The sequence below is a fragment of the Treponema sp. genome (genome assembly GCF_052169735.1).
Classification (GTDB): Bacteria; Spirochaetota; Spirochaetia; order Treponematales; family Treponemataceae; genus Treponema.
On record NZ_JBQNBW010000015.1, the window covers coordinates 1 to 42,083 of the forward strand.

The 42,083-nt window shown below is 44.7% G+C and carries 35 protein-coding genes and 1 pseudogene; 13 read left to right on the forward strand and 23 right to left on the reverse strand.

Annotated elements, in window-relative coordinates:
• The first annotated feature begins 396 nt into the window (after positions 1-396).
• The 8 genes from queA to ACTTJ8_RS03900 all read left to right on the forward strand — a co-directional run bounded on the left by queA (position 397) and on the right by ACTTJ8_RS03900 (position 9,344).
• Positions 397-1,302 (forward strand): tRNA preQ1(34) S-adenosylmethionine ribosyltransferase-isomerase QueA, encoded by a 906-nt coding sequence (gene queA / locus ACTTJ8_RS03865; RefSeq protein WP_442716130.1) that lies wholly within the window; start codon positions 397-399, stop codon positions 1,300-1,302.
• 313 nt (positions 1,303-1,615) lie between these two features.
• Positions 1,616-2,143: a hypothetical protein gene (locus ACTTJ8_RS03870; RefSeq protein ID WP_442716131.1), complete on the forward strand. Its 528-nt coding sequence runs from the start codon at positions 1,616-1,618 to the stop codon at positions 2,141-2,143.
• Positions 2,144-2,448: 305 nt separating this feature from the next.
• Complete coding sequence (gene asnA / locus ACTTJ8_RS03875) at positions 2,449-3,486, forward strand: aspartate--ammonia ligase (RefSeq protein WP_442716132.1); 1,038 nt, start codon at positions 2,449-2,451, stop codon at positions 3,484-3,486.
• Between the two features lie 235 nt (positions 3,487-3,721).
• Positions 3,722-5,059 (forward strand): hexokinase family protein, encoded by a 1,338-nt coding sequence (locus tag ACTTJ8_RS03880; protein ID WP_442716133.1) that lies wholly within the window; start codon positions 3,722-3,724, stop codon positions 5,057-5,059.
• Between the two features lie 56 nt (positions 5,060-5,115).
• A complete protein-coding gene (gene thiI, locus ACTTJ8_RS03885; RefSeq protein ID WP_442716134.1) occupies positions 5,116-6,312 on the forward strand; it encodes a tRNA uracil 4-sulfurtransferase ThiI in 1,197 nt (398 codons plus the stop codon).
• 54 nt (positions 6,313-6,366) lie between these two features.
• Complete coding sequence (locus tag ACTTJ8_RS03890) at positions 6,367-6,993, forward strand: hypothetical protein (protein ID WP_442720366.1); 627 nt, start codon at positions 6,367-6,369, stop codon at positions 6,991-6,993.
• 182 nt (positions 6,994-7,175) lie between these two features.
• A complete protein-coding gene (locus ACTTJ8_RS03895; RefSeq protein ID WP_442716136.1) occupies positions 7,176-7,952 on the forward strand; it encodes an exodeoxyribonuclease III in 777 nt (258 codons plus the stop codon).
• 303 nt (positions 7,953-8,255) lie between these two features.
• Entirely contained in the window at positions 8,256-9,344 is a 1,089-nt protein-coding gene (locus ACTTJ8_RS03900; protein WP_442716137.1) for a 6-phosphofructokinase, read from the forward strand.
• Here ACTTJ8_RS03900 and fusA read toward each other — a convergent pair.
• The 5 genes from fusA to ACTTJ8_RS03925 all read right to left on the reverse strand — a co-directional run bounded on the left by fusA (position 9,341) and on the right by ACTTJ8_RS03925 (position 18,784).
• Positions 9,341-11,404, reverse strand: coding sequence for an elongation factor G (gene fusA, locus ACTTJ8_RS03905; RefSeq protein WP_442720367.1), 2,064 nt, complete (start codon positions 11,402-11,404; stop codon positions 9,341-9,343). The two genes, ACTTJ8_RS03900 and fusA, sit on opposite strands and share 4 nt — an antisense overlap.
• Positions 11,405-14,470 carry a ligand-binding sensor domain-containing protein gene (locus ACTTJ8_RS03910; protein ID WP_442720368.1) on the reverse strand — a complete coding sequence of 1,022 codons (3,066 nt, stop codon included), beginning with the start codon at positions 14,468-14,470 and terminating at the stop codon, positions 11,405-11,407.
• Between the two features lie 70 nt (positions 14,471-14,540).
• Positions 14,541-14,936, reverse strand: a complete 396-nt coding sequence (secG, locus tag ACTTJ8_RS03915) for a preprotein translocase subunit SecG (RefSeq protein ID WP_442716140.1) — start codon at positions 14,934-14,936, stop codon at positions 14,541-14,543.
• An 85-nt stretch (positions 14,937-15,021) separates the two neighbouring features.
• Entirely contained in the window at positions 15,022-16,296 is a 1,275-nt protein-coding gene (serS, locus tag ACTTJ8_RS03920; RefSeq protein WP_442716141.1) for a serine--tRNA ligase, read from the reverse strand.
• Positions 16,297-16,615: 319 nt separating this feature from the next.
• Complete coding sequence (locus ACTTJ8_RS03925) at positions 16,616-18,784, reverse strand: methyl-accepting chemotaxis protein (protein ID WP_442716142.1); 2,169 nt, start codon at positions 18,782-18,784, stop codon at positions 16,616-16,618.
• Positions 18,785-19,193: 409 nt separating this feature from the next.
• Here ACTTJ8_RS03925 and pflB point away from each other — a divergent pair, with 409 nt between their 5' ends.
• Together pflB and pflA are read left to right on the forward strand one after the other, a co-directional pair.
• A complete protein-coding gene (gene pflB, locus ACTTJ8_RS03930) occupies positions 19,194-21,434 on the forward strand; it encodes a formate C-acetyltransferase (RefSeq protein ID WP_442716143.1) in 2,241 nt (746 codons plus the stop codon).
• Positions 21,435-21,968: 534 nt separating this feature from the next.
• On the forward strand, positions 21,969-22,712 hold the full coding sequence (gene pflA / locus ACTTJ8_RS03935; protein ID WP_442716144.1) for a pyruvate formate-lyase-activating protein: 744 nt from the start codon (positions 21,969-21,971) through the stop codon (positions 22,710-22,712).
• Positions 22,713-22,869: 157 nt separating this feature from the next.
• On the opposite strand, the gene ACTTJ8_RS03940 is transcribed toward pflA, so the two are convergent.
• From ACTTJ8_RS03940 to grdC, 6 genes are all read right to left on the reverse strand, one after another.
• Entirely contained in the window at positions 22,870-23,418 is a 549-nt protein-coding gene (locus ACTTJ8_RS03940) for a GNAT family N-acetyltransferase (RefSeq protein ID WP_442719639.1), read from the reverse strand.
• A gap of 254 nt (positions 23,419-23,672) precedes the next feature.
• Entirely contained in the window at positions 23,673-24,098 is a 426-nt protein-coding gene (locus tag ACTTJ8_RS03945) for a type II toxin-antitoxin system VapC family toxin (protein WP_442720369.1), read from the reverse strand.
• Complete coding sequence (locus tag ACTTJ8_RS03950) at positions 24,091-24,330, reverse strand: DUF6364 family protein (protein WP_442719641.1); 240 nt, start codon at positions 24,328-24,330, stop codon at positions 24,091-24,093. The genes ACTTJ8_RS03945 and ACTTJ8_RS03950 overlap by 8 nt, the downstream gene beginning before the upstream one ends.
• A 20-nt stretch (positions 24,331-24,350) precedes the next feature.
• The gene (locus tag ACTTJ8_RS03955; RefSeq protein ID WP_442719642.1) at positions 24,351-24,473 is read right to left on the reverse strand and encodes a DUF3784 domain-containing protein; all 123 of its coding nucleotides are present in this window, start codon (positions 24,471-24,473) and stop codon (positions 24,351-24,353) included.
• 409 nt (positions 24,474-24,882) lie between these two features.
• Complete coding sequence (gene grdD, locus ACTTJ8_RS03960) at positions 24,883-26,031, reverse strand: glycine/sarcosine/betaine reductase complex component C subunit alpha (protein WP_442720370.1); 1,149 nt, start codon at positions 26,029-26,031, stop codon at positions 24,883-24,885.
• Positions 26,028-27,572, reverse strand: a complete 1,545-nt coding sequence (grdC, locus tag ACTTJ8_RS03965) for a glycine/sarcosine/betaine reductase complex component C subunit beta (protein ID WP_442720371.1) — start codon at positions 27,570-27,572, stop codon at positions 26,028-26,030. Before grdC ends, grdD begins: the two co-directional genes overlap by 4 nt.
• Positions 27,573-28,165: 593 nt before the next feature.
• Here grdC and ACTTJ8_RS03970 point away from each other — a divergent pair.
• Positions 28,166-29,497 carry an ATP-binding protein gene (locus tag ACTTJ8_RS03970; protein ID WP_442716151.1) on the forward strand — a complete coding sequence of 444 codons (1,332 nt, stop codon included), beginning with the start codon at positions 28,166-28,168 and terminating at the stop codon, positions 29,495-29,497.
• Between the two features lie 126 nt (positions 29,498-29,623).
• Here the strand turns inward: ACTTJ8_RS03970 and ACTTJ8_RS03975 are convergent, their stop codons facing one another.
• Positions 29,624-29,863: a hypothetical protein gene (locus ACTTJ8_RS03975; protein WP_442720372.1), complete on the reverse strand. Its 240-nt coding sequence runs from the start codon at positions 29,861-29,863 to the stop codon at positions 29,624-29,626.
• 123 nt (positions 29,864-29,986) lie between these two features.
• The gene (locus ACTTJ8_RS03980; RefSeq protein ID WP_442716152.1) at positions 29,987-30,694 is read right to left on the reverse strand and encodes a DUF2715 domain-containing protein; all 708 of its coding nucleotides are present in this window, start codon (positions 30,692-30,694) and stop codon (positions 29,987-29,989) included.
• 382 nt (positions 30,695-31,076) lie between these two features.
• On the opposite strand from ACTTJ8_RS03980, the gene ACTTJ8_RS03985 reads away from it, so the two are divergent.
• Both ACTTJ8_RS03985 and ACTTJ8_RS03990 read left to right on the forward strand, forming a co-directional pair.
• Positions 31,077-32,522, forward strand: coding sequence for a TldD/PmbA family protein (locus ACTTJ8_RS03985; RefSeq protein WP_442716755.1), 1,446 nt, complete (start codon positions 31,077-31,079; stop codon positions 32,520-32,522).
• Positions 32,519-33,883, forward strand: coding sequence for a TldD/PmbA family protein (locus ACTTJ8_RS03990; protein ID WP_442720373.1), 1,365 nt, complete (start codon positions 32,519-32,521; stop codon positions 33,881-33,883). Before ACTTJ8_RS03985 ends, ACTTJ8_RS03990 begins: the two co-directional genes overlap by 4 nt.
• Before the next feature lie 155 nt (positions 33,884-34,038).
• On the opposite strand, the gene ACTTJ8_RS03995 is transcribed toward ACTTJ8_RS03990, so the two are convergent.
• The 10 genes and pseudogenes from ACTTJ8_RS03995 to rplU form a co-directional block, all read right to left on the reverse strand.
• Positions 34,039-34,293: a hypothetical protein gene (locus tag ACTTJ8_RS03995; protein ID WP_442720374.1), complete on the reverse strand. Its 255-nt coding sequence runs from the start codon at positions 34,291-34,293 to the stop codon at positions 34,039-34,041.
• A gap of 248 nt (positions 34,294-34,541) precedes the next feature.
• Positions 34,542-36,134, reverse strand: a complete 1,593-nt coding sequence (locus ACTTJ8_RS04000; protein ID WP_442720375.1) for a ComEC/Rec2 family competence protein — start codon at positions 36,132-36,134, stop codon at positions 34,542-34,544.
• 153 nt (positions 36,135-36,287) lie between these two features.
• Positions 36,288-36,641 (reverse strand): ribosome silencing factor, encoded by a 354-nt coding sequence (rsfS, locus tag ACTTJ8_RS04005; RefSeq protein ID WP_442716751.1) that lies wholly within the window; start codon positions 36,639-36,641, stop codon positions 36,288-36,290.
• Between the two features lie 10 nt (positions 36,642-36,651).
• On the reverse strand, positions 36,652-37,836 hold the full coding sequence (locus ACTTJ8_RS04010; RefSeq protein ID WP_442716750.1) for an LCP family protein: 1,185 nt from the start codon (positions 37,834-37,836) through the stop codon (positions 36,652-36,654).
• The gene (gene yqeK, locus ACTTJ8_RS04015; protein ID WP_442716749.1) at positions 37,833-38,480 is read right to left on the reverse strand and encodes a bis(5'-nucleosyl)-tetraphosphatase (symmetrical) YqeK; all 648 of its coding nucleotides are present in this window, start codon (positions 38,478-38,480) and stop codon (positions 37,833-37,835) included. Before yqeK ends, ACTTJ8_RS04010 begins: the two co-directional genes overlap by 4 nt.
• Positions 38,473-39,162: a nicotinate (nicotinamide) nucleotide adenylyltransferase gene (gene nadD, locus ACTTJ8_RS04020; RefSeq protein ID WP_442720376.1), complete on the reverse strand. Its 690-nt coding sequence runs from the start codon at positions 39,160-39,162 to the stop codon at positions 38,473-38,475. The genes yqeK and nadD overlap by 8 nt, the downstream gene beginning before the upstream one ends.
• A 437-nt stretch (positions 39,163-39,599) precedes the next feature.
• Positions 39,600-40,577: pseudogene (cgtA, locus tag ACTTJ8_RS04025) on the reverse strand (Obg family GTPase CgtA); the annotation flags it as partial.
• Between the two features lie 333 nt (positions 40,578-40,910).
• Positions 40,911-41,162 carry a 50S ribosomal protein L27 gene (rpmA, locus tag ACTTJ8_RS04030; RefSeq protein ID WP_442716746.1) on the reverse strand — a complete coding sequence of 84 codons (252 nt, stop codon included), beginning with the start codon at positions 41,160-41,162 and terminating at the stop codon, positions 40,911-40,913.
• 33 nt (positions 41,163-41,195) lie between these two features.
• Positions 41,196-41,519 (reverse strand): ribosomal-processing cysteine protease Prp, encoded by a 324-nt coding sequence (locus ACTTJ8_RS04035; protein ID WP_442720377.1) that lies wholly within the window; start codon positions 41,517-41,519, stop codon positions 41,196-41,198.
• Positions 41,520-41,527: 8 nt separating this feature from the next.
• Complete coding sequence (gene rplU / locus ACTTJ8_RS04040) at positions 41,528-41,842, reverse strand: 50S ribosomal protein L21 (protein ID WP_442716744.1); 315 nt, start codon at positions 41,840-41,842, stop codon at positions 41,528-41,530.
• Positions 41,843-42,083 lie beyond the last annotated feature (241 nt).

Consider the following 42,083-nt stretch of genomic DNA (forward strand, 5'->3'; position numbering starts at 1 on the left):
CTGAAAATATTTCCCGAAACAAGCTCTTCCCGTTTATCTGTCATAAAAACTCCTATATCCGACGATACCGTCAGGTATCAAATACCACAACTATATACAAACGGACTTCTAGTGTCAACGATGTATAACAATCTCTCTGCAAAAATATACAGCACATTATAAGATGTTTATATATGACAACTATTCGACAACGAAGTTATCGAACAGACCTATTTTATTATAGCATAACGCCTCTGAGCCAATGATCATGATATTACCTTACCAGATCTTGCCATTAGAAAGGATTATCGAGTATAGTAAGACACCCCAAAAAGAATTACCTGCTTTTGAGGTCATTGATATAGTACGGGTATTTTAAAACTGAAATTTTCAACGAAGCCGCTATTTTGAAAGATTATGTTTACAAAAGATTTTGATTTTGAACTTCCTAAAGAGCTCATTGCTCAGCATCCTACCGCAGAACGGGGGAATGACCGATTATTAGTACTGAATAGACAGACAGGGACTTTAACCGATGCCTTCTTTTCTGACCTTCCAAGTCTATTGCCGCCGGATTGCTTGATGGTGTTTAATAATACTAAGGTACGCCATGCACGAATATATGCCCATAGTGGGGAAGCAGAGGTGGAGTTTTTGCTAATCGAACCGCTCGATGAAGGGTTTGTATGGAAGGTTCTGGTAAAGCGAGCAAAACGGCAGCGGGAAGGGAAACAATATACCTTCTCCGACGGCACCTGTGCCGTTCTGATACCCCCGCCTTCCCTTGATGCAGCGGATACTGATTGCAAATATGTCCGTTTTAACCGCTGCATCGATGACCGTTGGCTGGAAGTCAACGGTCATATCCCGCTGCCTCCGTATATCAAGCGCGGCGGCACAGATGAAGATGCGGCACGGTATCAAACTGTGTATGCCGCAACTATAGGCTCGATAGCGGCGCCAACCGCGGGACTTCATTTTACCGATACCGTATTGCAGGCATTAGACACGCAGCATATTGCACGTACCACTATCACACTTCATGTTGGACTCGGAACCTTTCTCCCAGTGCGGACTGAGGTAATAGAAGAACATGCAATGCACACCGAAAAATTTTTTATTTCCGATGAAACAGCCGACATGGTAGAAAGTGCGTACCAAAGCGGTAAAACGGTTTTGGCGGTAGGGACTACTTCAGTACGCACCTTAGAATCAGCATGGAATGCCGAAACACAACGCTTACAACGGGGCGCTGCGTCAACCAATATTTTTATCTATCCAGGTTTTACCTTCGGTCCTACCGGCGCGGTGTGTGAACATTAACCCGCCGCACGCATAACCCTTCCGGCATTCGATGATAGAAGCGCTGGAAGGGAACAAAGCTGTTCGGTATGGTTTATCAGATTGTTAGACAGTTTGAACAGTTCTGTTCCTCAAGATGTAATAATAAAATGCAATCAATAACCCCTGCGCAGCATGTGAACATTAACCTTCCGCACGAATAATAACACAAAATATATATCTTTTAGTAGTATTCCAATGTAATAATAATTCTGTAAAAATATGTTGAAAAATCAGTTGACACTTTAAGGGGGGGGGGGGTATAATGGAAGAAACTTTTTAAGGAGGCTTTTATATGAAAAGCACAAAATTAAAGATTGGGTTTCTTCTTGCTGTTTTAACCGCAGTGATACTTGCCGGCTGCAAACCGATCACGAAGAGTGATTTGCAGAAAGAGTTCGGTCTACCAGACCGCGAACAAAGGAAAGCATCGCTGGTAGAAAGCATGAAACGGGACGCATGGAATAATTTTTATAACAAAGAAACTTACGATAGTTCTGTTTCGTCTTACCCTCAACCTAAAATAGGAATCAATTATGAAGATTTGATGGATAAAGATGTAACCGCAGATACTATCAAAACCCAAGTGAAGAAATGGAACGAAGATAATGAGAAGAAGAATGCTACGCCGCAGGATAAATTTAATAAGAACATTCGGCTGTATGCCCAATTAACCTATAAGGGCAGTGGAGAAAAGAAGAGTAACTATGCAGGAAAAAAACTCGATGAAGTAAAGAATGCATTCTCACAGCAATTTGATATTGCTATTGTCGGTGATATCGAGGCATATCTCAATAAGTACGGACAGCATGGCATTAGATAAAATAATCGGATAGTATAGAGCTGCCTTGATACTATTGTACAAGGCAGCTCTATGGCGCCTGTCGGCAAAATATCACTACTGCGTAGAACCGCCGGCAACGGTGTAACAATATAAAGACTTATCAAACTAACTTATTATCGGCTTTGTATATCCCCATCTTCTTTATTTATCATTTTCCAATGTGTAGAAGCGTAAATCTTCACTCTTGTTTTTTTAGTAAAAAACAGATACCATGAAAGAACTGTTTTTGAAAAAGAGGAACCTCTGAAAACATCAGACCTATCGTATAAGGATTGTAAAACATTATGCCTCAGCTGTATATTCCCGAAGAGTATCACCCTATTTTAACCGTTAAAGAAACGGAGCAGGCGATTATCCGTATTAAAAATTTTTTCCAGCTTATGCTGTCGACCCGTTTGAATTTAACACGGGTTACCGCTCCGCTGTTTGTGCCGCGGGGAAAGGGTTTGAACGACGATTTAAACGGCATCGAGCGGGCTGTGCACTTTCCGGTAAAAGATATGAATGAACAGGAGATGGAAATTGTCCATTCACTGGCAAAGTGGAAGCGGGTTAAACTCGCCGAACTGGAGCTGCACCCCGGTTTCGGTATTTATACCGATATGAATGCAATCCGTGCCGATGAAGAACTCGATAATATTCACTCGCTCTATGTTGACCAATGGGACTGGGAGCTTATTATGGAAGAAAATGAACGCTCTCTTGATTTTCTCAAGGCAACGGTAGAAAAAATATATGAATGTTTAATCTGTACCGAATTTTTTATTTATGATAACTATCCCGGCATTAAGCCTATCCTTCCTAAAAAGATAACCTTTATCCATACGGAAGACCTTGCGGCACAGTATCCTGACCTGTCAGCAAAAGAACGGGAACGGAAATGTACTCAAGAGTATGGGGCTGTTTTTTTGATCGGCATCGGCTATCCTTTGGCAAATGGAGCACCGCATGACGGACGCGCACCCGATTACGATGACTGGATCACAGAAACAGCCGGAGGGAAACACGGCTTGAACGGGGATCTATTGGTGTGGAATCCTCTATTGCAGGATGTGCTTGAGCTTTCATCCATGGGGATTCGGGTAAGTCCAGCAACATTACAGGAACAGCTTGTAGCCCGCGGCTGTACGGAACGGGCATCCTTGTTTTTTCATTCAGCATTGCTCAAAGGGCAGCTGCCGCAAACAATCGGCGGCGGTATCGGACAATCGCGGCTGTGTATGTTCTTCTTACGGAAAGTACATATCGGCGAAACACAGGTTTCGGTATGGCCGGATAAAATGCGGGAACACTGTACAAAGCGCGGAGTTCCGCTGCTATAAATAGATCTATTCGATAACTGTGTTATCAAATAGATCGGTGAGTTCTAAATCGTGAAAATAGCACGATTTAGAACATCGTATTTTGAGGTGGTCTGTTCAGAAATGGAAGTTTCCGAACAGGTTTAATGAACTGAGCTGTAAAGCAACTGCATCGGCTCACGTAGCGAAAAGATGAGACAGCTCGAAAAAAAACGGTGTTCTCGAGCTGCCCAGAGATAAGATAGGAGGCAATAACATGGACATTCGGCATTCAGTTGAAGCATTTTTAGGACGGCATAATTTTGATTCACGGGGACCTGCCGTCAACACTATTATAGATACCCTGCTGTACGACATGGAAGAGGGGCTAAAACAGGATCCGCTGATGCCTCCCGGCAGCGGTCCCGCCCTGGATATGATTCCCACGTGGCTGATGCCTCCGTCACAGCCGCCAAAAAACAAATCGGTTATCGTAATCGACGCGGGGGGAACCAATTTCCGCTCATGCTTGGTTACCTTCGATGAAAACAGCATCCCGTCTATTTCTCAGCTCGACCGCCGTCCGATGCCTGCTACCGACCGTGTGTACACAAAAGCGGAATTTTTTGAAACCATCGCTTCTTATCTTGATCACGTAAAGAATGCAGCGGATTCCATCGGTTTTTGCTTTTCGTATGCCATGAAGATTACCCCGTCAGGCGATGGCGAAGTTTTGCAGTTTTCAAAAGAGGTAAAAGCGCCGGAGGTAATCGGCTCCCTTGTTGCAGAAAACCTTGAAGCAGCACTCCGCGCACGCGGTTGGAACAAGCTGAGCCGGATTGTTATGCTCAATGATACTACCGCGGCGCTCCTTGCCGGTGCTTCTACCGCAGTGAACGGAAAACGGTATGATTCATATATCGGCTTTATCCTTGGGACAGGTATGAATGCTGCATACATCGAATATCAAAAGATACCGAAAATTGCAGGAATTGCCGGGGCTGTTGAGTTACCCGCACAGATTGTTGTCTGCGAATCCGGTAAGTCGAATAAGCAGCCGCGGAGCCGTTTTGATGAAGCATTTGCCCAAAAAACCGACAAGGCACTCTTGTTCTGGTTTGAAAAGATGTGCTCCGGAGCCTATCTCGGTCCCGTTGCTTCGATTATGATTAGGGAAGCTGCTGCGGAACAGCTCTTTTCTCCGGCAGTAACTAAAGCCTTTAAAACAATGCAGGATGTACCGCTCATTGATATAGACCGCTTTTTGTCGGCTCCGTATTCCGATCAGACAAAACTCGGCGCCATGCTGGCAGGAGGCTCTGATGCAGACCGGGAAACATTATACCGGCTCTTGGATGCATTGGTGATGCGGACAGCGCGGCTTGCTGCCGGAAATATTGCTGCCGCAGTTATTAAAACCGGAAAGGGGAAAAACCCCGCCTTGCCGGTGTGCGTCTTAGCGGAAGGAACGACCTTCCTTAAAACACATAACTTGCGTAACATGGTGATGCGGCACTTATACGCAGTGTTGACCGAAGAACGCGGTATTTATTTTGATATTGTTTCACTTGATCATGCCGTAACATTCGGTACCGCTATCGCCGGCTGTATTTAGGGCATACTGAAGGTTTAGCCGCTGGGGTTTACTATTTTATAGAACGAGTGATGAGAATGGAAAATGCAGAAGTTTTTTATTTAGCAAAGATCGGCGAGATCAATCTGAAAAAGGGAAATTTAAAGGAGTTTGAACGCCGGCTTGCACAAAATTTTAGAGCATATTTCTCCGGAAAGGTACCGAATGTACAAGTCCGTGCCGGGAGAATGTATGTGCGGGCAGATGCAGAGCTTGCAGCACATATTGAAGCGGCTCTTGCGCATCTCATCGGCATCACCGGTTGGGCGCAGGTACAAACGGCAGACAAAACACTTGAAGCGATGACCGCAGCAGCTGTGGAAGAAGCCCGCGCTTTGTATGCCGCAGGAAAGCGGACATTCAAAATTGAAGCACGGCGCGCCGATAAAAAATTCCCGCTAACCTCATACGATCTTGCCCGCGAAATTGGAGGAACAATTCACACACAAGGGATTTTGACGGTTGATGTGCATAAGCCCGATGCCGTCATTAGTGTTGAGGTGCGGGAACAGCTGGCATTTATCTACGGTGTTGAACACAGGGGACAGCGCGGGCTTCCCTGCGGATGTTCAGGACGGGCGCTGCTCCTCCTCTCCGGCGGCATCGACTCCCCCGTTGCAGGCTATCGGATGCTCTTCCGCGGTATGAAGGTAGACTACATTTATTTTCACTCACATCCCTATACCTCGCCGGAAGCGCAGCAAAAAGTAGAAGACCTCGCCGGTGTTTTAGCTCGGTATGGACTCGGCGGATATATTACGGTTATCTCCTTTACAAAGGTGCAGCAGCACTTAAAGCGGACAGTGCCCGAAGCCTATTTGACCCTGCTTTTGCGGATGTGTATGATGAAAACCGCCGAAATGCTGGCACGTAAGATCAATGCACAATGCCTTGTTACGGGAGAAAGTCTAGCGCAGGTTGCGAGTCAGACGATAGAAAACCTGACCATTACAGATAGCTGTGCTCAGCTTCCCATCCTGCGTCCGCTTATCGGTATGGATAAAGAAGAAATCATCCAAACCGCGCTCGATATCGGCACATACCAAACATCAATCCTGCCGTATGAGGACTGCTGCGTACTCTTTTCCCCTCGCCATCCGGTACTGCACACCAAACAGCAGGACGCAGAGGATATTTTTTCCCGCATTGAGATTGACCAGCTCCTTGCAGAGGCATTTGAGCAACGGGAAACAAAGAAAATTGAATGGGCATTACCGGTACCCGCTGCCGACTAAAATCAGCCAAATCAGATAGGAAAGAATATAATGTATAAAAAAATACTGGTGTTAATGTTTCTAATACTTAGCGTTAAGCTGTTCGGAATGACTGCTGATGAGGCATATCCTGAAATTGAGCAGATATTTGCATCAATACCGGCATCACCCGGTACTTTGTATACCGTAACCGATCATGATATGGCTGTGATACTCAATAAAGCTTCCGATCTACAAATTAACTTGTTCGGATTGATTGATTGCGTATACCGCTATGCCAAACCTTTAAAAAAACGGATTGAGCTTCTTGGAACAACCCTACAGAAAGCACAAGAAACCTTCAACTACGGCGGCTATCCCATGGATGTACTGTTGCCGATAGAGCGGATTGTAAAAATCGAAATAGGAGCTTCATTGAAAACGGGACAAAATCCGCTTGATATAACATTGAACGAGCCGTATAGTGTGTATATCGAAGTCGCAACCGCAATTTATGATATACACTGCGGCTTTACCAAAATGGAGCCGCAAACCTTTTTGGAATCCTATGGTATGTACATGAAAAAATGGAATATTACAAAACCGATTTGGAAAATATATTTAGGCCCGGCAAATCTCGGCTCCGTGTATGCCGAAGGTTTTGCTTTTATCTCGAAAAAATTTGAATTTAACAGCATCAGCCGCCTTGAACCGGAAGCATAGCCCCACATATTTTATGCAATGAACAACCCCGGCGCAGCGCGTGAGCATTACCCCTCCGCTCGAATCAACTTAAATACTCGAATCCTGCGTATTTTATGATTTAATGCACTGCATCGCCTGCACCGACACGAATACTACAGCCTGCATTGCATGTTTTTTCATTTTATGGCATATAAAAAGGCATGACTTCAATTATTTCATGGAATGTGAATGGCATCCGGGCTGCAGAGAAAAAGGGCTTTTTAGAGTGGCTTGCACGCGAAAGCCCCGATGTCCTTTGTTTGCAGGAGACGAAAGCGCGCAAAGAACAGCTTACCGCACAGCTTGTTTCTCCTGCATGGTCAGGCGGAACCTATAAAACTTACTGGCAGTCAGCAAAGAAACCCGGTTATTCAGGAACTGCACTATTCTGTAAAAAGGAGCCTCTAAATGTCCGCACTATGAATATCCCTGAGTTTGATGATGAAGGCAGAGTTCTTGTTGCCGATTTTGAACAGGTATCAATTATTTCTGCGTATTTCCCTAACTCTCAGGATCATGGAGCGCGTCTAGATTACAAACTGGCATTCTGCGCTGCAATGCTTGACTTCTGTAATGCGCTGCAAAAAGAAGGGCGGCACATTGTGCTCTGCGGCGACTATAACATTGCCCATAAACCGATCGATCTTGCAAATCCAAAGGCAAATGAGCAAAATCCCGGATATCTTCCCGAAGAACGGGCATGGATGGATACTTTTACCCAAGCCGGTTATGTCGATACCTTCCGGCATTTTTGTGCGGAGCCGAATCAATATACATGGTGGAGCTACCGCTTCCATGCCCGAGAGAAAAATATCGGATGGCGAATTGATTATCAATGTGTTGATGCTGCATTTTTACCCTATTTGGTTGAATCATCTATTAAAGCTGATGTTATCGGTTCGGATCATTGCCCGATAAAACTGGTCTATAAGGATTAGGATATTGCTAAAAGCTCGGTAAGATTTTTAGAGGTTCGTAATAAAAAAACCCTGTAGGCAAAAGGAGGAAAAATCCTACAGGGCAACTGTAAAGGAGGTACATTGAATACTCATTTATTACAATGTATTGCAATATACATCTCTTAAACAGTCCAAAAAAGAAAGGTTACAAGATAAAACAATTGTTTTACATTTTTACCGTTAAAAATCAACATTCTACAAGGATACAAATAGCAGGGCGGTAACAAGAGAAACGTGCTGTTTTTCTTGCATAATGAGCAAAAGGAGGGTATGCTTTTTAATATGACGGCACAAAAACGTCTTGGAATTTTAACTTCGGGAGGAGATGCCCCCGGTTTAAATGCCGCAATTAGAGCCTTAGCCCGTACAGCAATGAACCGGTATGGGATGGAAGTTATCGGTATTGAGCAAGGATACCGCGGTTTAATTGAAAATAGATACCGTATAATGGGTGAACAGGATATTTCCGGCATCCTTCCGCGAGGCGGCACTATTTTAGGAGCTTCCCGTGAAAAACCATTTAAAGACAGTGAATGGCGTACAGCGGACGGCAGCGGTGCGGTAGAGAGCATAAAAAAAAATTACAAAGACTTACGGCTTGACTGTCTTGCGGTTTTAGGCGGTAACGGTTCACAAACCACTGCCAATCTCCTTACACAGGAAGGGCTGCATGTTATCGGTATTCCTAAAACGATTGATAATGATATTGCACACAACGATATGAGTTTTGGATTTCATACTGCGGTTGATATTGCCACCGAGGCCGTAGACCGGCTTCATACTACTGCGGCAAGCCATAACCGAGTTATGATTATTGAAGTTATGGGACATAAAGCAGGATGGCTTGCCCTCTACGCAGGGATTGCAGGAGGCAGCGACATCATTATTATTCCAGAAATACCTTATCGGATTGAAGCAATTACAGCCCACTTACAAGCACGGAAAAAACAAGGCAAAAACTTTTCTGTTATTACCATTGCGGAGGGCGCCCGTTCTTATGCTGAACGGGATATGTCAAAAAAAGCATTAAGAGAATCCCGCAAAGGGATGACAGGCTCAATCGGGTACAGGCTGGCTGCAGAAATTACGGCAGCATCAGGAGCGGAAGCCCGTGTTACCGTATTAGGATATGTGCAGCGGGGAGGAACTCCTTCGGGCTATGACCGAATTTTAGCAACCGGATTTGGAGCAGCCGCAGCAACCTTTGCAGCAAAAAACCGCTACGGAGTCATGGCTGCGCTGCAAGAAGGAATGATTAAACCGGTACCGCTGACTAAGGTTGCCGATAAAATTAAGAAAGTTCCCAAAGATCATCCGATGATTCTTACCGCATACGACATCGGTACCTGCTTTGCTGATACTGCGTATTAACTACCGAGACCGCCCTTTTTAATTTCAAAATGACTAAAGCTCATCGTAAAAGAGGAACGCCCCTGCGTCACAGAGCGTAAATCAGTGGAAAAACCAAAGAGCTTTGCCATGGGGGCTTGGGCATGAATAATATCGGCATTCGATTTTGAGTCCATACCGAGCACCATCCCTCCACGCTGTGTCATTTGGCTCATCGCATCCCCAACAAACTCTTTGGGACAGATAATATCAACATCCATAACCGGTTCAAGCAAGGCGGGAGCAGCTTTGCGGCATGCTTCATCAAAGCCCATTGCTGCTGCGGCTTCAAAGGCAAATGGGGTGGCTGTCAGCGGATCGTATTCAGCATCAAGCAGCGTAACCCCAATGTCAACACAGGGATACCCGTATTGAATGCCCGAATTAAAGGCACCCTGTACAGCATGTTCTATTGCTTCGATAATAGATTCGGGGAGAGAATGAGGCTGCGGAGTTCCTCCTGCGGCGACTTTTACCATATTGGTAAAGCGGTTCCCGGAGCCGCGTTCCAGCGGTTCAACTTTCAAGCTAAGCTGTGCCGTTTGCTCTTTACCGGCAAGAACCTTACTAAACTGTTCCGTATGCTCTGCAATCTGTGTTACCGATTCCCGATAGGTTACCTGCGGCTTACCGATCCGGGCTTCCACTTTAAAATCCTGCACCATGCGGGTAGTCAGCACATCCAAATGCAATTCACCCATGCCGGAGATAATCAGCTGTCCTGTTTCCTGATCTTCACGGCTGACAAAAGTAGGATCTTCCCGTGATAAAATCGCAAGTGTCTCCTTTAATTTATCACTTTCGGAAAGACTTTTCGGTTCGATTGCTACTGAAATAACCGGCTCAGGAAACTGCATGGACTCCAAAAGAACCGGCATTCCCTCGCTGCCGAGTGTATCACCTGTCTGTGCAATCTTTAAACCTACGAACACGGCAATATCTCCGGCTTCAACGCTCTCCATCGGCTCCGATTTATTAGAGTGCATCCGCAAGATACGACCTACCCGCTCTCGTTTTTTCTTCGCAACATTATATATCTGATCTCCAGCCTTCACCTTGCCGGAATACATCCGAACATAGCAAAGAGCACCGGCTTCACGGTCATACTGAATTTTAAATACAAGTCCGAGCGGTACACCATCAGGCTTACACGGAATAGAAATCTCCACATCTTTTTTTACTTGCATCCCCTCTGCCGGAGCAACTTCGTCCGGAGCGGGCAAATAATCTACAATAGCATCAATTAAAGGCTGAATACCGATATTGCGCCGAGAAGAACCGCACAAAAAAGGAATATACTGCTGCTTGAGTACTGCTGCACGGATTTCTTTTTTGATCAGCTCTGCAGGTATCTCTTCTCCTTCCAGCATCAATTCCGTTACCGTATCGGAGAAAGCAGACACAACATCCAGCATTTGTTCACGGTATGTTTCTGCTTGGACGCGGAGTGCATCAGAAAGCGGAGAGCGCGTATATTTTTCCCCTGCACTTTCCGCATCCCAACGGATTTCTTCCATGGTAATAAGGTCAATCACACCTTCAAAATTTTCTGCACAGCCGATCGGTATTTCAACCGGCATCACTGTGCAGCCGAATTTCTCTTTGACATCTTCAAGCGCCGCAAAAAAATCTGCCCCTACCCTATCCATTTTATTCACAAAACAGATTCGGGGAACATGATAGCGGTCAGCTTGGTGCCAAACCGTTTCCGTCTGCGGCTGTACACCGCCTACAGCACAAAGTACCGCAACAGCGCCGTCCAGAACCCGTAAAGAACGCTCAACCTCGGCAGTAAAATCCACATGACCAGGGGTGTCGATAATATTGATTTGATGATCCCGCCAATACGCCGTAGTAGCAGCGCTTTGTATGGTAATACCGCGGTCTTGTTCTTGCTGCATCCAATCCATGGCAGCTGCACCGTCATCAATTTCACCAATCCGGTGGATTTTACCCGTATAAAAAAGAATACGCTCCGTTGTTGTTGTCTTTCCGGCATCAATATGCGCCATGATGCCGATATTCCGCATAGTATTCAGCACTTACTGCTCCTTATCAATCTCATCCATTGTTGTATCGTACAGTACAACTTGATTGCGCCCATTTTGTTTGGCACGATAGAGTGCGCAATCAGCTTTATGAACCATGTCCTTAAACGAAATACTGTCGGAGGGTATATCATAGAATACACCGATACTGATCGTTGCTTGACCAACCATTTCCCGAGGATAGCGTTCATGAAGTGTTTCGACGGTTTTTCTAATCCCCTCTGCAATGGACATTGCCTTATCGGGAAGCAAGTTATACATAACAATCAAAAATTCTTCGCCGCCGTAGCGTCCGATTAAATCCGTTTCAGTACGGATCCGTTTTTTCAAATTTATACCAATTAAGTGCAGCAGATCATCACCGGCTTGGTGCCCAAACCTGTCGTTGTATTTTTTGAAAAAATCTATGTCGAACATCATTACAGCTATAGGGGTTTTGTGTTCCTGCGCCATGTGCCATATTTTAAGCCCTATAGAGTCAATATAGCGGCGGTTTCCGACACCTGTTAAGTGATCCAGCATCGAAAGTTCTTTAAGCGTAAAATTGTCTTGAATAAGCACCAACTGTTTTTCTTCCAGAAGGTTTGTATACCGCTGCAGCCAATACAATTTATGAATTTTCAGTATGATAAATAATGCAAGCCCTGCAAGGAGAATATAAAACCAAATCATCACTGGGGAGAGAAAGAAACTTGGGCGTATGATAAAAGAGATACTGTCACAGACCGCATCATGCCCTTCTGCGGCATTTTTTACGGAAAATGTGTACCTCCCCGGAGGTAGGTCCATATACCGCACATATTCCTTATCAGGAGCAACAATCCAGTCTTCATCATAGCCTATAAGTTTATATGCACAGATAGGTTTCTTTCGGCGGGAAGCATAAGGAGAAGAAAAGGAAATTTTTATATCATTTGTTCTATAACTAAACGAAAGCGGCTGTTTTTCCGTATACAGATTGAAGCGGCGCCCATCTACCGATAATTCGCGAATATTAATAGGCAGGAACTGCAATCTAAAAGCATAGAGCTTTTCTTGTGAAATTTTGAATACACCGCGATCAGTACCAAAGAAAAACAGCCCACGTTCTTTAAGAGCAATCGGAGTGCATGAAAAATAACCGTATTGACGGACGCTCGCAATATTGTACACCTGTACGGTTTCACGAGCTATATCAAACAAGTTTAAGTATTTGGGGGCGGCTATCCATAAATAGCCGTCATCTGCATCGGTAATACCGATAATTTTATTTGATGAAAGACCATCTGCTTTCGTATAGGTGGTGAATAATTCAGTTACAGGATTAAAGCAACTAATACCTCCATCGTTGGTACCGAACCATAAACACCCCGATGCATCCTCACAAAAAGAGTCAACCCTATTTGACGAAATGCCTAAGGGATTGTCTACATCATAGAGATAAGAAACAAACCCCTGCGAGTCCTGTGAAAAACGGGATAATCCTCTATTGGTTCCAACCCATAAAGTCCCCGACTTATCACGTCCGATGAAAAAAACAATATCGTTGCTTAAAGAACTACTTACCTGCTGATCATGACGATACTGCTCTATGATGCCCTTTTGAGGTGAAAAATGAATAAGACCTGCCCCATAAGTGCCTATCCAGAGGGTATTATCAAAATCAAGATAAAACGAGCGCACCAAAAAACCTGAAGCATCGGAAATATACTCATTATATAAGGCAACCGGTGTAAAATTCCCTGTATCGCCATTAAACAGATACAGCCCCTTGTTGCAGCCTACCCAGAGCCGCTCATCATCAATGGGGCAAAGAGAATAAATAATGATACCGTTTACAGTATTCTGCTCTACCGTACACTGAAATTCCTTTGGAGTAGTTTTGCTATCAAGATCGTAACGGACAAGGAAATTATTTGAAGCAGCCCAAAGATAGCGGGGACTTGCTGCAAGACAGTTAATACTGCCTTCAAGATGCGATAAGGCGGTACTATTCTTTTCGTGTTCATCGTAAAGCGGAACAGCAATATCTCCTGACAGTCGGCTTATATCAGCAACATTGAGGATACCGGCTGTCCCAACAAAGAGCATATTATGCCGGCTGATAAACAGTGAATAAATAAGGTTATTAGTCAATGCCCCCTGCACATTAGAGTCAGCTTTATAGGGAATAATAGCTTTTGTTTTTTTATTTAAAAGATAAATACCGCCGCCCCAGGTACCAGCCGCAATGTACTCATCGGTAATAAAGTTATTGTATAAGGTATAAATCCGCGAATCAGGCAGCGGATAGACCTCGTAGCTTGTCCGTGCAGGATCAATACAAACCAGTCCGACACCCCATACGGAAAGCCAATAAAGACCGCTATTTTCAATAAAGTGATAGACAACCCCATTTTTTCCGGGACAGCCTTCCGGTAAAAGAGAGCATGGTTCAAAGTCATTTTTTACTTCGTCATACTGCCATACCCCGTCATACGTTGACACATAGATAACGCCTTTAGAATCTTCACTCACTGAGCGGATGGTATTATTTCCGATAAAAGTTTTGCTTTGTTTATTGGTAAAGGCAACAACCTCTGTTCCGCAAGCATCTGTCAGCAAATATAACCCGTTGATAGTACCAATCCACATTCGCTGTTTTGAATCACGAAAGATAGCGGTTACAACATCATCACTTATGTGATAGTGCTCAATGGTATCGGTCTTTACGTCAAAACGCTCCAATCCGCCATAGGTTCCGAGCCACAGTATATCATCAGAATCCATAAAAATTGTCTGAATTTGGCTAGACCGCATGGTTGTTTTGTCAAACGGAAGGTGTTCATATTTTTGAAAAGAAATGCCGTTGTATTTAAAAAGACCGGAGTGGGTTGCAAAATACAGACAATCATGGCTATCTTGCGCAACCCCAACAACGGCATTAAAAGGAAAGAGCGTTGGTTCCGTATAGAAAGACAACGCGGTAATATCTATAGAGGATGCAAAACCGGCTGTTGCAAAAAGTATGGTAATCAACGCAATGAAATGCTTTATACAAACCCGTATTCCTACACACTTAGCAGACCGGAATAGCGGCATATCAAACTTGCTGCAACTCATTGTAAGGCATATCTCAAAAACAACGCTTTCCCAACTCAAGAGAGAGGTTTTACTGAGCGTTTGTATCTGTTGAGGCTCCTTCGGAAGCAGCAGGCGCTTGAACTTCACTTGTTTCCGCGGAAGAGCTGTCAGTAGATTCTCCTTTTTTCCACCATTCGGTTGCGGTTTCTGCCTGCTGTAGCTGAGCATCCTTTTGCAAACCGGAATCTCCGGGACTTTTATTCAGCCAAGCAAGGAAAAAGGTAACCACAAAGAACAGTGTAATCAATGTGTACGTTGCTTTTGTCAGCACATTCCCGGAACGGGAACCAAACGCTGAATTGGAACCGCCTGAGAAAAGTCCCCCTAAGCTGTCCCCTTCTTCATTCTGCAAAAGCACTAAACCGACAATCAACAAAGCAACAATAATAAAAAACACCAGCAAGGCAATACTTATACCGCTCATAAAGACTCCAAAATTTCAACAAATTACCCTCCATTATATAAAAAGAGAGAGGGTTATGCAAGACTTCAGGATTTTCTCCGATTCCTTATTTCTTTGTAATTACATCAAATCCGCAATAGGGAACCAGCGCTTCGGGAATTTTAATGCTGCCGTCTTTCTGCTGATAATTTTCGATAATAGCAACAAGCGCACGGGATACCGCAATCGCAGTACCGTTCAGCATGTGTACGTATTTGTTTTTACCGTCATCATCTTTAAACCGTACATTGAGGCGGCGAGCCTGATAGTCGGTACAGTTGGATGTCGAGGTAACCTCGCCCCATTCCCCGCCATTGCGTCCGGGCATCCACGCTTCCAAATCCCACTTACGGTATGCGGGAGCGCCGAGGTCTCCGGTACAGGTATCAACAACGCGGAAGGCAATGCCTAAACCGGTAAAGATTTCTTCTTCAATAAGACGAAGTTTTTCATGGATTGCATCTGATTCTTCGGGGGTGCAATAGACAAACATTTCCAGCTTGGTAAACTGGTGTACGCGGTACAATCCCTTGGAGAACTGACCTGCTGCCCCCGCCTCGCGCCGGAAACAATGAGAAAGCCCGCAGTACATTAACGGAAGCTTTGCTTTGTCGAGTATTTCGTCTGAGTGATAGCCGCCGAGCGTAATTTCTGCCGTAGCAACCAGACAGGTTCCTTCATCCTCTATAGTATAGACATTTGATTCGCTTCCCCGCGGATTAAACCCGATGCCGCGGAGTATTTCTTCTTTTGCAACGTCCGGAGTAATAAACGGAGTAAATCCGTGCTTGCGCAGAATGTTCAAACCGTACAGCACAAGCGCCTGTTCCAAAAATACCGCTTCGTTTTTAAGATAGTAGAACTTTACACCGGCGACCTTTGTTGCAGCGTCAAAATCGATCAAGTCAAGCGCTTCAGCCAGCTGAACGTGATCCTTAGGTTCAAAATCAAACTGAGGAATAGTACCGACCTGTTTTACCTCGCAGTTTTCCGTATCTTCCTTACCGACCGGAGCATCAGGATGAGCCATGTTTGGTATCTGTATCATTGCTGCATCAAGAGCCGCTTCTTTTTCTTTTAAAGCTGTTTCGGCAGCCGCAATTTCGGCTTTAATCGCTTTACCGGTTTCGATAAGCGCATTCCGTTCAGCAGCATCCTTTACTTTCTTCATTGCAAGGGAGTTTTCATTCCGTTTTGCCTGAAGCTCCTGCAATGCAGTTACCATCTCAGTCCGTTCATCAAAGAGGCGGACGGCAGCCTCCGCATCAGCGTGCATAGCACGGTTAACAATATTTTGTTTCACCGCTTCCAAATTATTTTTGATAAATCGATAGTCAAGCATAGCATTCCTTAAAATTCAACAGTTGAATAAAATGTGCATTTTTGAAACTGTTGAATTAGTGCGCGAAAAGCGCACATGTTTAATAAGCGATGTTTCGGCTCTGCCGAAACTCGACGGATAACGAGGCAGCCTTATTGTGGCTGCTGAAGTTATTCCAGCATTGTATGAAGTTCCGCCACTTTATGCAAGCATTTTCTTATTTTTCGATGGTCAAAGAAGCAAAAGGTAATTGTTTATCGTCTATTGACTTTTAGAACGATAATAGGAACCCCTAAAAACTCGAATTTTAGTTTCCTTGACTGTATACAATAACAAGCTTTTATACCTTAAACTTTCCCATCTCCTCCGCCAGACTTTCAATACTTTGCTTATTCTTCTGGGTAATCTCATGCACTTCCTGTACGGCATTGTTAATTTGTATAGCGCCGGAGGCTATCTCGTTTATACTTTCGGCGATGCTGCGGGTAAGACCATCCAATTTTTGCATCTCTTCTGCAACACCTTCAGCGCCATTCAGCATTTCTTCGGAACCTGTCTGCACTTCTATCGTTACGCTGCTAATACTTTTAATAGCGGTTAATACTTCCTTACTTCCGTGCTCCTGTTCCCGCATCGCTTCGGTCAGAGAAGCGCTCATTTCCTTTACCTGCTGCGCAAGGGTAAATATCGCATTAAATTTTTCTTCTACGGTTTTTGATGAGGAGGAAAGCATTTCGATTTCTCCGGTGAGCGTTTTAAGGGTTGCGGTGATCGCTCTCCCTTGCATTGCAGAATCCTCAGACAGCTTCCGAATTTCGTCTGCAACAACGGCAAAACCCTTACCCGCTTCCCCTGCATGAGCGGCCTCGATAGCAGCATTCATTGCCAAAAGGTTTGTCTGTGAGGCAATATGCTGAATAACGCTGCTGGCTTCCATCAACGAGCCGGATTCTTCGGTGATTTTCCGGGTTACAGTATTCGATGTTACAAGCGTTGCCTTGCCGTCACCGGTCGCTGTTGTGAGCCTTCTAATAACCGCGTCGGTTTTGCCAAGGGTTTGCCCGATAGAAGCAATATTCGCAACCATTTCTTCTATGGAAGAAGAAGATTGTGCAACGCTTGCAGCTTGTATTTCTATGCTATTATTCAGCTGAGTAATAGTATGGACAATTTCTTCGACGGTAGCAGCAGTTGCAGTAATGCTTGCAGCTTGGGTCATTGCTTGTTGTTTTACTCTGTTGATATTGGCACTCATTTGATGAACGGCGCTGGCAGTTTCGGTCATATTGGAAGCAAGCTCATGACCAACAGTATTCATAATCACCGTATTATGCTTTGCAGCCTGAATAGCATACCCGATTTTTTCAATTGTCCGGTTAAAATAATCTCCGATTCTTGTAATTTCCGCCGCTCCCGAAATCGGCAACCGCACCGTTAAGTCCCCTTCACCTTGCGCAATATCATATAATACACCGATAATTCTCTTTAATGGATGCAGAAAATACGCTGCTACCAGATAGCCTACACCAAGAGCAAATAGGAGAATACCGGCAATCGTGAGCAGTAAATTCCATAGCATTGCCATGGCAATCGCTTCATACTCCCGCTTTTCTATTACTGCGACATACATCCAATCGACATTTCGATTTGTAGAACGACGAGATTGAAAAATATACGGCACTCCATTAATTGTTTTTTTTAATGGCATATCCGGTGTCGTTAACAGCTCGCTTAAATCTTGTCCTAATGTTTCGAGCGACTGCCCGATGATGCGCTCGTCTTGCGGATGTGCAATAACAATGCCTGTTTTATCAGCAATAAACATATATCCGCTAATACCGATCCTGCGATTCTTGAGTAGTGTTTGCAGATACGAAAGATCAACTGATGTAGAAAAAACACCCTTAAACCGGTTGCCATCTTTTATTTTATTCGTAATTTCTATCGATATCTCATTCGCGGATGAGATATACAAATCCGACAACACTTGATCAGAGCTACTGTCTTTACATCCTTTAAACCAAGAACGAGTTCGCACATCATATCCAGCCGGACGTTCTTTCGGCGGATACATCAGAATACCGCCGTTTTTCTCTGAGGCGATGGTCATATAGATGACGGCAGAAAACCTATCAACAAACGACTTCATCATATCAAATACTTTTTTTTCTTCCGGCTCGAACAGCGCGGGATCCATTGGAATCGTTGAGCCGGTTGCGGCAGGACGAATATACGACGTTAGATGATCCGCAGCATCTTGCACAAGGCTAACCTGCACGAGAACATCATTAAGCTGCTGCAAATCGGCGATAAAATTGGAAACTTCCGTATCGATACTGTCGACAGCAAAATCAATTTGCCGATTATAGGATTCATAATTCTTATGCAAGCCGGTGAAATAATTGATTATTCCAACCGCAAGCGCTGGAATAACGGCAAATGCTGTTATAATCAAAATAGAACCGTATTTTGAAAACGATTTTCGAGTAGATGGGGAAAGGGTATGCATTATCGAGCTCCTTCTAATTGAGGGAAACAGCTTTTCTTCTGTATTGGTTACTTTATACATCTACATCAAAATGAGTGTTTCTTTATAATTTTCATCGTTTGGAATAGCCTCGAATCTAACATATTTCTTCGGCTTTTGCAAGTAAACAATAAAAGAGAACTTTACAATCGTAAGATTATCGGCTTATTCAGATTAAGAAATGATTATGGCTAGCCCGTACCTGCAAATCAGTTTTTTAAGACATCCTTGTTCCATCATGTTCTCAAGTATTTACACAAATCTTTTTACAGAGACTTAAAAATCGCTAAAAATAGAAATTTTTAGCGATTTCCTATTGCTTTAATATATTTTTTTCTCTAGTATATTATTACCTTACAACAAAGGATATTACAGTATAAGGAGCTTCGCCATGAATAAATGGTCTGATTATTTTTCTACGTTTAAGGGTGAATATTGGCGTACTGGTATCGATGTACGCGATTTCATCCAAAATAACTATACGCCCTATACAGGGGATGACAGCTTTTTGACATCTGCCACAGAAAAAACACTGCGTGTGTGGAATAAACTTACCGAATTGTTTAAAGAAGAGACAAAACGGGGCGTTTATGATGCTGAAACAAAAAAACCTCAAGGTATTGATGCTTACGGAGCCGGTTATATCTCGAAAGACGATGAGGTTATTGTTGGTCTGCAGACAGATGCCCCGCTTAAGCGTGGTATCTATGTTAAAGGCGGCTGGCATGTTGTAGAAAACGCACTGAAGGCCTATGGATATGAGCTGGATCCGCTTACAAAAGAAATCTTTACAAAGTACCGAAAGACGCATAACGATGGAGTTTTCTCGGTTTATACTGAAGAGATGCGGGCTGTACGCAAGTCCGGCATTATTACCGGTTTGCCAGATGCTTATGGACGGGGGCGTATTATCGGTGACTATCGCCGTGTTGTACTTTACGGTGTGGATAACCTGATCCAGGAACGCAAAGCAGCAATGCATCAGCTTGATGTAAGTGAACTAAGCGAAGCAGATATCCGCTACCGCGAAGAAATCAGCGAGCAGATCAAAGCACTTGAAGCCTTTATCCGCATGTGCGAAAGCTACGGCTTTGATGTACGGCGCCCTGCAGAAAATGCACGGGAGGCAGTACAGTGGCTCTATTTTGCCTACCTTGCTGCTACAAAAGACCAGGACGGCGCGGCGATGTCAATTGGACGGACTTCTACCTTCTTGGATATCTTTATTGAACGGGATATTGCAGAAGGAAAACTCACCGAAGTCGAGGCACAGGAGCTGATCGATCAGTTTATTATCAAGCTGCGTATTATCCGCTTCCTCCGCACACCGGAATACAATGAACTGTTCTCCGGCGATCCTACATGGGTCACTGAATCTCTCGGCGGTATGGGTGTTGACGGACGGCCGCTTGTTACTAAGACCTCTTTCCGCTATCTGCACACGCTATACAACCTCGGACCGGCTCCGGAGCCGAATATGACGGTTCTGTGGTCGAACCATGCACCGGAAAACTGGAATAAATTCTGTGCAAAGGTTTCTGTGCAGACTTCTTCTATCCAGTATGAAAATGATGATTTAATGCGTCCTGACTTTGGAGATGATTACGGTATTGCATGCTGTGTTTCTCCGATGAAGATCGGTAAGCAGATGCAGCTGTTCGGTGCACGTGCAAACCTGCCTAAGTGTTTATTGTACGCCATTAACGGCGGACGCGATGAAAAATCCGGTGCACAGATTGCTCCGATGTTCAGCCCGATCACGTCGGACTACCTTGACTATGATGAGGTTATGCAGCGCTTTGAGCAGATGATGAAGTGGCTTGCCGGCGTATATATGAATGCACTGAAGATCATTCACTATATGCATGATAAATATTCCTACGAAGCATTTGAACTTGCTCTGCACGATGCTGATGTTGAACGGATTCAGGCAACCGGTATTGCAGGTCTTGCTATTGTTGCAGACTCTCTTGCAGCAATCCGCGACACCAAGGTGAAGGTAATCCGCAATGCTGAAGGTCTTGCGGTTGACTTTGAACGTGAAGGCGAATATGTTCCTTACGGTAACGATAACGATGCAACGGATCAGCTTGCTGTTATGGTTGCTCGCAAGTTTATGAACTATCTGCGCCGCCATGAAACCTACCGCCATGCAAAGGCAACTCAGTCGGCTCTTACCATTACGTCGAATGTCGTATATGGAAAGAAAACAGGAGCGACTCCGTGCGGACGGTGTGCTTGTGAACCGTTCTCTCCCGGAGCTAACCCGATGAATGGGCGCGATACTAATGGAGCTATTGCATCGCTTTCTTCAGTTGCTAAGCTGCCGTTTGAAGATATTGGAGACGGTATCTCTTACACCTTCGCGATTGCGCCGAATGCACTGGGTAAAGAAACCAGTAACAGAGTAGATAATTTAACCTACCTGTTAAAAGGTTACTTTACTCCGGATGGCGGACAGCACTTGAATGTCAACGTCTTTGACCGCGCGTTGCTGGAAGATGCTATGGAGAACCCTGAAAAGTACCCGCAGCTGACCATCCGCGTTTCCGGTTATGCAGTAAACTTCGTGAAGCTGACCCGTGAACAGCAGTTGGATGTGCTTTCGAGGACTATTAATCAATCCATGTAGATCTTTTGAAAATAGGCGGGCATCTGCGTTGTCGCTTAACAAAAAACAGTCCTCGACGTACAACAAGTACGCCTGCGGGTGTTTTTTGTACGCTCCTAGCATCTGCTCCCCCTATTTTCAAAAGCGTTGGTTGTGGGCGCATCTACTGCGTCGCATCATCAAAAGTGTACCTCCATGTACACTTTTGATGGCGAGTTTCGGCTTTGCCGAAACATCGCTGCTGGTTAATACGAGCGGCATCCGTGCCGCTGCTCAACGTATCAGTACCGCCATGGATGGCGGTGGTTCCATGTAATAGCGACATTTTTGCACGGCAAAAATTCGCGTTCAAAAATTGACAAGGAGGTCAATTTTTGAACTTGCCACGGATGGCGGTGGTTCCACGCAGTAACAAGTTTACCTGCAAACTTGCAGGTAAAAATGTACAGGGATGTACATTTTTACCGTAGGCTAACGGAGGGGGCGGCTCCCCCTATTTTCAAAAGCGTTGGTCGAGAGACGTTATTTTAAAAAGGATTCTACACAACAGCTTCTATGGCATATATTCATTCGTATGAAACATTTGGAACGGTAGATGGACCGGGATTGAGGTTCGTAGTGTTTTTGCAGGGGTGTCCGCTGCGGTGTAAATACTGCCATAATTGCGACACGTGGGAGAGGAAAGATGCACGGATTATGGATACCGCTGCACAGACTTTTGAGCGTATTAGACGGTATAAGCATTATTATATTTTTGCCGGAGGAGTTACGGTAACCGGAGGAGAGCCGCTTGGACAGCCCGAATATGTAAAAAATCTTTTTGAGTTGTGTAAAACGGAGTCTCTGCATACGGCTGTTGATACATCAGGGTATTTTCTTAACGACAAAGTAAAAGCAGCACTGGAATATACCGATCTTGTCTTACTCGATATAAAATCTATTGATGAAAAACAGCATCAAGAGCTGACCGGAGCGCCGCTTTCCCGTGTTTTAGCTTTTTTGGACTATCTTGTTTCTATCAATAAACCGGTATGGCTTCGTCATGTTATCGTACCGGGCATTACTTACAACAAAGAACTTCTGGAGAAACTTGCAGACTTTATAAAGACACTGCCAAATGTGGAGAAAGTTGATCTGCTTGCATATCATACCCTCGGCGTGTTTAAATGGAAAGAACTTGGCAAGGTCTATCCGCTGGAAGGAGTGCCGCCGCTTTCGTCCGAAGAATATACGATAGCAAAGCAAATTTTTCTTGACCGCGGTTTAGCGCTCACATCAGATGCTCCGAAGAATAAGTAAAGAGTACCTTTCCCATAAAACTCTGAAGAAGATAGCTTCAAAATTCACAGCTATCGAGGCTATACTCCATACTAACAATATGGATAAAAGACCAAGCAGCATACAAACTCGACTACTGCAACTGCAGCGGATGATGCATACGGCAAAAGATGTCTCATTACTTAAACTGCGGGTTTGCCTCGTAAAAGTCCGTCGGTAGAATATCCATCAGCACGATATTATGATATTCAAGGTTTCTGATAAAACCATCTCGGATTTCACCGATTTTTTTGAAGCCGGTTTTTTCGTAGCAGGCAATAGCACGCTGATTAAAATCGTATACCCGTAACAGAATAGTATGCAGATTGAGCTTTTTAAAAGCGTAGTCGAGCAGCAAAGCAATGGCTTCCCTGCCGTAGCCTTGGCTCCAATAATCACGGGCACCGATAAAAATACCGAGTTCTGAGGTACGGTGAAGATGATTTGTAGCAAGCAGTCCAATAATTCCGATCAGTTGGTCGGTTTGCAGGTCTACAATGCCGTAGTTATGCTCTCGTGAAAGGCTGCCCAGTATCTCCATCTCGCTTTCGAGGGAAATAACAGAAGATGCAGTCGTTAGATATTCCGCTACCTGCATATCGTTGAGCCATATCGCATACTGCTCAGCATCCCCCATGTCAATCGGTGCAAGATAACACTTTGTTCCTATCAATTTCTTTATGTACATATAAACCTCCAATAGGATAAACACACGTACTGTACTCTCCTCTATCAACACCGCAAACGGCAGTGATAGTGTTCAATAATCCGTTGCAAAGACATCTCAACTGTTAATGGTACCTTCTAAACATTCGAGATAGATTTTTAGAAGATAGCTCATCGGCAAACCGGTAACTAACGCTTAACCTGCACATTTACGGTTTATCCGCAATACCTGGTTGAAGCGTGCATTAGGTGTTACTTTTTTGTTCGACACCGAAGTTATCGAACAGGTCTAGTATCGCTTATAAATTCTTCAGGTGTTTGTACTAATATTTTCCTTTCTTTATAATCTTTTATATTTCGTGTTAATAATATGTCTATTCCATGCCGCATTGCCGTATAATATTGTAAAGCATCTTCGAAATCTGAGAATTTTGAGTTTAAAGCTAAATCTACTTCTTTTTCTTCTACAGGTATTACTTTAACAAGCAGCCTTAGTTTCCGTAAGGATTCTTTTGCCTTTTGTATGCCTAATACCTTTCTAAGGATATAATATACATTTGAAAATACCAACGATGTTGTGTATAAAACAATTTTCCTTGCATCACTCAATGAGAACACATAAGCGGCATATTCATAATACGGTTCCCGTTGGCATAAAATATCTAAAATCACATCTGAATCAACAAATATTTTGTTACTCATATTTTTTTTCCAAATAACTCATATAACTTATATTTTCAAAATCCTGCTCTCTTATAATGCCGCTCAATTCTTTGACAAGCGGAGATATTTCTTCTATCCCTTGATTTATACCCATTGAATTATTAAAAAGTTCTTCAACAAATTTTGACATACTTTTTTTATTTTTGACAGCACAGTGTCTCATTGTTTCAGCAATATTTTTATCTATTTTTAGAATTAATTCAGTTTTCATTTAGGATCCTCTCTTATATATCATTTAATCCTTTTGCTATGTTGTGGATTATAGGATTTTTTCTTTTCGGCAAACATTGCATTATATCCGGCTATCAAATTGTAGAACTTACATTCTCTGATGAAAATCCCGAATATAATCATTAACACCGCTTAAAAGAAAAGCTATAATTATATACATCTATTCTCTCCTATCTGATGTTATAATCTACAAATGCTATCGGGCAGCTCTAAAAACTCAGGTATAGCTTTTAGAGCTGCCCGATGAGTATTTTTGATAAATTTTTAGATTTTTATAAAATGATGTGAGGATAAAACAGCTTTCAGCATAGGGATGTCAAAAAGGTAACCAACTTTTGCGACCTCCCCATCTACGCAGAACATCTGAGCCGACAGCTTTTCTTCTGAAAACGGGGCGGAGTTTATGACAAAACTCCGCCCGAACAATACGAGCATCTATAGGGTATCTTTAGGACACCGTCTAAAAACGCAGGTATAGGTTTTTAGAGGGGCCTCTTAAAAACTCAATGCCGATGTGCACCCGTACACAGGTTTAAATATAGTTTGCTGCTGTTAAAATGCTGCGTGCTTTTTCAGCATCTTCACCCGCAAGCAGAATAACCGGACCAGTACACCCCATTCCCGCCTCTGCGTAGATATTTTCTTTCCACAGAGTTTTGCAGGCATTTTCTATATCTATAACATCGATACCGTGAATTTCTTCGGTAACGACCTTTTTAGGCGGAACCGTTACCGATTCTGAGCTTGCTTCCTTTGCAGCACCGAAAGAATCGAGGATGGCTTGCAATCCTGCTTTTTCTGCCATCTGTACTTCGGCACGGCACAGCTCTTTTAAGTTTGCTTGTGCGCTGTGTGCAGCATAGACCAATGCGGCTGCAATAACCGGCGCTCCCGATGCGCGGGAAACAATGGCAACCACGTCGGTCATATCTTTACCAGCACAAGGTCCATAACCGGAGCCTGATGCCTCATAGCTTCCGCCCGTCAAGAAGGAGCTGAAAAGCTTCATCAGCACATTGCCGGTTAAGGTATCGCACACCATAACATCCGGTGTACCCTGCAGCAGGTCATTGCCGCGCATACGGACACCGCCGTCGGCACGATGCGATTCGGTAAAGCTAATCGGGTAGCCTGCCTTTTGCAGCTTGAGCAATGCTTTTTCGATTGTTGCAACACCATCGATATTCAAAAGTCCGACAGTCGGCTTTTCAACCCCGTTTGCCTTTGCTACGGCAATACCGGCAAAGGTATTGAGGAGCATTGCCTTATAGCGGTCGGCATCGGATGCGCCGGTGGTGGAAGCGATAAACATTTCCTTTCCAAAGCCGGGAGTTACTACCTTTCCGATGGTTGTGATACCGAGCGGGAAGGTATAGTGCATGGTTACCGCTGCCTTGATTTCTCCGGATTTCAGGAGTTCTTCCATTTTATGGTGAGCGTCTTCAAGTGTCGGCGCTTCATACCAGCGGAATCCTTCCGTTTTCGGTCCGCCGATCAACACTATATCAAGACCGGGATTTGCATGGGCAGCAAGTTTAGCTGCACGGATGAGCTCTGCTTCCCCATGCTCGCTGCCCGGGATGGTCAAACCGACGGGAAAGGCTGCCGAAAAAGCTCCTGTTTCCAAACCGGTTGCCATCAGATTAAAGGCATCAGCTAATTGCTGTTTTGTACTACTCATTTTGCTCCGCCCTCCGCTAAGATACGGGCTGCAACATCGCGCATAGCATCGGCAACAATCTTCTTAATCTCTGCTTCTCCGGCACCGCTTGCTGCACTTCCCTTTCCGCTGTTGGCTTCAATCAAAAGGCTCAAGCCGTCAAACAAGTTGGTTAAACGACCAAGGAACAAGCTGCCCTTTCCGATAATCATTGCACGGTGCATTTTACCCGCAAGCATATCCCGGCGTGCATGTCCGATAAACGGAACGCCGGAGGGAATATGTCCCTGTGTCGGTGCAAAGCCTTCAATACCGTACTGCTTTACAAATTCCGCAATCTTCGCACGGTCAAGCTGGCCCTTCATAACAGCAAGGGCTGCAATCATCTTCGTGTTTGCCTCAGGTACGTTACCGGCACCGGCAGGAGCAGTAATTTCGTGATTCTGCAATTCTGCAGAGAACTTATCAACATCGGTGATCTTCATACCGGCAGCATTCAGCGGATCATAAATGAGCGCCGTCATAACCGCCTGCGGAGAAGAACCGGAGGAAATAGTGTGCTTACCGATAACATCAGTATTGATAACCGGACTTACACCGTCATCTTCGGAAATAAGTATTGCAAAGCCACCTACCATATCTTCAATGAGCGGCATTTCTTTCTTAACGTGATCCTTACCGTTCATACCAAGCTTGGGTACCGAACCGCCGGCAACAACCATAACATTCTTAAAAATACCGGAACGTACCAATGCCGCGGCATTTGCCAATGCGTGTACCGGCCCGGCACAGAAGCCGCGGATATCGCAGCCAGTAGCATTGACACAGCCAGCTTTTTCACCGACGGACTTTGCAATATTGCCGCCTCCGCGCTGGTTGACATCACCGGCTGCTTCTTCGGAACACTCGATAATGTAGTCGATAGAAGCAGCGTCAATGCCTTCCAACTCTGCAAGGTGCCATGCAGTTAAGATACCGGTACCCTTGGTAACAAGGTTTTCCAGCATAGTATGGGCGCTCAAGTTCGAGTCGGTATCATGAGCTTGTTTAACACAGCCGACTAAAACATCGTTATCGTACAAGCCTTCTGCAGTATGGCTCTGCACCAGCTTTTCAATATCAGCTTTCGGCATTCCAGCCCCAACTGAAATAGACTTAGCCTTCATTAAGGGGTGATTTTGAATAATGGATGCAGCTTCCGCTGTAAATTCTTCGGTTAAGCACACCAGCTCAAAGACATCAGCGTATTTCATCAAAATATACAGCTCTTTCTGAGTTGCAATTTCTCCGAACGCTCCAAAGCGTTCTGCTTTTTCAGTACACTTAAACCACGGCTCAGGAATACCGGACAAATCCTCCGGTGCCTTGTTTCCGATGTATACTTGGTTGGGCGGATATTGAACAGCTTGCTCAAACGTTCTTAAATGAGAAGGAATAGCTGCAATATAGGGATCGGAAGGATCCTTGGCAATAGCTGCGGTTTGAGTTGAACCGTTTCGCTTTAATAGGTCAGGGCTATGCGATAAGGTATAGCTTGCCCCCTTAATTACTGGGTTTGTCATAATACTTCCTTATTATTAGAAATTATTAGAATATCAACAGGCTGCCTCTCCTGCTCCGGCTATCGACACAAGGACATCTCTAAAAACAAAGATTTTGAGCAGTTCCCGTTCTCCAGAGTATTGAGCTTCCTATTATATTGCTGCAATTAGCGTACACTTTGCCTAGGCTCTTGTCAAGCATTTGTTTTTTAGCTTTGATAATAGCACGAAAGCCTGTATCTAAACAGAATGGCAAATCAACAACTGGAGTGGAGCAAAGGAGGCACAACCAATAGCTCATTGGTTATTTTAGCCGCGGTTGTGTTATTGATCAGCTGAGAGCTGCATTCCATTTCAAATACGGTGGATAAACAATGTTCCTCCAGCAAACCCTTGAGTTTATCTGTCGAAATAATCAAAAAAAGAAAAATCTATTTGTAAATACACGGCACATCCTTGGAAATAGGAGGCGCCGTGTAAAATTTTGATTTTTATACCCACTCTTAAAATCTTGAAGAAACGCACAAATAATGCTAAATAAACTTTGAAGAAATGCACAAATTCAACTGAACAAATCTTGAAGAAACGCACAATATCCGGTAATATACTAGTATATGGTTTTTAAACGAAAGGCTTATGATAAACTTCTGGATTGGAAAAAGCATTATGCAAATCGTTATGCGGTATTGCTTGAAGGGGCACGGCGGGTTGGAAAATCAACCATTGCGGAAAGTTTTGCCAAGAATGAATACAAATCATATCTTCTTATTGATTTCTCAAAAAGTGCAGATAATATCGTAAAATGCTTTGACAACATAGGAAATCTCCCTTTGTTTTTTTTAAGGTTGCAAGCGGAGACGGGCATAACACTGTATGAACATGAATCCCTTATTATCTTTGATGAGATTCAGCTTTTTCCAAAAGCACGGCAGGCAATCAAGCATCTTGTTCATGATGGCCGCTATCATTATCTGGAAACAGGTTCGCTCATTTCAATCAAGAAAAATGTGAAAGATATTCTAATCCCATCGGAAGAAATGAAAATTCAGGTTCATCCGATGGACTATGAGGAGTTTTGCGGAGCGGTAGGCTATAACTATGCATTGTTGCAACAGATTTATAAAACGGGAAGAGCAATCGGGCAAGCGACAAATAGAAAATTGATGCGGGATTTCAGACTGTATATGGCAGTCGGCGGTATGCCGCAGGCAGTAGAGGCATATATCCGCGGAGAAAATTTTACCGGGATTGATCAAGTAAAACGCCAAATTATTGCGTTATACGAAGATGATTTTAGAAAGCTCGATCCGTCGGGAAGGATATCGGCAATGTATCATGCCATACCGGCGCAGCTGGCGAAGGGGACGCGAAAATATAGAGCATCATCGGCCATAGGGAAAAGAAATAATACAAAATCCGAAGAGCTTCTCTATGAACTCATTGATTCAAAAACGGTGTTGCCATGCTATCATTCGGCTAATCCAAGGGTGAGTCTTGCCGATACAAAGGATTTTGACTGCTACAAGCTCTATCTTGCCGATACAGGCTTGTTTATCACGTTGATGTTTATAGATAGACCTGCGGTAGAAAACGAACTCTATAAAAAGCTGCTTTCGGATAAACTGCCTGCCAATTTGGGATATCTCTATGAAAACGCAGTTGCGCAAATGATTACTGCGATAGACCGTGAACTGTATTATCACACATGGGAAAAAGCGGGGAGTACCCATTACTACGAAGTGGATTTTTTAATTTCAAACGGCAATAAAATATCAGGGTTTGAAGTAAAGTCGTCCGGAACAGGTAAGCACGAATCAATCGGTGCATTTGCAAAAAAGTTCTCGGCAAATATCGGCACTCTGTATGTATTGTCTCAAAAAGATGTCGGCACAGAGGGATCATTACAAAAAAAGCCGGTATATTTGACACCGTTTCTTATTGAGTAAATAACTAAAAACTGATTCGCAATCCGCTTTAGCGGATATGATAAATCATTTCTTTACAGAACAAGCCGATAGGCTTGATGTTTTTAGAGGTTTTCTTATTGTTTTTCGATTTTTATAATTTTTTCATCATAGATCGTATCTATCATCATAGATCGTATCTATTTGATTACAGAATCTTACTACTTTATCGTATTCTGTTTTGTTGGATAGTTCGATACCATGGTCGCCAAAATATTTTATTAAATCATTTTCAGTTTTGCCGACAAAATATTGTTCTCCGTGCAGCTGTACACCTAAACTTGTGCAAGAGGTACATAGTAATAGAAATATACAGCATACAGATATTACCGCCATTCTCTTTTTCATATCAAACTCCCTTACATTGTCCTTATTGGGCATGAATTGTCCCGAAAGTTCAAACTCAGTATATCCGTTCTTCCGCCGGTACGGCAAAACTTTCGGGTCTGTCTTGTTACTTATTTTTCCTGTTTACACCTTCATACCCAGTCTGAATGTAGGACCGACTTTAATAACAAATGTATTTTGGAAACTACCGAATGGCGAGGTGAGTACCCTACCGAAGTTCAGTGTATCGATAAGTGTCAACTCGATGCCGATAAGATCGGTAAAAAAGTATTTAAGCCCGAAGAAAAACGGAAGAGAGAATGTACCTATTGTATAAGTCTCCTCGATTGTTTCTGTTTCATCAAAAATTTTGATGGTCTCTTTTGTTCTTACAGAACCGGCAGAAAAACCTAAGCCGGCGGCGGGGGTAAGATACAGATTCTTTACCGGTTTAAACGTATAACCACACAGCGCCGACATCTGAAATAGTACCGCAGTTGTTTTTATCTTTGAGTCCGTATTGCTATCTTCACCGGGAAACGACAGTTTTCCTCCTATGCCGAAATCGATATTAACCATCGGGGTAAGATTGTTCAGCCACGAATCTTTTGCAACTTTCGGTATACCGAGCATCGCAGCATGGAAGCCAAGATCAAATTGAAGCATTGAAATATTGCCGAACGACGATGTTGCAGTTGCCGTCGAAAGTCCGATTGCCGGTGTGAAGGTAACAACGGTGCTATCAGTTGATTTGGCACTTTTTCTGTTTTTCTTTGCCTCCGCTGCAAAAAGCGTGCTACAGCACATGACCGTTAATACCATAAGTACAGCAATCGTTTTTTTGCTTTTCATAAAAAACTCCTTTTGATGCTAGGACAGCTTTTAGAACCTTCTCGCTTAACAGAGCTATCCGTTCACAGATTAAAACTTATCTTCCATAATACCCCCCCCTCAAAAAGTCAAGAGCGTTTTGTCAAAGGTTCAGGTTGACAGATGCTAACTGCCAATGATAGTATTTCCCTATGATAGTTGATTGGCTGGATAAGGAAAAAGAGGGATTACAGTCGATACGGCATTACGTTTCGCGCAGGTTTTTAGCACAAGTCCTGAATTTTGGATGAATATTCAAAATAGATATGAAATTGATAGCATGAAAGCAGAAACAAAAGAAACTATTAAACAAATACAACCGATTACCCATGTGTTTGCTTAACAAATATCGAAGGAGTTTTTTATGAAAGTGAATATACACCGGCTTTTGAAGGAAGCAGCGGCTGCTGTACCTGAAGCTGAGTGGATCGGATTACGGCGGGTTACCAACCGCTTAACAGTGTTTTCCGCTATTGACGGAAAGTTTGATCAAGGATTCGGCGGGACTGATGAAGGTGTTATGTTGGAGGTGCTATACAAGGGTACATTCGGCTATGCAGCAACCGCTGATATGAGCAGTGAGGGTATCCGCTGGGCAGCAACACGGGCTTTTGCAGCAGCCCAGTCAGCAAATCCATACGCTATTTACCAATTTGACCAGTCTGTGCGCCCTGCAGCGCAGGTACGGTATACCACCCAGCGGAAAACACGGAGCGGACTCCCCGCAGGAGAAACGGTAGAGCTTTTGTGCAGAGCCTGTGATGCAGCGCGTATTTCGCCGCAAATCATTCAAACGGCAGCTTCTTGTGAGATGGGTATGAGTGAAATCGAAATGGTGTCTACCAATGGTGCAGATGTAAGGCAAACCATCCATTTCGGCGGTATCAGCATGAACGCTGTTGCCCGGGAAGGGGATATTATCCAACAACGGAGTGCAAACGGGCATTCTGCCTGTACCTATCAGGGAGGGCGGGAGCTGTTCAATTCGGCGGATATTCTCAAGCGGGCGCATAAAGCGGGAACAGAAGCAGTCGAGCTGTTGACCGCCGAACCATGCCCCACGGGAAAGCGTACTCTGGTGCTGATGCCCGATCAGATGATGCTGCAAATTCACGAAAGTGTGGGGCATGCGCTGGAGATAGACCGCATCCTTGGTGACGAACGCAACTTTGCAGGGGGCAGCTTTATCACACTGGAAGATATTGGACACTTCCGCTATGGTTCTCCGCTGATGAACGTTGCCTTTGACCCGACCATTGCGCAGGAGCTGGCAAGCTACGGAGCTGATGATATAGGCAATACTGCCGTAAAAGAATATCTGATCAAAGATGGAATTTTGATAGGGGCGCTCGGCAGTTTGGAAAGTCAAAAACGGTCGGGATTGCATGGGGTAGCAAACCAGCGTGCCTGCTCATGGAACCGTCCGCCCATCGACAGAATGGCAAATCTCAACCTGGAAGCAGGCACAAGCAGCTTTGATTCAATCATATCTTCTATTGAAAACGGCGTATTGATGTTCTCCAACCGTTCATGGTCGATCGACGATTACCGTAATAAATTTCAGTTCGGCTGCGAATACGGCAAGCTCATCGAAAACGGCAAACTGACAAAAACCGTACGCGATCCAAATTACCGCGGCATTTCACGCTACTTTTGGAACAGCCTCTGTGCAGTCGGCGATGCAAGCACTTTTGAGGTATTCGGTACACCGAACTGCGGCAAAGGAGAGCCGAATCAGGTAATACGGGTAGGTCATGCAAGCCCCGTATGCGCATTCAGCGATGTTGAAGTATTTGGAGGCGGAAAATGAGTTGTAAGCAGACAATAGCGGATAAACAGGAAATCAATTTTAAACAGCACTTTGAAGCTCTTACCGACTTCTTTTTAGGGGAGCTTTTGCCGAATGAACAGGCATCGCTGAGCTACCATGCAGAGGACACCTATTTTTTGCGTATGAATCATGCCAAAGTGCGGCAAAACGGTTTTGTCCGGCAAGCAGATATGTCTATTACCTTGTATAAAAATAAAAGGACATACAGCTTTGCACAAGGATTGAGCTGTATTCTTGAGCAGGATAAGGATGATCTTGCCGCTGCATTGGAAGATGCACGCAACACCATTGCGCAGCTACCGGAAGACCCGTATCAGTCTATTCCAGAGGCAAAAGACCGTTCGGAAACAATGTATGACGGAGAACTGCTGCCGCAAGCTGCAATAGAAAAGACGCTGTTGGAACCGGTCGCCGATCTGGATTTTGCCGGGCTTTTTTCTCAAGGAATACTATGCCGCGGAGCTGCCAATAGCGCCGGAGCACGGCACTGGTTTCAAACAAAAAACTTCACCCTTGACTATTCTATTTGGCTGAAAAACGGGCGGGCTGTAAAAGGACTCTATGCAGACCGCAACTGGCAGCAGGCTGAATACGCAAAACGTATTGCCGATGCGCGGCAGAATTTACAGATACTTGCGCTTGAACCGAAAAAAATCGAACCGGGCAAATACCGTGCCTTTATCTCTGCGAATGCCTTGGTGGATGTTGTAGAGTTTTTCTCGTGGAATGGATTTGGCGAGCGGGGAATGCAGCAGGGTGAAAGTGCCTATCTTGCATTAAAAGAAGGACGGGAACACTTTGCGGATACCTTCAATCTAATTCAAGATTTTTCCATCGGTGTGGAACCTGCATTTAACAGCGAAGGAGAAGCAGCTCCGGAAAAACTCACCGTTATTCAAAACGGAAAACTCGTAAACACTATCGTGAGTTCCCGCTCGGAAAAACAATACGGTACAAAGGCAAACGGAGCAGAAGCTGGAGAAGGTTTCCGCTCTGCAGTCATCGGAGCTGGTACCCTTGCCGAAGCAGATGCGCTCAAGGAATTGGGAACGGGTATTTACATCTCGAATTTCCACTACCTTAACTGGAGTGATCCTGCAACAGCTCGTATAACCGGTATGACCCGCTTTGCCTGTCTATGGGTAGAGAACGGAAAAGTCGTCGCCCCCATTGCAGATATGCGCTGGGATGAGTCCTTATACAATATGTTCGGCGCAAACCTCCTCGCGCTCACCAAAGAACGGAAGCTCTTTGTAGAAACAAGTACTTACGAAGAGCGTGCTGTAGGCGGCTGTCTGTTGCCCGGTATCTTGGTCAAGGATTTTAACTGCACGCTATAGGGGTAGTAAAAAATATCTAATAAAGCATTGAAGCTTAAACACTACCCGCAGAGATGCTAAGGACGCAACGGAAAACCCAAAGGATATCTGATCAGATAGCCTTTTAAAACCTTTGCGTCCTCTCACCGCCGCCGCCGTTACTTAAAACATTTTTCCTATACCACCTGTAAACGACCGCAACGGCAAACAGGAAGGAAGGGTAAAAAATCGGAAAGCGGATGCCGCAGGTAGATACCGTTTTTTCCGTATACGGCTGGCAGAAGATATAAGAGCGGTGCATAAAACAAACCCTGCCGTGAAAAATTAGGCAGACCTCCCGCAAGAATATGATACATACACGCTTTGCTGTAGTGCGCTGTTTTTATACTGACAGGAATATTCCCACGGCTTTGTGTAAGTGCAGTCAGCACAATACCCCCTTATAAATAGGCTGGCTTTGAATTTTTATAATATCAATCGAAGATTTGTATATCATATCCGTAAGAAATGCTGCCGGGTTGGTAAGCGAAGTTGAAAACTTTTTTCAATATTGCGTAGTTTTTGATTTAACCAGCATACAATGAGTTCTATAATCAGAGCGTATTTATCCTTCCAAAAGTTATAAAAACTTTCTTTCGCAATACCGATCCGTTTGGTCAATTCCTTTATGCTCAATGATTTATGAAAGAAGTGTCTTCTCTATGCCGGCAAAACGGCGATGTGCAGCAGCTGTAATCCCAATTCCAGCCAAAACACCTGCACAGGAAATCACAATGCGCTGTACAGCTGTTTCCGGCATGAGCTGAGGCAGCCGGGCAAACAAGTCAGCGGTAAAAAAAATACCATCATATACGATGTTCAGTACCGTACCGATGAGCGGGCTGAGCAAAGGGATGATAAGTGCAAGAGGAATCGTAATAAGACCGCTCATTAAAAAGAGTGACACCATCGGGCTGACAACGCAGGAGGCAATAATACCTGCTGCAGCGACACTACCGATAGCCCCAATAACGATTGGCAATGTAAATAACTGTGCGCCAATGGATGCTGAAAGGCTTTGTGCAGCGGCGGGAGGTATTTTCCCGGCTGCAAGATACGCACATGAATCTCCAAACAGGATAATCCCTGCACATGCCCCGTAAGACAGCAGAAAACCAAGCGTAACAGCATCGCTGCCGGCGAAGGTGATATGAACGGTCAGCATGGTACAGAGAACTGCAAACAACGGAGGTTTTAGCCCCAAAGCTCTTCCTAAAGCAGCAATACACACCATTCCCAATGCACGGTTAAGGGATGGAGCAGAACCTGCAAACCACACAAATGCACAAACGGCAACAAGCGAAGCCTGAATTGCACGCTTTTTATGTCCGAATAAAGAGCCTCCTTGCAGCGCTGCCGTGCTGATAAGTGAGAGGTGCATTCCCGACAACGCTAGAATGTGAGCAAGTCCTGCGTTGCGAAATGCAGTAGTGCATTCCGGCGGTAAAAATGTTTTATCAGCTGCCAAAAGCGCCAAGAGCAGTCCGCCTGCATTACCCCATCCATAGAGCATCCGCATCAAGGCAAAGCGTAAGATTGCCCGGATTCTATTCAGCGGTGAACTCCAGCCTAAAAAGACCGGCTGTACCGGACGGGCATAGAATACTCTTCCTGTTTTACTAAAGCGCCCTTGCACCAATACCTTCAATCCTTGCGCATAAAATCTGCACGGTTGGGCATTACGCAAAAAAGGAACAAAGGCAGCTGTTGTATGCAGTGTCATGGCAGTTTTGACGAGTTCCGGCAGTTCTTCGATAGTACCGATGCCGCCGGCATAGGTTCCGCGGATAAGACCGGCAGGAACAAAGAGCTCCACCATTCCCGCAGCAGAAAACTGTCGATCAGGACTGGTATTGCAGGCAATAAGCCGTACCGGTATGCGATAAAAATCCGTTCCTGCCGGAGCCGGTTCGCCGGACAGCTCTCCAATGATCGTTTGTACCTGCTGTAGAGAGGTCAACGTTCGAGGCGGCTGGCGCTGAACCCGTAAACGAAGCTCGGCATAAGAGCCGAATACCATACCCGCCATAATAAACACAACACCGGCAAGTACCGGCGGCATATGTCTTTTCCAGAGCTGATAGACAATACCAGCGATTACAACAGTGAGAGCGATAAGAAAAACAAAAGATGAAACACAAATTCCCCGTCCCGCTAAAGTATACAACCCATAAAACACTGATGCCGTTCCTCCGGCAATCAGCATAATAGGACTCATAGCTATTTTTTCCATAGTGAACCTCTCTTATACTTATAGCGTGTAAGATTCAAAATGGCTAAAAATTTTCAAAAAATATGCAAATATGCTTGAAAAATATACAAGAATAGTGAAAATGCATTTCCTTACAGGATAAGCCTATGAGCTTGATGTTTCTAGAAAATGCCCTTATGTGTTGAGTAAGTTCGGTTTATCATACCATAACCGTTCAAGATCATAAAACTTTCGAGCTGTCGGACTCATCAAGTGAACAACAATAGAGCCGAAGTCCAATAGTTTCCACTCATCTCCATCAGGACTTTTCCGGATTGTCCGGTATTCTTCAATGTTCATTTCTTTTGCTGCTTCCATAAGCTTGCTTTCAAGCCCCCCCGCCTGTTTGCCGCTTGAAACCGTTGCAATCACAAAGAAATCTGTCCAGATATTTGCTTCCCGCAGATCAAGCACCGCTACCGATTCTGCTTTAAGATCTTGCAGCAATGTACCGAATGCTAATGCTGCTTTTTCAAAATTAACGTCCATTATTCCTCTCTTATTTTTTTTGCCGTACTGTATAACCATTGAAATCTTTTCCAAGAATCAAGGTAAAATCAACATTGCTTTCACTATCAGAATGATCATTACTGACCTGTACCGATTCAATATTTTCGCACCGTACTACTTGTGCAACAATTTTCGCAACAGCCTCGTTTCCGATTCTGTCAATAAGCACCGTGTGCTCCACTCCGCTTTGCGGGGCATTACCGATACGGATGACATCATACCCAAAGCTTTGGTACAGCTCGGAGGCAGTCCGCGCAAGCCCATTGGTATCTGTCCCATTGAGGACTTCCAGTGCATATACCCGCTCCAAGGTTGTCCCTTCTTTTGAGGCAAGCGCTGCTAAGGTTTGCCCGATAATCTCTTTAATCTGCTGCCCATCACGGAAGGGAAACAACAGCTCTTTTGAATCCACCATTCTTACCGCACCGGTCAGGCGCTGCGGCACCAACCGCTCGGAATCGGTTTGACTCAAATACTCTAACAGCTGCTTAAAGTCCTCTCCGGTAATATTGCTGCGTAAAAGCGGACTCAACACTTTGAATTGCTCTTTTTCAAATATTTCGGGATGTTCATACAGCCCCCTCAGAAAAGCGAGCACCGCCTTTTGCTTACGGGTAACCGGCTCTCCTTCTGCATCGGCTTCATCTTCATACAGCAGATACTTACGCACTTTATCACCGTCCAGCAACACAGAACCGGAAGGCAGCAAAATTCTCCCATAGGTTTCAGATTCAATGTCAACCGAGGACGGAATAAACACTGAAAGACCGCCGATCAGGTCGGTTAAATGCACAAAATCAGTCAGCGAGCATGAAATGTAAAACGGAATGTCAACGCCGGTCAGCTTTTCAATCTCTTCCCTATACACATTTGCCCCTTTTTCCGTATACAGAGTGCCGATACCGCCGGTTCTTTCCAGCTGCTGCAAAATCAATCCGATATTTGCAGGTATGTCAAACATTGCCGCCCGCCGTGTCGGCGCATAATTCGCAATAATATTGGTAGAAATCGGCACATTATCCTGTTCAATAATAAAGAGAACCTTGAGTACGTTATCATCGGAAAGCGATGTACTGATCGGATCCACTTTCAGATTTCTTGCAACAATAATGCCGGAAGGAATCAGCATTACTAAGATAAGCAGCAAGAAGATAATATTTTTTCCCTCTTTCAATCTTTGTTCCTCCGGGTACTGCGCGGTGATGCCGGAACTGATGCATTGTGTACAGTGTGCGATATTTTCATAGACTGATATACCTTATAGGTACAGCCCTGCACTTTTTTTCCTTTTTTTTCTACAAAGGCGATTACTTCTTTGAGCACCTCAAAGAATAGCGCATCAAGTGATAATTCCGGAACCTTTTCCCGCAAATAACCGCAATTTTTTCTCCCCGGTTCAATTTTATCTGCAATATAGATGATTTTTCCCACTGCATCAAATTTTGCCGAAGCAGAAGTATGAAAGCGTACTGCATTCAGCAGTTTCTTTTGGTGAATACCATACCGTTCACGTAACCGAACTGCAGCAGCTCTTCCATGAAGCAGCTCGGAGTTTACCGCTTCTTCAGGTGAGACAGGCTGTCCGTCTTGCTGCACAGTCCGGAGCAAAACCGGTGCCGGTTCCTCTTTACACATATCATGCGCAATACCGGCGAGATAACACAACCGCTGCTGCTTCTTGTCATAGCCATAGCGGCGGGCAAGCTCTTCAGCAAATGAGGCTACTCTGCACGAATGTTGATAGCGGTGATCGGAAAGACAGCCGCGGATAGAGGCTGTAAGTTCGGTAATAAGTTTTTCAATACGGGCTTCATTCATAAAGGTTATGTTCTATAATATACGTGTATACCGCTGGAGGGACAAGATAGCGCCAGGCTTTTTTCTCTGTAATAGCAGCCCGTATGCTGCTTGAAGAAACCGGCAGTAGGGCATTGGCAATAGTGATATACGGAATACCGCCTGCTGATACCCCGGTCCCGGTATATCCCCCAATACGCTGCGGCAGCGGCGCTCTGCTCTCTGGGGTATTGCCGGATTCATGCCGTGCTGCACTGCTGATAGGCGCTATGGGGTCAGGGGCTGTTATCCCCCCGTTTACCCGATTGCCCACAATAATATCGGCATAATCGGTCAAGTGTGCCGCCTCATGCCAGCTATCCAATCCGGCGAGCAAATCGTCTCCCATAACAAGCCCGATTTTCCCTTCCCGCTGCGGGTATTTTTCTGCTAGAAACCGGAGCGTGTCGATAGTGTAAGATATGCCCTGCCGCTCTATCTCACAGCATTCACAGTAAAAGGCAGGGTTATCAGCTATTGCGAGCTGTACCATCGCAACCCTATCGTCCGGTGAGCATCCTGTGTGTCCATCCTTAAAAGGAGACAAAAATGCCGGGATAAAGGCGATGGTGTCATACCCGCAGCTGCGGCACACGGTTTCTGCAAGCAATAAATGCCCAATATGGATAGGATTGTAAGAGCCGCCCAGTACGGCAAGCCTCATTTTTTCCCTCTCCGCTTTCGGCTCAGGCTCACGGTTGCCCCAAAACCTTCCTGCACCGGATAGGATGGGTCTTCCAGCTCTACCTGCATAAAACTGGGCGCTTCGGAAGGCTGCACGATGATTTTTTGTGTTGCAGCTTTACCGGCAGACTGCCCCGCCGTTGCAGCACTGCCGGGCACAAAGGTACCGGAACCAAACGCTACGGCGGTATCAGCGGCTGAGAACTCCGCTTCCGTACGTGCAAGAATGTCTGCGGAGATAGCCCCTTCTCCTAAAGCCGGCGGTTCCGGTCTTGCTGCAGTTTCCGTCTGCGGCATTCCCGCAGCAGGTACTACAGCTCCCGTTGATCCCGTTATTCCCGCAAAAGGAGCGAGCGCCGCATCTCTTGAACCAGTCGGGGGTGCCCCGGCTTTTTCGGCAGCTGAAAGCTCCGCTACCAATGTAACAAAAGCATCCCGCACCTCATCCAATCCCCAACGGTTAAACACGGAAATCCCCAGTACAATCATATCGGGATACTTTTCTTTTAGTGCTGCCAGCCGCTCTTTTGTGCCTTCAAGATCAAGTTTTGTTGCAATAATGATCCGTTTTTTTGCTGCTAATTCCTTTGAATAAGCGGAAAGCTCTGCACACAAGGTCTCATAAACGGTCAAATAATTATCATCCGAAAGATCGATCAAAAATGCAAGCCCGGCTGTCCGGGAAATATGCTTGAGGAAGCGGAGTCCAAGACCAACTCCTTCGGAAGCCCCCTCCAGTATACCCGGTATATCAGCGATGATGATGTCTTGTTCTTCGTCAATGCGGAGTACACCGAGGTTCGGTATCTTAGTAGTAAAGGGATAGGGTGCAATTTTAGGACGGGCATTGGTAAAATAGTCAAGCAGGGAGGACTTTCCTGCATTCGGAAAGCCGACAAGCCCGATATCCGCTATAATATTCAGCTCTATTTTAATCCGCCGGGTTGTCCCCTCCTGTCCGGGTAAGGCAGTACGGGGAGCTTGATTGGTAGAGCTTTTAAAGTGACAGTTTCCCCAGCCGCCGTTTCCGCCGCTTAAAAAAGGGATAAGCCCTTCTGTGCTGCCTCCAAAATCATACAGCAGCTCATCGGTATCTGCATCTTTGATAATACAGCCCGGCGGCAGCGGGATAATGCAGTCAGCACCTTTTGCCCCAAAGCGTTTAGACCCCTGCCCGTCCAAGCCGTTTTTTGCTTTAAATATCCGTTTATGGCGTAAGTGTACGAGTGTGCGCATATTCCGTTTGATTTCAAACAAAACATCGCCGCCCCGCCCGCCGTCTCCGCCAGCCGGTCCCCCTTTGGGTACATATTTTTCGCGCCGGAATGCAATACAGCCGTTTCCGCCCTTCCCTGATGAAACTTCGATCAGCGCTTCATCTGCAAATTGAATCATAATAGTATATCCTGAAATTACCGATACGCTTTACAAGAAAAACCCTTGAGAACTCTAAAACCTCGATGAGTCCCTGAGAGGTTTTCTCATAGAGTAAACCTGTTCGGAAACCTCCGTTTCTGAACAGGTTCCCTTGAAATGCAATGTTCTAAATCGTGCAATTTTTGCTATTTGTGCGATTGAGAACTCGTCGACCTATTCGACAACGCAGTTACCGCACAGGTCTAATAATGATCAGCGCGTATCTGCAATCGTATAAAGAAAAAACGAGAAAAAAAGCCGGCAGATGAGCCGGCTTACGAGATTACTGCGGAATGAACCGCCCCTTCACTCTTACTGTTGCGCTACAGAAGCTAAATGTCTACCTTTGCGGTAATGATACTTAACTGTACCATCAGCCATTGCAAATAAGGTATCATCCTTACCGCGACCGACATTATCTCCCGGATGGATGGCTGTTCCGCGCTGACGGACTAAAATCGAACCGGCTTTTACAGTCTGTCCGCCGTATACTTTAACCCCTAAATATTTAGGATTTGAATCCCGTCCGTTTTTTGCACCGCTTCCGCCTCGTTTCCGTGCCATAATAGCCTCCTTATATCGGGTAAACGAAACCGTTTACCGCTGTATCTTTTTGCATTGAAGTGCTTGCGGATATTCTTCTTGCAGTGAAGTAATCCCAAGCCATAAAAACTCTGCCGCATACCGTAACCGTTCTGCCTGTTCATCATCAGAGCGAAGAACGCGAAACTGTAAGTTTCCCCGCTTTTCCGCACGAACATCAGCCTCTACAGAACTCAGCGCTTGCACTGTTGTCCGTAAAAGAATGGTTACGGCAGCACATACAATATCGCATCCTCTGGCGCCGTAGTTTGCGTGTCCGGCAGCTTCAAATGAAAGCAGCCGATTTTCTGCATCAAGCTCCACAAGGATCCGTATCACCGGTATGCTTATGCTCCGGTAATTGCATTAACGGTAATATAGGTATAGTGCTGGCGATGACCGATTGTCCGGTGATAGTCTTTCTTGCTCTTATATTTGTAGACAATCACTTTTTTATCGCGGATGCTGTTTTCTACCGTTACCGAAACCTTTGCACCGGCAATATACGGCGCTCCGACAGACACATTACCATCGTTGTTGACCAGTAAAACAGTCTCAATATCGAACGTAGTCCCCTCGGCTTCGCTTATTTTATCGACCAGAATTTTAGCGCCTTGTTCAGCCTTATACTGTTTACCTTTATATTCAAAAAGTGCGTACATAAAAACCTCTGTTCATGCTTGCGCGAAAATACACATCAGTATTGTAATGAGCGCATCTGCATTGTTTTATAGATTTTTGTATGATGAGATACGAACGGGTGTAGGTCATCATATTTAAACGGTTGATTGTAGATTTTAGCATAAAACTTCCTGATAGGTCAAGCAGAAAATTGAACGGTAAATAGCATTTATAAATTGCAAGAGGTATTGCCCCAAAAAGGAATTTTTATGATATCTTCTG

What these genes read in the sequence shown, in the direction of transcription:
- queA (WP_442716130.1), top strand. Translation starts at nt 397, where the DNA reads ATGTTTACAAAAGATTTTGATTTTGAACTTCCTAAAGAGCTCATTGCT.
- ACTTJ8_RS03870 (WP_442716131.1), top strand. Translation starts at nt 1,616, where the DNA reads ATGAAAAGCACAAAATTAAAGATTGGGTTTCTTCTTGCTGTTTTAACC.
- asnA (WP_442716132.1), top strand. Translation starts at nt 2,449, where the DNA reads ATGCCTCAGCTGTATATTCCCGAAGAGTATCACCCTATTTTAACCGTT.
- ACTTJ8_RS03880 (WP_442716133.1), top strand. Translation starts at nt 3,722, where the DNA reads ATGGACATTCGGCATTCAGTTGAAGCATTTTTAGGACGGCATAATTTT.
- thiI (WP_442716134.1), top strand. Translation starts at nt 5,116, where the DNA reads ATGGAAAATGCAGAAGTTTTTTATTTAGCAAAGATCGGCGAGATCAAT.
- ACTTJ8_RS03890 (WP_442720366.1), top strand. Translation starts at nt 6,367, where the DNA reads ATGTTTCTAATACTTAGCGTTAAGCTGTTCGGAATGACTGCTGATGAG.
- ACTTJ8_RS03895 (WP_442716136.1), top strand. Translation starts at nt 7,176, where the DNA reads ATGACTTCAATTATTTCATGGAATGTGAATGGCATCCGGGCTGCAGAG.
- ACTTJ8_RS03900 (WP_442716137.1), top strand. Translation starts at nt 8,256, where the DNA reads ATGACGGCACAAAAACGTCTTGGAATTTTAACTTCGGGAGGAGATGCC.
- ACTTJ8_RS03910 (WP_442720368.1), bottom strand. Translation starts at nt 14,470, where the DNA reads ATGCCGCTATTCCGGTCTGCTAAGTGTGTAGGAATACGGGTTTGTATA.
- secG (WP_442716140.1), bottom strand. Translation starts at nt 14,936, where the DNA reads ATGAGCGGTATAAGTATTGCCTTGCTGGTGTTTTTTATTATTGTTGCT.
- serS (WP_442716141.1), bottom strand. Translation starts at nt 16,296, where the DNA reads ATGCTTGACTATCGATTTATCAAAAATAATTTGGAAGCGGTGAAACAA.
- ACTTJ8_RS03925 (WP_442716142.1), bottom strand. Translation starts at nt 18,784, where the DNA reads ATGCATACCCTTTCCCCATCTACTCGAAAATCGTTTTCAAAATACGGT.
- pflB (WP_442716143.1), top strand. Translation starts at nt 19,194, where the DNA reads ATGAATAAATGGTCTGATTATTTTTCTACGTTTAAGGGTGAATATTGG.
- pflA (WP_442716144.1), top strand. Translation starts at nt 21,969, where the DNA reads ATGGCATATATTCATTCGTATGAAACATTTGGAACGGTAGATGGACCG.
- ACTTJ8_RS03940 (WP_442719639.1), bottom strand. Translation starts at nt 23,418, where the DNA reads ATGTACATAAAGAAATTGATAGGAACAAAGTGTTATCTTGCACCGATT.
- ACTTJ8_RS03945 (WP_442720369.1), bottom strand. Translation starts at nt 24,098, where the DNA reads ATGAGTAACAAAATATTTGTTGATTCAGATGTGATTTTAGATATTTTA.
- ACTTJ8_RS03950 (WP_442719641.1), bottom strand. Translation starts at nt 24,330, where the DNA reads ATGAAAACTGAATTAATTCTAAAAATAGATAAAAATATTGCTGAAACA.
- ACTTJ8_RS03955 (WP_442719642.1), bottom strand. Translation starts at nt 24,473, where the DNA reads ATGATTATATTCGGGATTTTCATCAGAGAATGTAAGTTCTACAATTTG.
- grdD (WP_442720370.1), bottom strand. Translation starts at nt 26,031, where the DNA reads ATGAGTAGTACAAAACAGCAATTAGCTGATGCCTTTAATCTGATGGCA.
- grdC (WP_442720371.1), bottom strand. Translation starts at nt 27,572, where the DNA reads ATGACAAACCCAGTAATTAAGGGGGCAAGCTATACCTTATCGCATAGC.
- ACTTJ8_RS03970 (WP_442716151.1), top strand. Translation starts at nt 28,166, where the DNA reads ATGGTTTTTAAACGAAAGGCTTATGATAAACTTCTGGATTGGAAAAAG.
- ACTTJ8_RS03975 (WP_442720372.1), bottom strand. Translation starts at nt 29,863, where the DNA reads ATGAAAAAGAGAATGGCGGTAATATCTGTATGCTGTATATTTCTATTA.
- ACTTJ8_RS03980 (WP_442716152.1), bottom strand. Translation starts at nt 30,694, where the DNA reads ATGAAAAGCAAAAAAACGATTGCTGTACTTATGGTATTAACGGTCATG.
- ACTTJ8_RS03985 (WP_442716755.1), top strand. Translation starts at nt 31,077, where the DNA reads ATGAAAGTGAATATACACCGGCTTTTGAAGGAAGCAGCGGCTGCTGTA.
- ACTTJ8_RS03990 (WP_442720373.1), top strand. Translation starts at nt 32,519, where the DNA reads ATGAGTTGTAAGCAGACAATAGCGGATAAACAGGAAATCAATTTTAAA.
- ACTTJ8_RS04000 (WP_442720375.1), bottom strand. Translation starts at nt 36,134, where the DNA reads ATGGAAAAAATAGCTATGAGTCCTATTATGCTGATTGCCGGAGGAACG.
- rsfS (WP_442716751.1), bottom strand. Translation starts at nt 36,641, where the DNA reads ATGGACGTTAATTTTGAAAAAGCAGCATTAGCATTCGGTACATTGCTG.
- yqeK (WP_442716749.1), bottom strand. Translation starts at nt 38,480, where the DNA reads ATGAATGAAGCCCGTATTGAAAAACTTATTACCGAACTTACAGCCTCT.
- nadD (WP_442720376.1), bottom strand. Translation starts at nt 39,162, where the DNA reads ATGAGGCTTGCCGTACTGGGCGGCTCTTACAATCCTATCCATATTGGG.
- rpmA (WP_442716746.1), bottom strand. Translation starts at nt 41,162, where the DNA reads ATGGCACGGAAACGAGGCGGAAGCGGTGCAAAAAACGGACGGGATTCA.
- rplU (WP_442716744.1), bottom strand. Translation starts at nt 41,842, where the DNA reads ATGTACGCACTTTTTGAATATAAAGGTAAACAGTATAAGGCTGAACAA.